Raw genomic sequence first — 57671 nt, 5'->3', positions numbered from 1 at the left:
TCAAAAAAGAAAAAATGTCTGCCGATAACGCGATTCATACCGTTATCGAAGAGCAAGCCACTGCGCTTGAATCTTTAGACGATGAATATCTCAAAGAACGTGCAACAGATATCCGTGATATCGGTACACGTTTTGTAAAAAATGCTCTGGGCATGCACATCGTATCGCTGAGCGAAATTGATCAAGAAGTTGTCCTTGTTGCCTACGATTTAACGCCTTCTGAAACTGCGCAGATTAACCTGAACTACGTTCTCGGTTTTGCATGTGATATTGGCGGCCGTACCTCTCACACTTCTATCATGGCTCGCTCTCTAGAGCTGCCAGCGATTGTCGGTACTAACGACATCACTAAGAAAGTGAAAAATGGCGACACATTGATTCTGGACGCAATGAACAACAAGATCATTGTGAATCCAACTCAAGCCCAAATTGAAGAAGCCAAAGCGGTTAAAGCGGCTTTCCTAGCGGAAAAAGAAGAGCTCGCTAAGCTGAAAGATCTTCCAGCAGAAACGCTAGACGGTCATCGCGTTGAAGTGTGTGGCAACATCGGTACCGTGAAAGACTGTGACGGTATCATCCGTAACGGTGGTGAAGGTGTCGGTCTATACCGTACTGAATTCCTGTTCATGGATCGTGATGCCCTGCCAACAGAAGAAGAACAGTACCAAGCCTACAAAGAAGTCGCGGAAGCGATGAATGGCCAAGCGGTTATCATCCGCACCATGGACATCGGCGGCGACAAAGATCTGCCGTACATGGATCTGCCAAAAGAGATGAACCCATTCTTGGGTTGGCGTGCCGTGCGTATCAGCTTAGATCGCCGTGAAATTCTACGTGACCAGCTACGCGGTATTCTGCGAGCCTCTGCACACGGCAAACTTCGCGTTATGTTCCCAATGATCATTTCAGTAGAAGAAATTCGTGAGCTGAAAAATGCGATTGAAGAGTACAAAGCTGAACTGCGCACCGAAGGTCATGCTTTCGATGAAAACATCGAAATCGGTGTGATGGTAGAAACGCCAGCTGCAGCAGCGATTGCTCATCACTTGGCAAAAGAAGTTTCTTTCTTCTCTATCGGTACCAACGATTTAACTCAGTACACGCTAGCGGTAGACCGTGGTAACGAGATGATCTCTCACCTCTACAACCCACTCTCTCCAGCGGTTCTGACCGTGATCAAGCAGGTGATTGATGCTTCTCACGCAGAAGGCAAATGGACTGGTATGTGTGGTGAATTAGCGGGTGACGAGCGTGCAACGCTACTCCTACTCGGTATGGGTCTGGATGAGTTCTCAATGAGCGGCATCTCGATTCCAAAAGTGAAGAAAGTGATCCGTAACGCCAATTATGCGGAAATCAAAGCGATGGCTGAAGAGGCGCTTGCCCTGCCAACGGCTGCAGAAATTGAAGCTTGCGTAGATAAATTCATCGCAGCGAAAGCGTAATTATCGGTTGATACCAAGGAGATAGGCGATGAAAATAGTCGTCTATCTTTAGCGATTGGTATACTATACTTCGACAGAACAAATTTAAAACGTTAGGAGCATGACACAATGGGTCTGTTTGACAAACTTAAGAAGCTAGTCTCTGACGACAGCGCTAACGCAGGTGCAATCGACATCATCGCACCTCTTTCTGGTGAAATTGTAAACATCGAAGATGTACCAGATGTGGTTTTCGCTGAGAAAATCGTTGGCGACGGTATCGCGATCAAGCCTGCTGGTAACAAAATGGTAGCTCCTGTTAACGGTACTATCGGCAAAATCTTCGAAACCAACCACGCGTTTTCTATCGAATCAGATGACGGCGTTGAGCTGTTTGTTCACTTCGGTATCGACACGGTTGAGCTGAAAGGTGAAGGCTTCAAGCGTATTGCAGAAGAAGGCCAATCAGTGAAAATCGGCGATACTATCATCGAATTCGATTTGGCACTGCTCGAAGAGAAAGCGAAATCAACTCTGACTCCTGTTGTTATCTCTAACATGGATGAAATCAAAGAGCTGAACAAACTTTCTGGTTCAGTGACCGTAGGTGAAACACCGATCCTACGCGTGACCAAGTAATCGCTTGGTTCGATTTAAAAAGTTCGATGTAAAAAACGCTGCCCAGTGCAGCGTTTTTTGTTTTTACGGCCGAGTCTTTTGACATAGCCAATAGCGCCTAACTAGCGCTCATCTCAAACAACATTCAATTCGTAAAACCAAGGGCATAACGCAGCACTTGCGTTTTCAGTGGGCCAGAACGCTCAGCCAATGCCAACGCAGCATTACGCAGAAACTTCACTGGTGTCATTGAGTTACTGAAGGTTTTGTAGAACAAGTCCATCCCTGTTTGCATCAGTAAATTATCGGGACGACGGCAGCGTTCATAGCGTTCAAAAGATGCCTGATTTAACGCCTGCTCTTGAGTTTGCGCCAGCAACACGGCCACATCTTTAAAGCCCAAATTGACGCCCTGCCCTGCTAATGGGTTTATGGTGTGTGCTGCATCCCCAATCAAAATACAGCGATTTTTCACATACTGCTGAGCATGACGGCGCGTTAATGGGAAAGCACCGTGTTGCAACACTTTAATATTCCCCAACTCGGCCGGAAAATACTGCAGAATTTCGCTACGCAATTGCTCCGGATTAAGACCGCTGAGCTTGCGAATACGCTGCGGTGTGTCATACCACACCAAAGACGCCTGATTGCCGCCCAAAGGTAAGTAGGAGCGCGGCCCTGTTGGAAAAAATTGCTGCCACGTGGTTTCTTGTTGGATCTGCTCCGTCTGCACATTAATCAACATACAGTGTTGACGATAATCCCACGCCGTTACGCCGATATGCGCCAGTTGGCGCACCTGGGAATTTGCGCCATCCGCACCGATTACCCAATCACACTCAATTTCAGCGCCCGATTGCAAGGTAACACGGCATCCCTCTGCACTCACATTCAACTGCGCCAATTGTTCGGGACACATTAAAGTCAACTGCGGATAAGCTGAAAATTGCTGCCATAGCGCTAATTGAATGACTCGGTTTTCTACCATGTAACCTAATTGTGGCAACCCGAGCGACTCACAAGAAAAACGCGTTCGACATTCTGGGTGTTCCCACGTTTCTAAGTGACGATAAGGACAAGCGCGCATATCAACAACACTTGACCAAGCACCCAGTTCTTCTAGCAGTGCTACCGAGGTTTGCGAAATCGCAGAGACACGCACATCCATAGGCTGACTGGGCTCAAAAGCGTGCGGCGCGCCAGAATCAATTACCGCAACCTTGCGTCCTTGGCGTGCAAAGCCCAGTGCAGCAGCCGCGCCCACCATACCGCCCCCCACCACGAGGATGTCAAATTTGTTGCTACTCATACCTTTTCCCACCCAGTATTTTCTCTTCACGGCATTGTACGGAGTAAGGGAAATATTGCGACATTTTTTACGTTAAAACCTTGCTCGGAATAAGGTAAAAAACCAATCACAACAAGGGTTACAAGAGAATTCCGCCAATTACTAGTCAGTCGGTTTTTAAAGCAGTACAATACGCCGCTTACCGCCGAGAGGGCGGCTAGAATGTGAGCTACAGCTCAAATGATTGAAGAACTATTGAACGAGCGAAAGTGAGATGAGTAAGAAACTGCTAATTAAAACTTGGGGCTGCCAGATGAACGAGTACGATTCATCGAAAATGGCTGACCTGCTTAATGCTGCAAACGGCTATGAGCTGACAGAAATACCCGAGGAAGCTGACGTTTTACTCCTAAACACCTGTTCGATTCGTGAAAAGGCACAGGAAAAAGTCTTCCACCAACTCGGTCGTTGGAAAACCCTGAAAGACAAGAAGCCAGGTGTCGTGATCGGTGTCGGTGGCTGTGTTGCTACTCAAGAAGGTGACTCGATTCGCGATCGTGCGCCTTATGTGGATGTCATCTTCGGCCCACAGACGCTGCATCGTCTGCCAGAAATGATTAAACAATCGCAAACCAGCGACGCGCCCGTGATGGATATCTCTTTCCCTGAGATTGAAAAATTCGACCGCCTGCCTGAGCCACGTGCGGAAGGCCCAACGGCGTTCGTTTCTATCATGGAAGGCTGCTCAAAATACTGTACTTACTGCGTAGTGCCTTACACACGCGGTGAAGAAGTCAGCCGTCCTATGGACGATGTCCTGTTCGAGATCGCTCAGCTTGCCGAGCAAGGGGTGCGTGAAGTTAACCTGCTGGGTCAAAACGTCAACGCTTACCGTGGTGCCACTCACGATGGCGGCATTTGCTCTTTCGCTGAATTACTGCGTTTGGTCGCCACCATTGACGGCATCGACCGTATCCGCTTTACCACTAGCCACCCACTCGAATTTACCGATGACATTATTGCAGTGTACGAAGACACGCCTGAGCTCGTGAGCTTCCTGCACTTGCCAGTACAAAGTGGGAGCGATCGCATTCTGACTATGATGAAGCGTCCACATACGGCGATTGAGTACAAATCCATCATCCGTAAGCTACGTAAAGCACGCCCAGATATTCAAATCAGCTCTGATTTTATCGTTGGCTTCCCTGGGGAAACCGACAAAGATTTCCAAGACACCATGAAGCTGATCCGCGATGTCGATTTCGACATGAGCTTTAGCTTTATTTTCTCACCTCGTCCAGGCACACCCGCCGCTGACTATCCTTGCGATCTGTCGGAAGAAGTGAAGAAAGAACGCCTGTACGAACTGCAGCAGCAGATCAACAGCCAAGCTATGCGTTATTCACGCCTGATGCTGGGTACTGAACAGCGTATTTTGGTTGAAGGTCCATCGAAAAAAGATCTGATGGAGCTGCGTGGCCGTACTGAAAATAACCGTGTAGTGAACTTCGAAGGCTCACCGGATCTGATCGGTCAATTTGTTGATGTGAAGATCGTTGACGTTTTCCCGAACTCACTGCGCGGTGAACTGCTGCGTACCGAACAAGAGATGAATCTGCGTATCGCGACCTCTCCCTCTGAAATGAAAGCGAAGACTCGCCGCGAGGATGAGCTTGGGGTTGCTACATTTACTCCTTAATCTCGTATACACTGTCAATAAGCGTCCGGTCAAAATCGGACGTTTATTGACATACTGAGAGGCAAATTTGAGCAATAAAATCATAACCTTAGAAATCAATTTAGAACCATCCGATAATCACCGACTCGCCAGCCTATGCGGTCCTTTTGATGACAACATCAAGCACCTTGAACGTCGCTTGGGTGTCGAAATCAACTACCGCGGCAACTTCTTCACTATCGTGGGTCAACCTCATACTGCCGCTGCTGCACTCGACATCATCAAAACACTTTACGTTGAAACGGCTCCGGTGCGTGGTCAGATTACCGATATTGAACCTGAGCAAATTCACCTTGCCATCAAAGAATCCGGCGTACTTGAACAACACAGTGAATCCAGCATTGCTCACGGCAAAGAAGTGTTTGTCAAAACCAAAAAAGGCGTGATCAAACCGCGGACACCGAATCAAGCTCAATACTTGATGAATATGGTGACCCATGACATCACCTTTGGTGTTGGCCCTGCTGGTACCGGTAAAACTTACCTTGCGGTCGCGGCCGCTGTGGACGCGCTTGAGCGCCAAGAAATTCGCCGAATTCTATTGACTCGTCCAGCGGTTGAAGCAGGCGAAAAGCTCGGTTTTCTGCCGGGTGATCTAAGCCAAAAGGTCGACCCTTATTTGCGCCCGCTTTACGATGCTCTGTTCGAAATGCTTGGCTTTGAGCGGGTAGAAAAACTGATTGAGCGCAATGTGATTGAGGTCGCTCCACTGGCGTACATGCGTGGTCGTACCTTAAACGATGCGTTTATTATTCTCGATGAAAGCCAAAACACGACCGTTGAACAGATGAAAATGTTTCTGACACGGATTGGTTTTAATTCGCGCGCCGTCATTACTGGTGACGTGACGCAAATCGACTTACCGCGCGGCGCGAAATCCGGTCTGCGCCATGCGATTGAAGTTCTCAATGAAGTCGATGAGATCAGCTTTAACTTCTTCCAAGCTGACGATGTGGTGCGCCACCCAGTGGTTGCTCGTATCGTTAACGCTTATGAAAAGTGGGAAGCGCAAGATCAAAAAGAGCGCAAAGAGTATGAGCAGCGTCGTCGTGAAGAACGTGAAAATAAATTACTCGAAATGCAGCGCGCAGAAATGACGCTGAGCCACAACAATGAGTCAAATCCCTCATGAGTATTGAACTGGATTTGCAATTGGCAGTCGAAAATGAACATGGGCTACCAAGCGAAGCGGAGTTTGCTTTGTGGCTCACTCGAACCATCACGCCGTTTCAGCCACAAGCTGAAGTGACGGTTCGCATTGTCGATGAAGCAGAAAGCCATGCGCTGAATTTGAACTACCGTGGTAAAAATAAACCGACCAATGTGCTGTCTTTTCCATTTGAAGCTCCTCCGGGGATGGAAATGGATCTGCTTGGCGACTTGGTGATTTGCCGCCAAGTCGTTGAGCGTGAAGCAATTGAGCAAAATAAGCCTTTGCAAGCACATTGGGCGCATATGGTTGTACATGGCAGCCTGCATCTGCTAGGTTATGACCACATCGAGGATGATGAAGCCGAAGAGATGGAATCTCTCGAAACCGAAATTATGCAAGAGATGGGTTTTACCGACCCATATCTGGCAGAAAAAGAGTAACCCTTATCCTTTTAGATAAGGCCTATGTGAGCTATCACACATCTGATAGCGTTAGTGAATTGAGACATAATGAACGAAGACAATTCTCAGAATTCGGAAGGTCCGAGTAGAAAGTCCTTCTTTGAACGCCTAAGTCAACTTTTTCAGGGAGAGCCGAAAGATCGCCAAGAGCTGGTCGATGTGATTCGCGACTCTGAAGTCAATGACTTGATTGACCATGACACCCGCGACATGCTCGAAGGTGTGATGGAAATCGCCGAAATGCGCGTGCGCGATATCATGATCCCACGCTCACAAATGGTCACTATCGATCGTACTCATAACCTAGATGCTTTGGTTGCCATCATGACGGATGCACAGCACTCACGTTATCCAGTGATCAGCGAAGATAAAGACCATGTGGAAGGTATTCTGCTTGCGAAGGACTTACTCAAATATCTAGGCTCTAACTGTGCCCCATTCAACATCCAAGAAGTGATCCGCCCTGCGGTCGTGGTTCCGGAAAGCAAACGGGTTGACCGTCTGCTCAAAGAGTTCCGTGAAGAACGTTACCATATGGCGATTGTGGTGGATGAGTTTGGCGGCGTATCTGGCCTAGTCACCATTGAAGATATTCTGGAAGAGATCGTCGGCGACATCGAAGATGAATTCGACGACGAAGAGCAAAAAGATATTCGCCAACTGAGCAAACACACCTTCTCGGTGAAAGCGCTCACCACAATTGAAGACTTTAACCACACTTTCGGCACCAAATTCAGTGATGAAGAAGTGGATACGGTCGGTGGTTTGGTGATGACGGCATTCGGCCACTTACCCGCGCGCGGTGAAGTCGTAGACATTGCAGGCTACAACTTCAAAGTGACAGCGGCGGATAGTCGCCGAGTGGTGGCTCTTCAAGTGACCGTTCCCGATCTGGAAGCCCTTTCGCACGTTGCGGAAGAGTAGTCCCCACTCTCTTACTAAGTAAGAGTAAAGAAAAGAGACGATGAACAGCGTATTATCTCATCGCCTAATGCGGCCGCTTGCGGCCGCTTTTGTTGGCGTCATAACTCCTCTGGCTTTTGCCCCGTATCAATTTTGGCCTTGGGCTCTACTCAGCCCATTTATCCTACTGCTTCTGCTCCACCAACAAAGCGCCAAGCGAGCGGCTTTGATTGCTTATCTCTGGGGGATTGGTCAATTTGCGGTGGGTATCAGTTGGGTACACGTCAGTATTGATACGTTTGGCGGCATGCCCAAAATTGCCAGCCTGTTTTTAATGACTCTATTGGTCGGCTATCTGGCACTTTATCCAAGCCTTTTCGGCTGGCTACTCAATCGCTTTTTTCCGAACAACTCACGCAGTAAATGGCTGTGTGCTGCCCCAGCTTTGTGGCTGATTACCGATTGGCTACGTGGTTGGGTGATGACGGGTTTTCCTTGGCTGTGGCTCGGTTATAGCCAAATTGATAGCCCTCTCGCCAACTTTGCCCCCATCGGTGGCGTAGAGCTCATCACGCTGTTATTGCTGTTTTGTGCTGGTAGCTTAGCTTATGCCGTACTTAATCGCCGTTGGCTGATGGCTTTCATCCCTCTTGTGGTTTACGCAACCGGTTATGGCCTCCAAGCCATGCAGTGGGTCACCCCACAAACTGAGCGCACAGCCTCACTGGCCTTGATTCAAGGCAATATCGAACAGGGATTGAAATGGCTGCCTAGCCAGCGCTGGCCAACCATCATGAAATACACCGATCTTACTCGCGAAAACTGGGATGCCGATGTGATCATTTGGCCAGAAGCGGCGATCCCCGCTTTTGAATATGAAATCTCCTCATTTCTGCATAATCTTGATGCTGCGGCACGTATGAACCAAAGCGCGGTGATTACTGGCATCATCAATCAAAGTGAAGATAAGCAGTACTTCAATAGCGTGCTGACCGTCGGTGATACGCCTCATGGCGAATACCGTTATGATCTGACTCAGCGCTACCATAAGTACCACTTGTTGCCTTTTGGCGAATTCGTGCCGTTTGAAGAGATCCTGCGTCCATTAGCTCCATTCTTTAATTTGCCGATGTCCTCCTTTAGCCAAGGGGCTTACGTGCAACCGAATTTGATTGCAAAGGGTTTCGCATTTGTTACCGCACTCTGCTACGAAATCATCTTCAATGAGCAAGTACGCGATAATGTGACGCCGGAAACCGACTTCCTACTGACGCTTTCGAATGATGCTTGGTTTGGTCGTTCGATAGGCCCATTGCAACACATGGAAATCGCTCGCATGCGCGCCTTAGAATTGGGCAAGCCGCTGATCCGCGCCACCAACAATGGAGTGACGGCCGTCACTGACGAGCGAGGACGCATCGTAGCTCAGTTGCCACAATTTGAAACTGGCGTGCTAAAAGCAACGGTCACCCCGACTCGCGGTAGTACACCTTACTTCCTATGGGGCACAACGCCACTCTACCTCTGGGTAGGCTTAGCGATTGGGTTCGCTTTCTGGCGCCTGCGCCGGGCTAGATAAGTAAAAGTAAAACGGGAAGTTATCTTCCCGTTTTTTATTGCAACGCTTTATCCAACTAAGGTTTCAGTGGTTGGCGGCTAAACGCTTTACCGCCACATTGCGAACAGGGTTCAATTTCCGTTGGGTGATTAAATTCGGTTTTATGACCGCACTGATCACAGATCAACACGCCCAAACCAATCATATCTCCCGCCTGATACAAGCCTTGGTGTTCTAAATCAGCAAACAGCTCGACCCATTCCACTTTGGTGCGGTCGGTAATATCCAGTAGCCCCTGCCAAATAGAATTGGTGATCATCAGATAGAATGGGCTGCTTTTGCTTTGCTCAAAACTTTGCGAGAACTCTTTAAGGTCAGCTTTTACATAAGCGGAGATCAGCGCAAGCTCATCCTTGGTCAAATCATTCGCCGCATCGACGTATTTCGCAGAGGATTCAACGATCTCATTCACGCCATCTGGGCTGTGTTTGAGTGTTTCCACTACCTCTTCCAGTAAGGCTTCATAACTTGCTTTCTGTTTTGGCATTTCTCACCTCTCTCAAGCCTGATGGCTGCCGGATTAGCTATTGTTGTAACCCCCTGCTTTCTGTATTCTATGCCGAACCGAAAGACTTCGTTCCTACTGAACTCACAAATTCCAAGATGGATGTCATCGATGCAAGAGCAATACAACCCGCAAGATATTGAACACAAAGTTCAACAGCACTGGGACAACAACAAAACCTTCGTTGTAAGTGAAGACCCAAATAAAGAAAAATTCTACTGTCTTTCCATGTTCCCTTATCCAAGTGGCCGACTGCACATGGGTCACGTGCGTAACTACACCATCGGTGATGTAGTCTCTCGTTTCCAACGTCTGCAAGGCAAAAACGTACTGCAACCTATTGGTTGGGATGCTTTTGGTCTGCCTGCTGAAAACGCAGCGGTAAAAAACAATACTGCGCCAGCACCTTGGACATACGAAAATATCGAATACATGAAAAACCAGCTCAAGCTACTGGGTTTTGGTTATGACTGGAATCGTGAATTCGCAACTTGTCGCCCTGAGTACTACCGCTGGGAACAAGAGTTTTTCACTAAGCTGTTTGCAAAAGGCTTAGTGTACAAAAAAACCTCATCAGTCAACTGGTGTCCAAACGACCAAACGGTTCTGGCTAACGAACAAGTGGAAGATGGTTGCTGCTGGCGTTGTGACACTCCGGTTGAGCAAAAAGAGATCCCACAGTGGTTTATTAAGATCACCGCCTATGCTCAAGAGCTGCTTGACGATCTGGATAACCTAGACGGTTGGCCTGAAATGGTCAAAACCATGCAGCGCAACTGGATTGGCCGCTCTGAAGGTGTGGAACTAAAATTTGCCGTTAAAGGTGAAAACACCGATCTTGAAGTGTACACCACGCGTCCAGATACTCTGATGGGGGTTACTTATGTCGGTATCGCTGCAGGCCACCCTCTAGCGACAAAAGCGGCAGCGAATAACCCAGCCCTCGCCGCCTTCATCGATGAATGTAAAAACACCAAGGTTGCAGAAGCTGAAATCGCGACCATGGAAAAGAAAGGCATGGCGACAGGCCTAACCGCGATCCATCCTCTCAACGGCCGTGAAGTACCTATCTATATCGCGAACTTCGTGTTGATGGATTACGGTACTGGTGCGGTAATGGCTGTGCCTGCACACGACCAACGTGACTTTGAATTCGCGACCAAATATGGCCTAGACATCATCCCTGTGATTAAGCCTGCCGATGGCAGTGAGCTGGATGTGTCTGAAGCGGCTTACACTGAAAAAGGTGTTCTTTTCGCTTCTGGCGAATTTGATGGTTTGGATTTCCAAGCTGCCTTTCATGCGATTGCTGCCAAATTGGAAGCAGAAGGCAAAGGTAAGAAAACCGTTAACTTCCGTCTACGTGACTGGGGCGTGTCTCGTCAACGTTACTGGGGTGCTCCAATCCCTATGGTGACCACGGAGGATGGCCAAGTACACCCAGTACCAGCAGACCAACTGCCCGTTATCCTACCAGAAGATGTGGTGATGGATGGCGTAACTAGCCCAATCAAAGCTGATAAAGAGTGGGCAAAAACCACCTTTAACGGTGAACCAGCCTTGCGTGAAACCGATACCTTCGACACCTTTATGGAGTCTTCATGGTACTACGCGCGTTACTGTTCACCACAAGCGGATGACATCTTAGATCCAGAGAAAGCCAACTACTGGCTGCCGGTTGATCAGTACATCGGTGGTATTGAACACGCGTGTATGCACCTGCTCTATTCACGCTTCTTCCACAAACTGCTGCGTGACGCGGGTTATGTGAAGAGTGATGAGCCGTTCAAAAAGCTGCTATGCCAAGGCATGGTACTGGCTGATGCCTTCTACTACACCAATGAGAAAGGTGGTAAAGAGTGGGTATCACCAACCGAAGTGAAAGTGGAACGTGATGGCAAAGGCCGTATCGTTTCTGCGGTTGATGCAAGTGGCCGCCAAGTTGAACACTCAGGCATGATTAAAATGTCTAAGTCGAAAAACAACGGTATCGACCCACAAGAAATGGTTGATAAGTACGGCGCAGACACAGTACGTCTGTTCATGATGTTTGCTTCACCAGCGGATATGACGTTGGAATGGCAAGAATCTGGTGTTGAAGGTGCGAACCGCTTCCTGCGCCGCGTATGGAAACTGGTGCGTGAGCACACTGAGCTCGGCCAAGCTCCCGCTTTAGATGCTTCAGCACTGAATGCAGACCAAAAAGCGCTGCGCCGCGATGTGCACAAAACCATCGCTAAAGTGACGGATGACGTAGCACGTCGCCAAACGTTCAACACGGCGATTGCGGCAATCATGGAGCTGATGAACAAGCTGACGAAAGCGCCGATGACCGAAGCGCAAGATCGCGCGATTCTGGATGAAGCACTCAAAGCCATCACGCTCATGCTTTACCCAATCACACCGCATATCTGTTTCGAAATGTGGGTGGCACTGGGTCAAAGCAATATCGATACGGCAAGCTGGCCGACGTACGATGAAGCCGCACTGGTCGAAGATGAAAAGCTGATCGTGCTGCAAGTCAACGGCAAACTGCGCGGTAAACTCACTGTCGCTGCCGATGCTACTCAACAACAGGTTGAAGCGCTCGGTATGCAAGATGAAAACGTACAGAAGTTCATTGATGGCCTCACCGTACGTAAAGTGATTTACGTACCGGGCAAACTGCTGAACATCGTTGCCAACTAACTCACATTTTATCGATGAGTCACTAAGCCATGAGAACACTCGCTGAACTGATGGCTTATTTTAATGTCAGTAAACAGGGTTCGCCCTGTTTACTTATCTCAGCTTATCGCACAGCAAGCTTTCGCTCTTGGTGAGCTGAGATAAGTATTTTGCCTAATAACGAGACTGAAGCATCCATGCGTAACACTCTTTTCCCTACTTTGAAATGGTCACTCTTGGTTCTGATGACAAGCTTACTCACGGCTTGTGGTTTCCACTTGCGCGGTGATTACGATATTCCCCAAGAACTCTCTCGTATGTCACTGACCAGCTATGACCAATACAGCACCTTTACTCGTATGGTGCACCGTCAGTTACGTTTGAATAAAATCGATCTGCAAGCTCCAGCAGAAGATCTACCTAATCTACATCTACTCAGTGAAAGCACCAGTGAACGCACGTTGTCACTTTACCAAAATACTCGCGCTGCAGAAAAAGAGCTTACTTTCCGTGCCTCTTATCGCGTCACTGTTCCCGAACTGGGCAGTCGTACATTCACAACTAGCGTAACACGCAGCTACTTAGATAACCCTCTAACAGCCCTAGCAAAATCCGTTGAGCGCGACATGATTGAAGATGAAATGCGCAAGCTAGCTGCCAGCCAAATTGTGCGCCAGATGGCACGTTTAAAAGCAGACTTTGCACGTAAAACGTTGGATGATGAAAGTATTGAAGGCGAAGGGATCACTGACTATCGCGTTGATACGCAAGAAGTAGCCAACCCAGTGTCAACAGAAGGCAGCAGTGAGTAGTTTCGATGCGCATTTACGCTGAAAAACTGGCTGAATCACTGCACAAAACGCTCTATCCGATTTACCTCGTATTCGGTAATGAGCCACTGCTGCTCCAAGAAGCCAAAACCGCCATCGAAAAAACGGCACAAGCGCAAGGTTTTTTGGAAAAACACCGATTTAGCGCGGATGCCGGGCTCGATTGGAACGCGGTGTATGACTGTTGCCAAGCACTGAGTCTGTTTTCATCTCGCCAACTTATCGAAATTGAGATCCCAGAATCTGGGGTCAATGCTCAAACGGCAAAGGAACTTAGCGCACTGGTAGGCCAACTTCACCAAGACATTCTCTTGCTGGTGATTGGCCCCAAACTGACTAAGGCGCAAGAGAACGCAGCTTGGTTCAAAACGCTTGCGCAGCAAGCCTGTTGGGTTAACTGCCTCACGCCAGAATTGAGCCGTTTACCTCAGTTTGTTCAGCAGCGCTGTTTTGCCCTCGGTTTAAAACCGGATGCCGAAGCGGTACAAATGTTGGCGCAGTGGCATGAAGGTAATCTCTTTGCATTAGCGCAAAGTCTCGAAAAATTAGCGTTACTCTACCCCGATGGTCTACTGACTTTAGTGCGCTTGGAAGAGTCGCTGAGCCGCCATAACCATTTCACGCCTTATCACTGGATGGATGCGCTATTAGAAGGCAAAGCCAACCGTGCTCAGCGTATTTTGCGCCAGCTCATGCTCGAAGAGAGTGAGCCAATTATTCTGATCCGCACCGCGCAAAAAGAGCTGACTCAACTGCTTAAATGGCAACAAGAGCGCCAACAGCTGGGTAATTTGGGGAGTCTTTTTGATCGCTATCGTGTCTGGCAGAATCGAAGACCACTCTACTCTGCCGCTTTACAGCGCTTATCGAGTCGCGCCCTACTTCGGTTGGTTGGAATATTAACTCAGGCTGAATTACTGGCAAAAACGCAATACGAACAGCCAGTATGGCCAATCTTGCAGCAACTAAGCCTTGAATGCTGCAATCCTCAGGCAAACCTACCTTTGCCTCACTAAAAGCGTGATATACTGCGCCCTTTTAAGCGAAAGCTGTATTTTATTGATGATTTTCAGAGGACATTCTCTTGCAAGGTGAAGCACTTAAAGACTTTCTTTTCGACAAAGCTGACGACATGAAGGCGGTCGATATCGTAACTCTAGATGTAAAAGAGAAATCCAGCGTTACTGATTACATGATTGTCTGTACTGGCACATCCAAAAGACATGTCGCCTCCATCGCTGAACACGTAGCCAATGAAGCCAAACTTTCTGGCCTGCAACCACTGGGTATGAACGGCGAAAATGAAGGTGAATGGGTCGTTCTGGATATGGGTAGCGTAATGTTGCATGTGATGCAAGAAGCGCCACGCGAACTCTATCAATTGGAAAAACTCTGGGGTTAAGTGTGAAGATTCAACTGATCGCCGTCGGTACTAAGATGCCTAAATGGGTCGAAGAAGGCTTCCAAGAGTATCGTCGTCGCTTCCCTCATGATATGCCTTTGGAATTGGTAGAAATTACCGCCGGTAAACGCGGTAAAAATGCTGATATTGCGCGTATCTTACAAAAAGAGGGCGGAGCGATGCTGGCCGCAGTGCCCAAAGGCAATCGAATCGTCACCTTAGATATTCCCGGCAAACGTTGGGATACGGAAGAGCTCGCAGTACAGTTGGAAAGCTGGAAACTGGATGGGCGTGACGTCTCGATCCTGATTGGTGGACCAGAAGGCCTTGCGCCCGCCTGTAAAGCCGCGGCAGACCAAAGTTGGTCTCTTTCTCCACTGACCTTGCCTCATCCACTAGTGCGCGTGGTGATGGCAGAAAGTTTATACCGTGCGTGGAGCATTACTACTAACCACCCTTACCACCGAGAATAGAGTGACATGTTACGCCAGCATACCCCTATCCGCGACCATCAAGCCGAAACGCATCTGTTTCGTAATCGTGCCATCGTCTCTTTTGTCGGGATCTTGATCTGCATGGGTCTGCTGGTGACCAACTTGTACAATATTCAGATCAACCAATATCAAGACTACAAAACGCGATCCAACGATAACCGCATCAAAGTCGTTCCGATTGCGCCTAACCGCGGGCTGATTTTTGACCGCAACGGTGTGCTTCTGGCGGAAAACCGTCCGGTATTCAACTTAGAAGTGATCCCAGAAAAAGTGCCAAATATGGAAGAGACCATTGCGCGCTTGCAACAACTCATTGAGATCAGCCCAGAAAAGCTTGCCGCCTTTGAAAAGGAACGCAAACAGACTCGCCGCTTTAATTCTGTACCGCTGCTGACTCAGCTTACCGACGATGAAGTGGCGAAATTTTCCGTTAATCAACATAAATTCCCCGGCGTTTCAGTCACCGCTAACCTCAAACGCTATTACCCCTATGGCGAAGTGCTGACCCACGTGATTGGTTATGTATCGCGGATTAACGATAAAGATCTCGAACGCTTGGACAAAGAAGGTAAAAAAGCCAACTACCAAGCCACCCGAGACATCGGCAAACTGGGGATTGAACGCTACTATGAAGACTTACTGCACGGTACCGCTGGTTATCAGGAAGTCGAAGTCAACAGCCGTGGCCGTGTCATTCGCACCCTTAAATACGTCCCCCCCATTCCGGGAAAAGATATCGTGCTCAATCTCGATATCGAACTTCAGCTCTATGCCTACAAGCTGCTCGAAGGTCGCCGCGGCTCGATTGTCGCTCTCGATCCTAAAGATAATGGCGTGCTCGCCATGGCATCGAGCCCAAGTTACGACCCCAATGCATTCGTGCATGGTATTTCAGGTAAAGCCTACAGCGATTTACTCAATGACAAACGTCGTCCATTAGTAAACCGCACCACGCTTGGCATTTATCCGCCGGGGTCAACCGTCAAACCGTTTATTGCGGTGTCCGCACTGCAAGATGGGATCATTACACCCAATACCACCCGTAATGATCCGGGTTACTGGCGCATTCCCAATACCGATACTCGGCCTTTCCGCGACTGGCTACGTTGGGGCCACGGCCGGGTAGACATCATTAAATCTCTCGAAGAATCGGTAGATACCTTCTTCTATCAAATCGCCTATGACATGGGCATAGATAAACTCTCCAGTTGGATGATGCGCTTTGGCTTTGGGGATCTGACGGGGATTGATATTTACGAAGAGAGTAAAGCCAATATGCCAACACGCGAGTGGAAAATGGCACGTCACAAAGTGCCTTGGTATCAAGGTGACACCATTCCGGTTGGGATTGGACAAGGCTATTGGACTGCCACACCAATGCAAATTGCCAAAGCGACATCGGTTTTAGTTAACCACGGTAAAGTGATTGCCCCGCATCTTCTGCGTGCCACCATAGATAATGGTGAACAGTTCTCAACCCAAAAAGAGACCGAGTACACCACTTACCCACCGATTGATGGCGTGCCGAAAAAGTATTGGGACATGGCTATCCATGGCATGTATCTGGTTAACCATGGCGCTAAAGGAACCGCACGTCGCGCCTTCCAGAATATGCCTTACGAAAGTGCGGGAAAATCAGGGACAGCGCAAGTATTTGGTCTAGCGGAAGGCCAAAAATATAACGCAAGTGAGTTAGCAGAGCACTTACATGACCATGCTCTGTTTACGGGCTTTGCCCCTGTCAAAGATCCCAAAGTTATCGTCACCTTCGTATTGGAAAATGGCGGCGGCGGCTCCAGTAATGGTGCGCCAGTCGTGCGACAAATTTTCGATCACGTGATTTTGGGCAAAAAAGAAGAAGAGCCAAAAGCAGAATCAAAAGAAGAGGTAATACAGCCATGAAGATGGATCCTGCAACCGGACAAAACCGGGCGCTGTTTGAGCGTTTTCATATTGACCTGCCTCTACTGCTTGGCGTTCTTGCCCTAATGGGATTTGGCTTAGTGGTGATGTACAGCGCCAGCGGTCAGAGTCTAGCGATGATGGATCGCCAAGCCATGCGCATGGCCATGGCTCTCATCATCATGGTGATTCTGGCGCAAATTCCACCGCGTACCTATGAGAGTGCTGCACCTATCCTATTTTTTTGCGGCGTCATATTGTTGGTGTGTGTACTGCTGTTTGGGGAAATATCCAAAGGCGCGCAACGTTGGCTAGATCTCGGTTTTGTCCGTTTTCAGCCTTCAGAACTGCTCAAACTCGCCGTACCTTTGATGGTGGCACGTTACATCGGCAAACACGCACTGCCTCCTTCGTTCAAAACCTTATTCGCCTCGTTGGTAATGGTGTTCGTTCCAACCATTTTAATTGCGAAACAGCCCGACCTTGGCACCTCAATTTTGATTGCAGCCTCGGGCATTTTTGTAATCTTCTTGGCGGGCATTAGCTGGAAGCTGATTACTGCAGCGGCCGTAGCCATCGGCGCTTTTGTGCCTGTGCTGTGGTTCTTCCTGATGCACGAATACCAAAAAACCCGCGTGCGTACTTTGTTCGATCCTGAATCCGACCCTCTTGGCGCTGGCTATCACATCATCCAAAGTAAAATTGCGATTGGTTCAGGTGGCTTGTCAGGAAAAGGCTGGTTACACGGCACACAATCACAACTTGAATTTCTTCCTGAACGACATACTGACTTTATCTTTGCAGTCATTGCCGAAGAATGGGGTATGATCGGCATCTTAGTCCTACTCAGCCTCTATTTATTTATTATTGGTCGTGGACTTTATCTCGCTAGCCATGCACAAACGTCCTTTGGGCGTATGATGGCTGGCAGTATCGTATTGAGCTTCTTTGTTTATGTGTTTGTGAACATAGGCATGGTGAGCGGAATTTTACCCGTGGTGGGTGTTCCACTACCACTGATTAGTTATGGTGGAACGTCGATGGTGACACTGATGGCCGGTTTCGGTATTTTGATGTCCATCCATACGCACCGCAAAGCGTTTTCGAAGACGATTTAATGAACCGAATTTATTTATACTTACTGCTCGTTTTAATCCTCGCTGGATGTAGCTCTCCTGGGGGGCGCTATGATATGTCTGACGATCAAGCACCCGATACACCACTGTCTGTCGAACATATTGAAGATGCACATCCGCAATATGAACCGTACAGCTTCGGGGGTAATAAAGATTACAATCTGCGTGGTAAGAGCTATCGCATCATTAAAAACCCTAAAGGGTTTACCGAAAGTGGCAAAGCCTCTTGGTACGGCAAAAAATTCCATGGACACCTCACCTCAAACGGTGAGATTTACGACATGTACTCGATGACGGCAGCACATAAAACGCTACCGATTCCCAGTTATGTCAAAGTGACCAATACGGACAATGGCAAATCGACCGTGGTAAGAGTCAATGACCGTGGGCCTTTCCATGATGGAAGAATCATCGACCTTAGCTATGCAGCCGCCTATAAAATTGGGGTGGTCCAAGCAGGAACCGCCAATGTGCGCATTGAAGTGATTACCGTCGATAAACCCACTAAACCGCGCCCGAAAAGTAAAAACAACGCCCTCGAATATGTGATTCAGGTGGTTTCATCACAACATATCGAACGCGTGCGAACTTTAGCGCAAAACCTCGGTCAGAACTTATCGGCACCGAGCTTCGTCGAGAGTACAAATAATACGCATCGCTTATTCCTCGGGCCATTTACTGACGATGACCTGACGCAGACTTTACTTGAACAAGTAAAATCCGCAGGCTATGACAGCGCATTTATCAAGACGATTAATAAACGTGCTAAATGACCACTCAAACCTGACCTGAGTCTATCTGGTCTGGTTTGAGACGTTATTTTTGTTAAGATTACGGACACTTAAGTAGAACTAAGCATTCACCATGAAAAAATCAATCCTCAAATCTGTGTTAGCGTCTTCTATTACGCTTTCTATCACGCTAAGCAGCACTGCTTTCGCCTCTCCTATCGTGACACCAGACGCACCACAAATTGCCGCTAAAGGCTATGTACTGATGGATTACCATTCAGGAAAAGTGTTGGCTGAAAAAGAGATGGATACCAAACTCTCTCCTGCCAGCCTAACCAAGATGATGACCAGTTACGTGATCGGTCAAGAAGTAAAGCGTGGCAACATCTCGCTAAATGACGATGTAGTGATCAGCAAAAATGCTTGGGCGAAAAACTTCCCTGATTCTTCGAAAATGTTCGTTGAAGTCGGAACCACGGTTAAGGTCAGCGATCTCAACCGCGGCATCATCATCCAATCGGGTAATGATGCGTGTGTAGCGATGGCAGAGCACGTCGCAGGAACGGAAGATGCGTTTGTTGACCTGATGAACGCTTGGGCAAGCTCACTTGGGATGAAGAATTCGCACTTCACTAACTCTCACGGTTTGGACGATCCTAATCTTTACTCTACGCCATACGATCTGGCTCTACTTGGCCAAGCTCTGATCCGTGATGTTCCTGAAGAGTACGCAATCTACTCCGAGCAAAAATTCACTTACAACGGCATCACTCAATACAACCGTAACGGTTTGCTTTGGGATAAAAGCATGAATGTGGACGGCATTAAAACCGGACATACGAGTGGTGCTGGCTATAACCTCGTGAGCTCTGCTACAGAAGGCAACATGCGCTTGGTTGCGGTGGTGATGGGTACTGACAACGAAAACGCGCGTAAAGCGGAAAGTAAGAAGCTACTGAGCTACGGTTTCCGCTTCTTTGAAACCGTGGCACCACACAAAGCGGGTGAGACTTTCGTGAATGAAACCATCTGGATGGGCGATAAAGACACGATTGCACTCGGTGTTGATAAAGATACTTACGTAACTTTGCCACGCGGACAAGCCAAAGATCTCACCGCCAGCTTTGTACTTGAAAAACAATTGAAAGCACCGCTGAAGAAAGGTGATGTCGTCGGCACACTTTACTATCAATTAGCTGGTAACGATATTGCTCAATACCCATTGCTCGCACTGGAAGATGTGCAAGAAGGCAGCCTATTTAGCCGCCTATGGGATTACTTGGTTCTGCTGTTCAAAAGCTGGTTTTAAACCGTTCAGCCAGTAAAGCCAATACTGTCTAAAGAGATTGATCTCCCCAAAAGCCGCTTCATGAGGCTTTTTTGTGAGCTTGAGATCACGCCCGAATGGCTGTAGTATTTCGTCCCGTTTTTCCAATGCTCAAACTGGAGTTTCACCATGCTGAACATCAACTCTGATGCGAAATTAAAAGATCTGCTCGAATTCCCATGCTCCTTTACCTACAAAGTGATGGGACACGCTAAGCCTGAGCTGCCAGAACGTGTGTTGGAAGTGATTCAACGTCATGCTCCTGGTGACTACAGCCCACGCGTTAAACCCAGCGCTAAGGGTAACTACCATTCGGTGTCGGTGACTATTCACGCGACCTCAATTGAACAAGTAGAGATCCTTTATAAAGAGCTCGGTGAAATCGATATTGTGCGTATGGTTCTGTAAAACCACGCTATTATTTTATTTATTCAAATATTTTTGAAAGCAGCTTAGGCTGCTTTTTCTTTATTTTTCAAAAAATTAACAAAACCACCTTATTATCAGGGTCAAAAAGTTCCCCCTGATGTGTAGTTCATTACAGGTAAGCAGTTTATAATCGAAAAACTTTATATATCTCTGGCGGATGACAATAATGGAAAACCAGCTGTTGGTGAGACGCCTTGGCAGACAGGACTACACTCCCGTTTGGCAGGCAATGCATCAATTCACTGATCAACGTGACTCCACAACGCTTGATGAAGTGTGGCTTGTCGAACACAACCCCGTGTTTACTCAAGGACAAGCCGGCAAAGCTGAGCACCTCCTCAATACTGGAGATATTCCTGTTGTACAAAGTGATCGGGGTGGGCAAGTCACCTACCACGGACCGGGGCAATTAGTCGCCTATTTTCTGATTGACCTACGCCGTAAAAAGCTCGGCGTCCGTGAATTAGTGACACACATTGAAAATTTGGTTATTCACACCTTAAAACATTATCAAATTGAGTCAGCCGCACGACCCGATGCCCCCGGAGTTTACGTACAAAATAGAAAAATCTGCTCTTTAGGTTTGCGTATCCGCAAGGGATGCTCTTTCCACGGACTCGCACTCAATATTCAGATGGATCTTGCTCCATTTTTACGTATTAACCCTTGTGGGTATGCTGGAATGGAGATGATTCAAGTGAGTGACCTGCATCCGGTCAGCATGGAACAGGTTGAAAAAGTATTAATCCAAGAACTCGTTACTCTACTGGACTACGAGCAAGTCGAATTCAGCACAGAAGCATACAATCATGAGTAAACCAATTCAGATGGAACGCGGCGTTAAATATCGTGACGCCGACAAAATGGCTTTGATTCCCATCAAGAACATGCCGACAGAGCAGAAAGAAGTTCTGCGCAAACCAGAATGGATGAAGATAAAGCTACCTGCGGATAGCCAGCGCATTCAAGACATCAAGGCCGCCATGCGTAAAAATAATCTTCACTCAGTCTGTGAAGAAGCCTCCTGCCCTAACTTGGCTGAGTGTTTTAACCATGGTACGGCGACCTTTATGATTTTAGGTGCTATCTGTACCCGTCGCTGCCCATTCTGTGATGTTGCCCATGGCCGCCCCAATGCACCAGAAGCGGAAGAGCCGAAAAAGCTCGCACAAACCATTCATGATATGAAGCTCAAGTACGTGGTAATTACTTCGGTGGACCGCGATGACTTGCGTGATGGTGGTGCACAACATTTCGCCGATTGTAACCGTGAAATTCGCGCTTTGAATCCGCACATCAAGATTGAAACCTTGGTGCCTGATTTCCGTGGTCGTATGGAAGTGGCTCTTGAGGCCTTAAAAGACAATCCGCCCGATGTGTTCAACCACAATTTGGAAACCGCGCCACGCTTGTATCGTAAAGTGCGCCCAGGCGCTAACTATAAGTGGTCGTTAGAGCTGCTGCGTCAATTTAAAGAGCAGCATCCTCATGTACCGACTAAATCCGGTTTGATGATGGGCTTGGGTGAAACTAAAGAAGAGATCGTCGAAGTATTGAAAGATCTCCGTGCTCATGGCGTCACCATGCTGACCCTTGGCCAATATCTCGCACCAAGTCGCCACCATCTGCCGGTTGAACGCTACGTGCCACCCGCAGAGTTTGATGAGCTGAAAGAGATTGCTCTAGAACTCGGCTTTACTCATGCAGCCTGTGGACCCTTTGTACGTTCCTCTTACCATGCTGACTTACAAGCCAAGGGTTTAGAAGTCAAATAAGCCTCCTCATCAAGCCTGCACCTCGCAGGCTTGATGCTTTTCACGGGGATGAGATCCTTCACCATAATCTCAACCAATTCCCTGATTTAACCTTGAATCCTACGCTTGGCTTCTATAGGCTTAGGCTAAAGTTTCGATTAATTTTCGCTCGCCCGATGGTGCTTTTGAGTGAATCCTGACCACAAGGAAATAATAATGAATCATATCGGCTTATTTGCCCTCACTGCTGCAGCGCTATTGGCTGGTTGTTCATCGAATACCCAGCAAGATAACTATCGTGAAGCCTCTTTTGAGCTGTGTAATACCGAAGTGAACATTTACTCAGTCAGCGATGATGGCCAAGTACGCATTGTGTGCGCTGATGGCGCGAAGTTTGCCCTGAAAACTGAGAAAACTCTCGATATCATGCGCGATATCAACGTGGATTATTGTGATGGGGAAGGCTTAGGTAAGTTTACCGAAAGCAACAAGTACTACATGTTCAAGTGTAAATCCGGCACCATGATCAGCGTCAGTAAGTAAATACTGACGCGATTGACCAAACAATCACCGCCACTAAAAGCGGTGGTTTAGGGATGACAAACAAAAAAGCCTGCGAACTTCGCAGGCTTTTTTATCAGGACAACCTACCCAAAGAAAGTTGCAACCATAGCGTTGCAACTTCACATGGTTGGGTTTTAGCGCTTAAGCGTAAACAGGCAGACGTTGACAAATCGCCAATACTTTTTGTTTCGTCGCTTCAATCACACCTTGATCATTGATGTTGTCTAGAACATCACACATCCAGTTGGCGAGATCTTTTGCGTCTTGCTCGGTAAAACCACGGCGAGTGATTGCAGGTGTACCAACACGGATACCTGAAGTCACAAACGGGCTGCGTGGGTCATTTGGTACCGAGTTCTTGTTAACCGTGATATTGGCAGCGCCCAGAGCGGCATCTGCTTCTTTACCTGTGATGTTTTTATCAATCAGATCAACAAGGAACAAGTGGTTTTCCGTGCTGTTAGAGACGATCTTGTAACCACGTTCTTGGAACTGAGCCACCATAGCTTTGGCGTTTTTCACCACACGCGCTTGATACTCTTTAAACTCAGGCTCCATCGCTTCTTTGAACGCCACCGCTTTAGCCGCAATCACGTGCATCAAAGGACCGCCTTGGCCGCCAGGGAATACTGCAGAGTTCAGCTTCTTGTACATCTCCTCACCGGCATTTGACAAGATCAAGCCACCGCGTGGACCTGCCAGTGTTTTATGCGTGGTGGTCGTGACAACGTGTGCAAAAGGCACTGGGCTTGGGTAAACACCCGCCGCAATCAGACCCGCAACGTGCGCCATGTCAACAAACAGGTAAGCACCCACTTTATCGGCGATTTCACGCATGCGTTTCCAATCCACGATTTGTGAGTAAGCCGAGAAGCCACCGATGATCATCTTTGGCTTATGCTCCAGTGCTAAGGCTTCCATTTCATCGTAGTTAATTTGGCCCGCTTCATCGATACCGTAAGGGATCACATTGTAGTGCTTACCCGAGAAGTTAACCGGTGAACCGTGAGTCAAATGACCACCGTGAGCAAGGCTCATACCTAGCACGGTGTCACCTGGGTTGAGCAGCGCCATGTACACAGCACTGTTCGCTTGAGATCCAGAGTGCGGCTGAACGTTCGCGTATTCACAGCCAAACAGTTGGCAAGCACGATCAATCGCTAAAGCTTCTGCTTTGTCCACGTACTCACAACCACCATAGTAACGCTTACCTGGATAACCTTCGGCGTACTTGTTGGTCAATTGAGAACCTTGTGCTTGCATTACACGCGGGCTGGTGTAGTTTTCTGAAGCAATAAGTTCAATATGTTCTTCTTGACGAAGCGTCTCTTCCTGAATGGCAGCGTATAGCTCCGGATCGTAATCAGCGATGTTCATATCACGCTTAAGCATCTGTATCTCCTGACTCAGATTGACTGAAATTGCAAAAAAACCACACAATGACTCCACGCAAACGTTTTCGTCATCACTTTATGGCGCGCATTCTACATAATTTGATCTTTATCATAAAGCCCAAATTCATGAATTTATCATGCAGTTTTTTCATAACCACTACGACAGTATTCATGCTCTAGGTATAAAACCTATCTAAACAACAAAACTGTCAATTTTTTGCTTTACACCCTGTAAAGCGGATGTGACATAGGTTTACCTCAATTTTCCATCCCTAGCTACCGAAAATATCCGCTTTTCATTAACATCCGCGCCATTCTCTCTCCTGATAACGGAATTTATGGAAAAACATTCACATAAAGAAGATTGGATCGCGATTCTGACTGGGACATTTCTTGTCGCACAGGGCGTCTATTTTCTACAAGCGGGACAACTGCTAACCGGAGGAACCACAGGATTAGCGCTGCTAATGACCCAATTTTTGCCGCTGACCTTTGGCGTGCTCTATTTTCTCTCGAATTGCCCATTTTATCTGTTGGCTTGGAAGCGCTTTGGTGCTCGTTTTGCGTTTAATAGCGCGATTTCTGGCGCTTTAGTCTCGATCTTTGCCGATCACCTGGCCATGTTGATTACTCTTGAAAAAGTGAATGTAGTTTATTGCGCGGTAGCCGGAGGGCTATTGATGGGCTTAGGGATGCTGATTTTGTTTCGTCATCGCTCAAGCCTTGGCGGCTTTAATGTGCTGTGCCTCTTTATTCAAGACAGATTTGGCATCTCAGTCGGGAAAAGCCAGATGGCGATTGACGGTTTAATCTTGCTCGCCTCGTTCTTTTTTGTTTCTCCACTGACCATAGGTTTATCGATTTTGGGGGCGTTTTTACTCAATATCGTGCTGGCAATGAATCACAAACCGAGCCGTTATCGCGTCATCTATTAGTCTGTTCTGCTAGTTATACCAAAACTACTTGGAGTTGCAGGTAGGCGGCAAGAGAGTGAATCCCCATCAGCATAGACAGACTATGTGATTGGGGTGAACGAACGTAGCCAATACCGCTGCAGCTTCAAGTAGGTATAGTAAAAAGAGAGCCTAATAAGGCTCTCTTTGCTTACGTTGCAGTAAACCCGCGAGCATAGTGTTGATCACACTCGCCAGTGTCACCCCAATGAAACTGGCTAAGATGTCTTGAATAGAAAAAGTGCGAAGTGGTGTGAAGGCTTGCATACCTTCATCAATCAAGCAGCAAATCGCCACCAACAAGCCAGTGAATACGACCAGCTTATAGCTGTGGCTCGTGGCAGAAAGCACTCGATACAGCGCCAACGTCAGCAACATGGCTAATAGGCCATGCAAATGGGTATCTCCACCCACTGCCCTTTCTAATTGGTAAATATAATCGGCATGCCAGCCGGAAGATTTCAACCAAGAAGCCAAAGCCGTTGACAAGGCTAACAAGCCAAACAACACCAAAGAAACTGGACGCTGTTGATAGATTTGACGGCCTATTTTAAGACGCTGTTGCAAATGGAAATCTCTAATTTGGGCTCACGGCGTGAGGCTAAAGTGCAAGCCAGTTTGAACTGATGCGCCGATTTTAGGTAATCCGCCAAAAGGTGTCGACTGTTTTTGCCGTCTAGTCCGCGCGCCAGATGTTCAATCACCAACCACTTTTGTTCACTATCCCACTGTTTCCAGTGTGCTAACCCCACCTGCGAGATGGCAATATTCACGGCTGGTGTATAGGGTCCATACCGGTCAGCATTGCGCATAAATTTATCGAGAGAGTCCTTGCTCGAATGAGGCTGCGTTGCATCGTGAGCAGATAACTGAGCTTCAATCTTTAACAATTCAGCCCAAGTGTCAGGCCAAGTTGGGCGCCGCTCGGCACTCTCCAGAAACGCGGTTTTAGCCGCATGCAACGCTTGCTGCGTATCTTGCTCCTGAGCAAGATACGCTTGCCACTGAAAAATCCGTCCCTGTAAGAAATAATACTGCGGATGTTCAGGGCTATACTCAATCGCACTCTGGATAGCCTTGTGCGCATCATCCACGGCCGAGAGCGTCGCCGGAGAATGATTCCAAGCTAGCAGAGCCTTCTCAGCGATAACACCATACAAGGAGGCGATCCCTTGCTGGAAGGCGAAATAGATCACCCACAACGCAGAACTCGCCACCCCGACACGCCATCCAAACTGAAAAAAAGCGTTCACTTTGCCGCGCCCGATTTCGTCTCTTCGCCATAGTAAGCTTGGTAGTGATAATAGCCGCTGTAGCGTGAAGCCTTTTTCGCATTAAGACGATTGAGTATCACACCATCAATACGACTGCCCTGCTGAGTCAATTTACCCACCACTTCCCGCACGACTGGCGTTCGAGTATGGTTGGCATCAATCACCAAAATCACAGAGTCCACGTATTGCGCCAACATAAAGCTATCGCTCACTGCGAGACAGGGTGGCGTATCAATCACAATGCGTTGATAGCGAGTACGTAAATCGGCCAACAGTTCACTAAATTTGCTTGAAGAGAGCAGCTCTAACGGGTTGGAGGCATAAACACCCGCAGTGAGAATATCAAGCCCGGATTGCTCATCATGGTAGACGCAATCTTCTAAGCTTTGCGTGCCATTGAGTAAATTGGTGACGCCCGGTTGTGAGCCAGAAATGCCAAAACGGTGCGCAATCGCCGGTTTGCGTAAATCACAGTCAATCAGCAAGGTTTTTTCCATTTGCGCCAACGACAAGGCCAAGTTCAGGCTAGATGTCGTCTTTCCCTCTCCGGGCAGACAAGATGTGAGCATCACGACATGCTGATCTTGATTGACATGCGCAAGCAAATAGCTGGTCCGTATCGTACGCACCGCTTCGGTTAGCTCACGCAGTTTCTCATCAAAATAGGCTTTCGCATCCAGTTTGCCACGCTGTTTACGCACCACAGGAACAACGCCCAATAAACTCAGTGCCAGCTGTTTCTCGACCTGTTTGATGTCGGCAAAGGTATCAGTCATCGCATCAGCGATAAACGCCACTACACAAGCAAAACCAAACGACACCACAAAGGCAAGCAATACAATCAATTTTTTATTGGGTTTACTCGGCGCTAATGGTGCACTGGCTTGGTCAGTAAAGCGAGCGATCGTGGTATTAAAATCCCCCGAAGCACTGGTCTCTTTTTGACGCGCTAAAAACAGGTCAAACAATTCACGGTTAGTTTGTACTTCGCGCTTCAGCTCAGAATACTTAGCATTTTTTACCGTCAGGGTCTGGAACTCAGATTTACGCTGATTAAATTCCGTTTGTAATGACCGCTCAGACTGTTTGGCCGCTTGCAGCTCGTTATTGATACCATTTAACAGCTGTCTCAGCTCTGCACGCAGATTTTTACGCACCGCTTCTAACTGTGCTGATGCCGATTTCAATTTCGGGTGTTTAGGGCCGTAACGCTTAGAAAACTCAGAGACTTTCCGCTCAGCATCCACTTCCGCGACTTTCAAATCACGGATGGTTGGGTGATTGGAAATTTCAGGAATCGACGACAAAGCCGTCAAGTCACTGTCATTTTTACTGTAGCTGTTCGCCACTTGATACAGGGTTTCCGCGGCCACGCGGCGATCACGCGCTTTGTTCATCTGCGAAGTCAGCTCTTCCAACTCTTGCGTTGCGAGCCCTTCAACACCTTGCACATCAACCAAGCCTTCCGCTTGCAAAAACGCTTGTAACTTAGCTTCCGATTCTCGTAATTGAGTACGCAGCTCTTCCATACGGGTATTTAGCCAAGTATTCGCCTTTAGCTCTACCTCTAACTTGGCTTCCAAATGGCTGTCCATATACACCCGCGCAATCTCATTCGCGATTTTCGCCGCCAACTTAGGATCACCTGCGGTGTAGTAGATATTCACCAACTGGGTTTTGCGGATCGGGCTAATCTCCATTCCGCGTTTGAACTTATACAAGATCAGTCGATTTTGGCGATACGCTTCCAAATCAGGATCGGCGACGCTCTCTTCCTGCTTAAACCCCTGTAAGAATGGCATCCACTCAACCAAGCGTTCTTTTAAGCTTGGAGAAGCGTCGCTCTCTGGGCTTAAGTCGAATTCTGGATCGGACGCTAAATCAAGTCGTTCAATGACTTCTTGAGCGATCGTGTCAGATTTGAGGATCTCAATTTGGGTCAGGTAATACTCCTGACTTTTGGTATCGAGCCCATACACTTCTTCAATGGATACCGCTTTCGCTTGCGTCGATTCAATCAAAATAGTCGCACGCGCTGTGTATTCTGAGCGTATTGAGAGCACGAACAGTAAGGTGATCGCCGTCACCATCACGGAGAAAAGTAAGATGCGCCACTTATAGTTAAGTAGCACATTAAAATACTGACGAATATCGATCACTTCTTCTTGAGTGAATTGTTTGCCTGTCATCTTGTGTACCGTTACACCCTAAAATTAAAAGAAGCTTTCGGCGACTGTCAGTATGTCACCGGGTTGAAGTTTACTCAGCAATGTGGCTTTGGTCGGTTTGGCTTCCGGATCGTCACTACTGGAGATAAACAGATTGGTTTTTGAGGCACGCTCCGTAAACCCACCTGCAATAGTGATCGCTTTGTTCACCGTCAAACCGGGATGATAAGGATAACTTCCAGGCTTCATTACCTGACCATTCACAAAGAAAGGACGGTATTCCAAGATCGAGACGGAGACATTAGGGTTGATCAAATAACCATCCAGCAAACCATCGTGAATCGTGGTTTTGACTTCTTCCAAGGTTTTACCTTTCAAGCGAATTCGGCCAAGGAAGGGATAATCAATGTTGCCGTTGTCACTAACCCGCGTCTCAAATGAGAGTTCGGGCTCGTCATAGACTTGAATACGGATCTGATCGCCAACACCGAGACGATAAAAATCGTCATTGGCGACAGCCAATGACGGCCATACCAATAGGCACAGCAAAAAAGAGAGTAGGTACTTCATCATGGGTTACATCACGCCCTGAACAGACAGGTAATACACATTTTGACTATAGCTTAACGAGTCGATATTGGAGTCTTTCCGCTCTCGTCCTACACCCAACTCAAAGGTCAGCCAACGGCGAAAATCATAGCTGGCACGTAAACTCGCATTCGTCGTTTCATCATCACGATTCGATGCCGTGTAGTCTTCCTCTAAACGCGTTAATGCGGCTTCAGTCGTCCATTGGGTATTCCAATTGTGTGACCAGTTGACTTGATAGGTCGCTGCGTCAATCGCGTCACCATCGCCATCAGAGTCGGTCGAACGTCGATTGGTCACCAGCTGGAGTGCTGAGTAGGTGCGAACCAGATAAGTCACATCCACATCCCATGAAAAAGAGTCAAAGTCTTTACGGCTGGCTGCATCAAAATCTTTTTGCTGGTAACCAAGCTTTGCGTTGCCTCGCAACTTCCCTGTGGCATCCCAAGAAGCACCGAGATAACCAAAGTAGTGATTATTATCTTTGCTGCTGGTTCCCGGTGCGATCAGGTCATAACGACGAGAGTTAGCAATCACTTGCGCGATAAACGAGGTGCGCGGTAATGCCTGATAATAAAAAGTGGAGTTAAAGCGCAGCTCATCCCAGTCCTGATATTGAGTAATGGTGCGGTTATTTTGGTAAGTAAAATCTTGCCAACCGATATTGGTTTCAATCCGACCAATCGCTTCTGTTGAACCAAAACCATACCCAAGATTGGCACTGTGGCTCTCATATTGGTTGTAATCAAGTCCGAGTGTTGTATCGTTCTCACCACGGCCTTCATGGGCTAAGGCTAAGTTATACTCAAACCCAATGCGGTGGCGGGAGTTCAATTCCCAATCACTGGTCAAATCAAGGTAGTGATCGGTAAAGTTATCTTGTTGAGAACTAAAATACGTTCCGTTGCGAAAACGGTATCCCAATTGGGTTTTACTGCTTTGCGGCTCGACTATAAAACCGACTCCCGATTCAATCACCGAGAAGGCCGAGCTGTCTTGCTGCTGGTTTGATTTGGCCAAGTTATCGTTATAGCCCGTCGAAAGATTAAGAAACGGCACTACCGCCATCCCAGATTCCGTCACGATAGGATTCGGCGTTGGCTTCGCAACCCCTAATGGCGCATAAGTCACAGCCAGCGTGACCAAGCTGGCTGAAAAAAGAGAAGTCAGTTTAATCGGTTCCATTTGCCTGCACTTATTTAAATCGATATTTATTCAAGAGTAGCACTCGCACTTACAACGCAAGTGCCCTGTCTTAATACGCGTTTTTTCCAACAAATCCTTTGAAAATAGTCAGGAAGACGATTTTCAGATCAAACCACAGCGACCAGCGATGGATGTAGTCCAGATCGAACTGCACTCGCTTCTCCATCTTGTCGAGCGTATCAGTTTCACCACGCCAACCATTGATCTGTGCCCATCCAGTAATGCCGGGCTTCACTTTGTGACGCAGCATGTAGCGATTCACTATGGTGCGATATTGCTCGTTGTGCGCAACGGCATGTGGCCTTGGCCCCACGATCGACATACTTCCTTGCAACACATTGAAAAACTGCGGTAATTCATCCAGCGATGTTCGACGAATGAACGCACCAAATCGTGTAACTCGTGGATCGCCTTTGGTGGCTTGCTGCACATGACTGCCATTATCCATCACTCGCATACTGCGAAATTTCCAAACTTGGATCGGCTTGCCATCTAAACCATAGCGGTTTTGTTTAAAAATGATGGGGCCAGGCGAGCTCAGCTTAACGCCAATAGCGACGGCCAATAACACTGGGCTGATCAAGAGCAAAATCAAGCTGCTCAGCACCAGATCTTCAAAGCGTTTCACCCAGTTGAGCAAACCATTAAAGGGGGTATCAAAAATGCTAAACGCGTTGACATCACCAATCGTGTACCAACGTGAGTGCAGTAAATTAAAAGTAAAAAAGTCAGGCACTATGTAGGTATTGACCGTACTGTCCGAAAACGCATCCAAAATTTGGTTGATACGGCGCTGCGCTTGCATCGGCAAAGCAATATAGACATTTTGCACCTGCCCAGTTTTCGCAAGGCTTAATGCATCATTGATATTGCCCAGCACAGGCGCCCCCTCTTTAAGGCGCTCAGGCGCACGGTCATCATAAAAACCTTGCATCACAATCCCTAGTTCAGGGTTTTTGAGCAGATTATTTGATAACTCTTGCCCTTGAGTAGTCATACCGATAATGACCGCTTTCTTGGTATGCAGACCCTTTTTGTGCATGTAGTGAATGGTCGCAAATGCCAATACACGCCAACCAATCAAGCCAATAAAAGAACCGACAAACCAAGCGCCCATCACCATGCGAGAAAACTCGATCCCCGTTTTGGAGAAGTAAGCCAATAGGGTCAAGCTAGCGATGGTCGCAGCCCAACAGAATGCCGTATGCAAAGAAAGTGAACGCAGCTTTGCTGTTCGCCAACCACTGTAAATATCTAAACTTTCTGCAATGTAGGAGTAAAAAAGCACCCCTAGCAAGGCAACCGAAATATAAGACATGGTAACAACATGCTGATTCGACTTAATCGATATATACATAATTACTAATATAAAAATGCTATCAATTAATCGGTAGAAAAATTTACCGTGATAGTTAGTAATGCGTATTCTGCTTTTTTCCTTCATCACTAGACGCTCCTAACCGATGTAAGATTTCCCGAAGAATAATTGGAATGTATTAAATTCTTTTTTAAAGACTACATCTTTATTAATAGAAATACCTGAATCAATTCTAAGACTGAATACAAATAAAAAAGCACATTGAAACAGATTGAAATAAACCTAGACACATACAGACCAACATCAACACCAACAAATAAAACACATAAAAACAAATAGTTAAACGAAACGCAACTTGAGAGAACATTTTCAATCAAGCTCAAAATAAACCAAAGTTAACACAATGATTAAACAATTAGATTACAAAAGTACAAAATCAAAAACAAAAGAACCAATCTAAATAAAAATACAACCTGTATTACTTTTTGGACTTTATTTGATTTATTTTTGAGAAAAATGAAAAACAAATTATTTAACCCGCAACATAGACCAGTCGTGATTTAAGATACCATAGAGAAATAATATGAATCGTTTATCGAAAGGAAAAACAAAACAATATGAAACCCATACCATTACCACTAGTGCTATTGATTGCATTTTTTCCTAGCATGAATGCATTCGCAGAATCTGAAATAAACACTACCGCTTCATTTGATCCAGCTCTGTGTACACAAGAGAGTCAGTTGAACAGCGCTTTAAATCAAACTACCGATCTACTGACAACGGTGGCATCACTCATGGCGACATGTCCTGATAATACCGTACAAATCGCCGCTCTTGCGAGCAACCTAAATCCGTCACTAACACGAGAAATTTATCTCGTGCTTTTTAGTGATGTTGCGGATGACCAACGAGTACAACTCGCCGTTGACGCAGTGCGCAGTATCGTTCAAGAACGACGTGCCGATGTGGTACAAGCCGCGATTGAAAGTGCTCCACAAGAGCTTGCTCAAGCGATCGTTGATGCCGTTGCCGAAGCTGGGTTGATGGACCCTACCGAGATTATCATCGCCGCCATCGCGGGAGGTGCCGACCCAGGTTCAATCACTGAACCAACCGCGGCAGGTATTGCTACGCCGCCGCCAATTGCATTGGCTCCTGGCTTAACCAATACCTTTGGTACAGGTAACGGTAATGGTGGTGGAACTGCATCACCGAACTAACCCACATCACTGACTTGATATTCCTACCATACAGCGCGGAAACACCGAATCAACGCAACCGCGAGTTATGAGCCGGCCATGAAATGGCGGAGCAAGTTGAAGGATTTCCCTCATTACCCACTTAAATCGATCAAATCTTTAAGTGGGTATACTGCTATTTTGAGCCACCGAATTTATGCTTTCGTTTCACAAAACTCTATTTTTCGCATTTTTACTGTTTGTTTTCTGGTTACCAATCCCTCTTGGCAGTAATCGTCCTTGGGCATGGTCGCTCAATGAAATTTACGTAGCCTTCTTATTATTAGGCTGTTTGTTTCTGCTCCCCGCAGCACAGTGGTGGCTAGCTATACAACGAGCGAAAGTCATTCTCATTCCAGTGACGCTTTTTACTCTATGGTCTTGGATGCAAAGTTGGCCAAGTTTGGGGCTATCATCCGATCAAGCTTTGGTGTTTATCTCTGCCGTTAAATCCTTACATTACCTACAAATCTGCTTGGTTGCCGCGCTATTGGTCGATACCCCTCATAAGCTCAAAATGCTGGCGACCACTATGATCGCAAGTGGTATCTGTCAGGCCTTCTATGCTGGCGTAATCCTGCTGCTCGAATTGCAAACCTCACCGTTTTTTTCCTTACCGTTAAACCAACGAGCCTCGGGAAGTTTTGTCTATCATAACCATTTAGCCAATTTTCTAATGCTCAATCTTTGTCTTGGTTTTGGTTTGTTGATTGCTGAGCTCAATCACCAAACAACACAAGGTTGGAGAAACACCCTAAAAAAATTATTGGCGATACTCCTCTCTGACAAAGCATTTATCCGTCTGGGCTTGGTCATTATGGTGATCGCTCTGGTACTCACCCGCTCAAGAATGGGCAATATCGCCTTTTTTGTCGCACTCAGTATCGGAAGCTTGCTCATCCTTCTCTTCTATAAAACGAAGCCGAAAAGCCTCTATCTGTTGATCGTGAGCTTATTTATTGTGGATGCTTTGGTTGTCAGTAACTGGTTTGGCTTAGATAAGGTTCGCCAACGTTTAGCTGAAACCAGTTTGCAAAATGAATCGCGGGATGATGTGGTTCGTGATGCCTTAAACGCCATTCAAGAACGTCCCCTTACTGGTTTTGGCAATGGCACGTTTTACTCCACGTTTCCCTCTTACAATCAAGGCGAAGTGGCGCTTTTTTATGACCATGCACACAACGATTATGTGCAGTTCACCTTGGAGTCAGGCCTGATTGCCACCAGCGTATTTGGCATCATGGTTTTGTTTTGTGCATGGCGGGCTTTGTCAGCCTTTCGCAATCGAACCAATAAAACTATGCGTGGTATTGGCCTTGGCAGTTTAATGGCGATCATCGGGATGCTGTTACACATGGGTGTGGATTTTCCACTGCAAGCCCCAGCCACGGCGCTCTACTTTCTATTTTGTCTATTAATCGCCAATTGGAGCATGACGCTTCCTACCCCGAAATACCGCTCATCCAGAACCTGATTGCTCTTCATCTCCTGCATGTTCACTGCGAAAGTGATGACTTACATAGTAGAAACAATAACTTACGTTCAAAGCGGAGTTTAGGGATGACAAACAATCACCACCGCTAAAAGCGGTGGTTTAGGAATGACAATAAAAAAATACCCCGATGCATCGGGGTATTTTTATTCGCAGTTCAGTAAAGCGATGAGTCGTTAGTAGACAAACTGGAAGCCTTCAACTAACCAACCGCCGGTCCATACATTAATCTGCTTGATACGTTTACCTTGCGGCACAGTGTATGTTTCCACTTTCTTATTGCTCGCATAGTGGGTTGAGCCCAATAACACGCTAGAGCCATCCTTCATCGTGAATTTAATCGCCACGATGTGGTAACCACCCCAGTTATAAAGGCCAGAGGTGACCTCCACTGATTGCAATTGATCAAGTGCAATCGGAGCTCTTAATACACCACCGTTAGTGCCTTGCACCGGCCCGCCGACTAAGTTGTTGGCGGTAGTACCAATGGCATCGATCGCAAAACCTGAACGCAGATACATCTGGTTATCCGCCGTCACGACACGTTGCGATTGTTGAGTATTTGAGTAACCGAAAATTGGAGACTCACCACCCACTGCAGCGCGTAATGTGCTTGAACGGTAGGTATTATGGCTCAACCAACTTGGCTCAACAAAAGTCGGCAAAGTACCATCTTGATTGATGTTGGTGAGATGGAAAGCATGCTGGTTCCAAATACGAGTCGCATTCTTCCAAGTTTTCGCACTGTCCGCTGATTGGTAAACATAAACCCCGTGGTTAATCGAATATTGGCGATCGAAATCGTTCGCTGCAACGATCAACTCAGCGTTGTTATCACCTTCCAGATCGACCACGATAGGGTATTCCCAAAGTGTTGCCGTGGAGTGCGCTAGCGACGCACGTTCTTTGCCCGTTTTGCCATCTAATACACGCACGCGTGCATGATCTTGCACGAGCACTTCATCGATACCATCGTTATCAAAGTCATACGCAGAGACACCAATTTTACCGCTGCCAGTGTCGTCATTCGCTACAGACCAAACACGCTCGCCTTTGCTGTTATACATATCGACAGCGGCATAGCCTGCGTAAACAATCCCTTTTACATCCAGATCATTGGTACCATTTTGCGTAGCTAACTCAAACTGAACACCGTCCAACAACCAACCCGCGGTCCAAGCTTTGATGCCTTTAATGCGGCTACCTGCTGGCACAGTAAAGCGCTCGGTCTGCTTGGAGTAAGCATAGTTTTTAGAGCCCATAGAAATCACGCTACCATTGCTCATTCTAAAATCGAGCGCTAATAGATGATAACCACCCCAATAGTATTTACCCCAAGTCAGGTCAATCGCCTTAATATCTTTGACGTTAACCGCGGCATTAAGGTTGCCTCCCGTACCACCGACTAACGTCGAAGCAGAAGCACCAATCGCATCAATCGCAAATCCTGAACGAACCGAGATCTTGCCATCGACGGCCAAAGCAATCGAAGCAGGATTGTTATTAGGCTGATAACCATAGACTTTTGAGAACTCACTCGTTTCAACGGCTTGAGCTTTACCTAAAAAGTTAGATACCGCCTGCACACCACCACCTGGGTTTGCTGTGTTGTTGATTTCCCATTTAATGGTGCCATCGTGTTCTAGCACAGCAAAACGTGCGTTATCACCTGTCGCAAAAGTGGCAGGTACAGAGGCCACAATCTCAGGCTCAGCGTCATTATCTAGATTAACTAGCGAAGAGAACCAAACCGCATCGTTCGCTTGATACTGCCAATTGATCGCACCGTTATTTTGAAACAGAGTACCACCCGAAAAGACTTCTTGTTGCTGATCGCCATCGACATCAACGTTGATCGAGGACGGCGCCCAAGGATGATTAAAGACCAATCCGGTGTGGTAGTTATACACACCATCTGCAGCCAGAATTTCTACACTGCCATCGTGGTCTAAATCTGCCAACGTGATATCACCGACAATACGCCAGCCATTTTCTGTCGTTGGGATCTGTTTTTTAATGTTGCCTTGGTTATCCAAAATCGTGATGAATTGATCGCGATTGTTGGTTGTCACAATCTCAACGATTCCGTCACCGTCCAGATCGCCTACCGCTGGCGAATAACGCGCATCCGCGATCACACCACCATTCGCATAGCTCCACAGCTCAGAACCATCCACGCCACTTAAAGCACGCACTAAGCCGCCATTGGCGTATTTGTTTCCTTCAAACGTCACTACGATCAAATCTGCGACATCTTTTTCATCAATCTTGCCATCACCATTGTCATCGTTCAGTTGCGCGACAATAGGCGTTACCATCACTTGGTTAGAGTTAGGTTGGAAAGCGCTGCCTTGCCAAGACCACTTAAGTTTCATATTGAGTGCCGAGCTGTCACCGTCATAAGGGACAACGCGCATTGAGCGTGGCTTTGAGAAATCAAGCGTTTCGCCATTGTAGGCTTTGACTGCACGCATTTGCTCGTTCTGGGTGTTACCACCAAACACCGCAAGACGATTGTATGAAAGGTTATCCCAATCACTCAGCATGACCCCCAAACCTAGAGGTGCTTCAACATCAACCTCATGGCCATAAATGTACGCTGGTAGCGAGTAACCAGAGCGTTCACCCTCTTTTAAACAGAAACGTTCACCCGTTTGGCGACTCACAATACAAGCCTCAGGATAATTTTCAGAAGCCAGTACTCGCATTGAACGTGGTTTAGAAAAATCTAAATAAGCACCGTTGTAGGCTTTAACATTCTTAAGATCTTCGTTACCAGTATAACGATCGAACACCGCCAAACGGTTATAAGACAGGTTATCCCAATCACTTAGCATGACAGAAACACCACTCGGAGCCTGAACATCTACCGGATGAGCATAAATCCAGCTAGGGAGGGAGTAGCCCGAGCGCTCTCCCACTTTTAAACAATATTTTTCGCCATTCAGGCGGCTGATAATACACCCTTCGGCTTCATTCGTTGTGGCTTGAACCATGGTACTACTCAACGACAAAAGACCGACAGCAAGTGCAATATACTGAGATGTCATTTGTAAGACTCCCTTTACCTTGTGTTAATTTTATTCAAAGCCAGAAGCGATATGCATCTGATTAATTTGTTGTAATTATGATTTTGAAACCTAGGAACTGGTATCACGGATTGCCAATAACAACCTGACGGAATTATCAATACCTGAAAGCGCCATTTCAACACAGAACGCCTATTTTTACGCCTCACTAATGAGACATCTCAAAGTTGAGAAATAAATCGACTACAATGAATCTCTTTCTCTTTTTCAAGAAGCATTTTCTAGGTGCTGTTATACTTAAATCAATTCGATAAAGAGGGTGGCATCTTGCGTTACATATTTATTTCACTTGTTCTGTTTAGCCCAGCTATTTTTTCAGAGGTTAATTCTCACAATGTCATAGAATATGGCGCCATCGCGAATGATGGAGAGGATGATTCGAACGCATTTCAACATGCACTCAATCAATTAAACAATGGTGATACCTTAATTATCCCTACAGGGGAATACCAAATTTGCAAAACGCTTTATTTAAAAGAAAAGAATAACATTGAAATTATTGGTTCTATAAACAGTAAATTAAAGAAATGTCGTTCTTTTAATGGTGAATACTTACTCCATATCACCTACACACAAAATCTCAAGATACAAGGCCTCAGTTTTGAAGGACTGAATAATGGTGACCTCAAACCTTTGTGGGGGGAGCAAGGTGTCTACCTTGGCAGCACTAAAGGTACCTTAGTGGTTCAAAATCAATTCGCTCGCTTTGGTGACGCCGCATTGCGCATGACGACGGCAAGTCAGGACCACTCGATACCACCAGGCTCTATGGCAATAAAAGTGAGTCATAATCACTTCGAAGACTGCGCTCAAGTCACTACAACACAAGCGACAGCAGGAACAGAAATGCCAGGCACACAGGATATTATTATTGATAACAATCAATTTAATGCTTGTAAGTTAAAATTGTCTGCACGCGCTGATACTAGGGGAGCTAAGGTTATTAATAATCAATTTGAAAATATTAATGGCACTTCAAATGAAGTCAGTTATTATTCTGACGTTTATTACTCAGGAAACACATTTTCAAATATCAATGGGTTCGCTATCAACATTTACCCAAACTCTAGAACGGAACAAAATGTTCAGTGGGGAAACATCTCCATTATAGGTAACACTTTTGATGCCATCCAACAAGGTATACGTTTGCAAAGCTTTAGCATCAATGACCCAAACAACCAATCCATCAAAAACATTCAAATTAGTGATAACACATTTGAAAATATTTACTTTGGAAATGAAATTGAAAGTCAATATAAAGCCATTATTAGAACCAATAGCCAAGATAATCTCATTTCTTTCGAACATGTCAATATAACTGGTAATCAATATCAATTAACGCCTTATAGTAAATTCATTTCTATTGATCATAAAAGCAAGTTCATCAATATTAAAAACAATGACAGAATTTATAGTGACCATTATTATATACAGCACTTTATTAAAGATTGATATATAGCTAATGACTTGGATTGATATATAGCTAATGACTTGGATTGATAGGTAGAGAGACAGTGAGTGAATGGAAGAAGAATAGATCATCGGTATAATTAATGAGGAAAGCGGTAAACTCCCCCCCTAAAATGCCTCATCACATCATGCACTAGTTTTAAATAAGAAAATAAAAACCGCCATGGGCGGTTTTTATACATACGACTAAGTGACTAGGTAAATTTATTTTTTTACCACTGTCATTGACTGTTCCACTCTCTTACCCGAAACTGTATCTACAATTTGAGTGTTAATAATGTACTCTCCAGCCGGATAACTTTTATCGAAGTTAAATCCACGAATTTTAGAGTAGGTATCTCCACTTTCTATAGTCCATTTCTCTCTTGCATGAACAGGAATAATCAATCCATTAGGACCAATTGCATTCATCCAAAACTCTACTTTAGCTGCAGATTCACGACCATTTTTCAGTGCGATAGAGAACGGGATATAGCCTGACGTTTCAACACTTGAGATATCGAATTGATTCTGAATATCTATAGTTAGACGATCAAGCTCAGGTAATTCATGAGGATTAACACCTTTCACAAAAGTCTTATCAGTTTTGAATATTTCTCCATTTTCGGCAACGACTTGTAGTGAAACAGTATATTGGCCATCCGCCATATATTGTGGAATCCAAAACCCTCGTGTCACATTCAATTTACGACCAGTACTTAAATCAGCATTGTATTCTAAAGCAGTGTCTACACCAACAACAGCTTTTGCAGGGAAATACAATCCTTGTGGACCTTTCACTGAAAGCCAGTATTTAAACTTCATACTTTCACAGCTTTCATTAACAATATAGAAATCGCTAGAAATATATCCACCAATACTAGCCAACTGATTCTGACTTAAAGTAATGTCTGATTCAATCAGTGGTTTAGTTTCACAATTAACTTCTGCAAAAGAAGCCGCAGAGAATAATAAAGCAAAACATGAAGCCAGATAAGTACGACGAATGTTCATAGTTTTTCCCTTCCTTTTAGAACAGTGATGATGATATTGATACAAGAGTTTTCAATGAAAGAAGAGTAATTGATAAAAAAGCGAAATACATCCCCCACTTTATAGAGGATTGTGCACTTATCGAAAACAAGACAAAAATACAATATCAAATATAATAACTGACATAAAATTCAACCCACTCTTACAAATAAACTAAAGTTTAAGCAACTACCTAGAAATAGTTAACTTTTCACGCAATAAAAGAAAAAGATATTTAGTATTAGTCTTTAGATAACGCTTCCACATTCTTCCGGGTTCTTGTAACACACGATATAGCCATTCCAATCCGGCTTTTTGCATCCATAAGGGAGCCCGAGAAACATGACCGGCGACAACATCAAATGTCCCGCCAACCCCCATCACAAATAACACCCCTAACTGCTCTTGCCAGCGGTTGATAAAGTTCTCTTTTTTCGGGGATGTGATCGCCACAAACAGAAGTTTTGCACCTGACTGACGAATTTTTTCAACTATCGCTTGCTCATCATCCCAAAAATAACCGTGGTGATAACCAGCGATCACTAATTGTGGGTGTTTTGCCTGCATCACGGCTGCCGTTTTTTCAACAATCTCCGGCTTTGCACCGAGGTAGAATACGGGCATTTGTTCTTGTGCGGCCATTGCATTGAGCTCAAGAAATAAGTCAACGCCCGCCACTCGTTCGGGAACCTGGTGACCTAAAAAGCGTGCGCCCCAAACCACCCCCATACCATCGATATTGATAATGTCACACTCGGTCACGGACTGAGCCAATTCCGGATCCTTACGCATATTGACCAACTTAGCGACATTGACCACCACGTGCTGGGTAAACTCTTGGCGCAAAATGCGATCGCGGATCAGCGCAACCGTTTCACTCATCGAAGCCACATCCATCGGGCTACCCAGAAAATTAATGCGTTTCAATCGGTTATTCCTCATTGGTAATTCTTAAATAAAAACGAAATGAAAAGTACATCCACGCCTGTGTCCAGCGCGCGTAGTGAATTCGGTTAACCCAACGTTTGTTACGTTGATAGACAAACTGCTCCCGCTCAGGCATATATAACGTTTGAATAGCACGCTGAATGACTCGTTTAACCAAAACAACATCACTCTCCTCACCACCAACACTGAGCAAGGTAATAATGGCCTGTGATACTGAGTGTGGATCCAGTGGATAAGGATTGTTGTGGTAATACTTCGCCGTTCCATCGGCTTCAAATAGATGCTGCTTGTAAAAATGAAAACCGCGTGCAATCGCCTCATCAAATTCGTTTGTCGTTAAAGTCGTTCGTATAAGGTGTAGCGCTTCTAAGTTGTAGCCCGTATGAAATCCGTCAATAAATCCATGATGATGACGAGTGCCATAGGCCCAACTGCCATCGGCAGCTTGAGCTTGAGCACTGTTACGCGCAATGCGTAATGCCAACTCGGTGTAATCAGGGCGAGACGTTTCGCGGCCAACCACCGCCAACCAAGCAGCCGCCCACAAACTGGCGTTGTGTACAAATGCCGTTTCCCCGGGGATATACGCAAAAAACTCCCCGCTCTCATTTTGAGTCAATAAATGGCCAGCAATAAAATCACCACTGCGCAGCGCCAAGTCGACCCAGTCAGCTCGCCCCGTCAGTTGCCCCAATTGGTGTAAGGCACGACTGACATAGACTGTCGTGATCACATTCGGCTTCCCCTTAGGAACAAAGAATGCACGCGCTTTCCAATCAAAATGATATCCCCAACAGGCACCATGCCAGATTTGCTCATCACAACGCTGAGTCACTAGCCACTGCGCCAGTTGCTCCGCTTCTGTGAGCAAAGCGGGATCTTTTGTCACTTGATACTCTTCGATTAATCCGAGAATAAACAGAGCCACGCCTTTAGGGTTTCGCGCTTTGGGCACACCTAGCCATGGGCGAAGATTCATCGGTGAACGTTTGAACAACTGGATCCACGCTAAACCAAAAGTCGAATCTTTGCTTATCGGTAAGCGCTTGAACCAGCTTGAATTGAGCCCATCAAAAGGATCGTATCCTGCGAATTGTTCTGTACGAGCTTTATTCAATAAACATTGGCTAATGTCAGCTACAGTCGTTGATTTCATGATTTTAAAAGCTCATCGTAAAGTGTTTGTAGACGCGGGATCACCGCTTGCAAAGAGAAGTTTTCAGCAAACTTTTGCTTCGCCGCGGTCGCAATACGTTGATTTTCGGCACGCTGTTCGATCAGATCTCCGAGTGCTTGCGCTAAAGCAACCACATCACCAGCCTTAATTAAACGGCCTTGCTCACCATCACTGATCGCATCAGGGATTCCGCCCGCTCGACTTGCGACGACGGGAATCCCTGCCGACATAGCTTCTATAACGCCCATAGGAAAGCCTTCGTTATAACTGGGTAAGCAGTAAATATCAGTTTGGGTCAATAATTTGAGCTTAGCTTCGCCAGCTATCCAGCCTAAACAGTGAACGGACCCGTTCAAGCCAAGCTGCTCAGCCATCGCTTGATAGGTTTCAATCTCACCATCGCCAGCAAGATACAGCTGTGCTTCTGGGCAGCGCTGCTTAACTAACTTAAAGGCTTGAATCAAATCACCGACTCCTTTGCGCGTCCCCAAACGACCAAGGAAGGCAATACGGCCAGGTTGAGCAAGGTGGCGATCTAAAGCCAAACTGGGTACGGCGTTATACAGAACAGAAACGCCTTGTGTTCTACCTATGACCTCTTGTAGCCATGCGAGCCATTGAGTTGAAAGAACCAGCACATGATCCGCCAAAGCAAAAGTGTGTCGAATATGCCTTTGCTGAACCATATTGCACTCATCTCGATAGAAATCACGAAACTCGGCGCCATGTAAGTGCAGAATAACCTTTCCTTTCAAAAATTTAACCAGACGCACAATCACAGACTTACGTCGATAGCTTCCCCTTGATGACATGTGAATATGCACTATGCCGACTCGGTAACGCATAAAGCAGTACAACAATTGGCAGAGTGCCAGCATATAGCGCAATGTCATTCGCCATTTCTGCCCGTGGTCCAAACTTGAGTGTGAGGCAATCAACTTAATGTGGTTTTCTTCTAGAAAACCACAATCCGCGTAGGTTGAGACCACTGTTGCCACACCACCTTGTCCTTTCAGATCTGTGGCGATCATTAGATTAATGTTTTTTCTCACTGTACATCCTTGATGGTACAAATCGCTTGGCGAATCTTACCGTTTGCAGTGCGCTCAAGTGCTGACACTATGTCTATCGTGACATTGAGCGAGCTTCCTAAGCGAGCTTGAGTATTGCTGATTAACTGTTTTTGCTGCTCTTGATTAAATTGCTCAGCATCAGCCACCACTTTCACCACAATCTGCCCTCGCTCACTCTGCACAAATTGGCATGCCATAATCCCAGCGATACCTTTGGGTATATGGTTAAGAATATGCACCTTTTGACCGTCTTCACCGACGAGATAATCACCAATCCTTCCCTCAATACGCTCAATCACAGGAAAGACTCGACCACAAGGACAAGCCTCGTTTTCAGATAAATGCACATGATCACCGGTCTTATAGCGGATCAAAGGGAAATACTGATTATTAAAGTTAGTGCCGACCAACTCGTAACGCCCGTCGCCTGCGGCTAACAATTCCACATGCGAATAGTCGGAGAGCAAATGGTAGCGACCATGCTCACACTGCCCTATCGCAGCCACTCGCTCAAATAGGCCATACCAGTCAAAAACTTTGCAGCCAAAGCGTGTCTCAATCACCTGTCTATCTTCTGCTGACAACGATTCTGATGAAGTGATAATGGATTTAAGCTTCGCCGGATAATAACTTTGGTTAGCTTCTAGATAGCGGGCTAACGTAGCAATCGAAGAAGGGTATGCCTGAATCACTTCAACCCCAAAATCGACCATGGCTTGCAGGTAACTCGACATCGTTTGTGATGTCAGATGGAAAGATGAAAGCACTATCATCTGCTCAAACCAAGAGTAGCGCCAGAATGGTCCTTGCTTTTGGCTTAATGGCACCACCATATCGCCACGGATCCACGCTCGTTTATCCCCTTTACGATATCCAGCCCAAGCCAACTGTCTTTCGACAAAGGCTTGCTCACGAATAACCGAATGCCTATCTTGCAAAATAGTCAGAGGCGTACCCGTTGTGCCACTGGTCGCCCCTTTCACCACCACTGATGGTTTATTTTGTGAGATAAACTGTTTGTGCTCACGGCGTAATACGGATTTATCGAGATAAGGGAAAGCCTCAAGCTCAAGATTAGGCAGCTCTAAATCCTGATAAAACGGCACATGGTTACGAGCATTCGCCAAGGTTTTTTGTAGCTGCTTGTGTTGATAATCAGCTAAATGAGTACGTGAAAACTCGTTAGCTTGGATCTCTTGCAACACCGCGCGCATCTCACCATTTTCTCTGACCATTTTGCGTGACAGCGCCCGCACAGAAAGCATGACATTTTGCAGCCAGATTGGTGCTTTAACATAAAGTGAACTGGTAAACATCTATTTAAGCGCCTCCATGAAGCTAAATTTTATTTTTTGTCTCCATACTGGATTGCTAAATGTTTCTGAAACTTTTTCATAAGCATTTTCGCCAAGAGTTTGGGCGAGAGAATTATTTGTAAGAACATCAACTATTGTCTCTGCATATGATTCAGTATCTCCTAAAGGAATAAGTAAACCATCCACACCATTATCAATAATTTCATTTGCTGACACAGATGAAAATGACAAAGTAGGAAGCATATAGTTCATGGACTCAAGGAGTGACACACCAAAAGGTTCAGCTAGAGAAGTAAGCATACTTAAATCAGCGGCAGCCAAGTATTCAGATACATTATTGACATGACCTGGCATGAGTATCTCTTCTTGTAAATTTAATCGTTCCACTTCAGATAAATAAAACTCAAATAAATCACCTACACCAAGAAATACGTATTTTATTTTTAGATCAGATCTACATTTTATTTTACTTATAATATTCAGTGCCAAATCGTGCCTTTTCATATCACGAAATGCAGCAACCATAACTACGATTTTTTCGAAACCACCAGATAAAATATCTTCTCTTAATTTAGCCGCATCTTGTTTTTCCTCTAGAATTTTATTTCTATCTTTAACGTCGATAGAATTATAGACAACCCAAGTTGATTTGCTTTGAGGCAGCTCACTTGCAACAAAATTCGATATTGTCAAGAATCTATCAACAAATAGCTGATAGAATATCTTTCTAATCCGTGGGTATTTTAAAGCCGGGGGATATCCATGTTCATGGTAGATAACTTTGACCCCTAATATTTTTGACAATATAGGAATAAGATAACGCTCATACCCAAATTGAACATAGACATATTCAACTTGGTGTTTCTTAATAATATTCTTTAGCAAAAGATAGAATTTATGAACATTCCATTTAGAGCAACTATAATAATACAGCTCCGCTTTATCATTATTTATTTTATCAATAAATAATGGTCTACGAAGGCTAAAACGACTACCTTCATGCTTAAATTTATTAGATGGTGACTCAATTGAAGGTACGAACCAGATTACATTACATTCGTCACTTAACTCATTAGCCAGATCTATTGTATATTTTTCAATAGGTGACCATGTATCACACACAAATCCAGGAACGAATAAGACATTTTTCATTTTTCATACCTATAAATCTGATAATTTGCAGATAGAACTAACATTAAAAAAAGTATTGCAGGCGTCTTTACACTTAGTGAGTTGTTAGTCACGCTGGCTAAAATAAACACTCCAATCATGACCATCAATGGCATTCTAGATTGAGTTAAGTGCATAAGGATGGCTAACAAACAATAAATCAATAATAAAGAAAGTGGTAAGCCAAACTTTAAAATCCAATCTATAAAGAAATTTTCGACGACCAATACACCAGATATATAGAAAATGTTATCTAAAAACTGTCGGGAAGCCCCAAAAAACCATTCACTCATAGAGAGAGAATCTAATAATATAAAAACATCAAACCTAGCCTGCGCGCTATTATCAACATAGAGTTTACTAAGTATACGCTCCGATATACCCGTATACATAACAATATACACAACTAATATTATGCAAATGAAAACCACTAGCTGAGTAGTAGCAAGCCTAATTTTTGTAGTTCTTACACCAACTGTTAAAAATTGATATAACGCAGGTAGAGAGACTACAAATAAACCTATCATAAATGCCCCCATTGAGCCTCTCCCCCCAAAACAAAAAAGAGCCAGAAGAGCGGTAGACACATATATTATCGGTGGAATTCTTGTTTTATCACTAAGAATATAGGCTAAAGTTGCTGTAATAAGTGCATTATTTAGAGGATGAGCCATAAATGCAGTGGATCTAAAAAATGAAAAACTTGAAAACTCTACTGGTATAATGCTTTTAGAAAGAACAAATTCAGAAATAGCCAATAATGAGTTTATAAAAATAAGATAAGCCATAATTCTCATAAGACTTTCTTTATAAGACTCATCCAAGCTAATAACCAAAGATATTAGAATCAAAGGGGTAAATATAGTGTCAATCATATATGCCATACCAGATGTGCCAAATCTGTATAGCCCGTAGCACATAACAATAATAGTTGCCCCCATGGCCGACAGCCAGTATTTCTTTATATAACCAAGTTTATAAAGAAAACCACTCACACCAAACTTGGAGAGATTGTTTATAAATACAACTATAAGAATATAAGAGTAAACATGGATCTTAAATAAAACAAACCCTCCTTCAGAAACATATTTAATACCAATAGATTCTAATAGATAGGCTCCGAAGAAGTAAGCAAGATATAAGACTAGGCATAACCATAAATAGACTGTTTTCTCCTTCATCTCATCACCATTATTCTTGTAAGGAAATCTTTTATTTTTAAAGCATTTAGGATGAACATTGATATACTATAAACTAAAAATCCAAGACAAACCGAAATAATAATATCTATCCATGGCTCTAAATTCTGGAAAAATGCTTCTTTTAACAATAATGCCACTAACATTAGCCCACATGAGAGCATAACTTTAGCTATATTCAATCCAAATCTATAACGATAGCCAAAGTATAGTGCGATAAACATAGCTAAAATTAGTCCTACAGTATTTGAAATAAGTATTATCCAAGCAGCCCCGTAAACTCCTAATGTTCGTAGAGTAAGGCTCAATAAAGTGATATTCACTAGTATTGATACGAAAGCTACAAACGGGAAGTACTTTGTTTTATTTAAAAACTGTAGACCATGATCTATATAATGCATTTTTAAATTTAAAACATATACTGAAACAGCTAAAATCCAAAATAGCTCTACACCTTGATTCAGATACTCTTGTGATAAAAAAACCTTAATAAGAGGTTCTGCTATGAAACAAATTCCAAGAAGTGATGGTAAAGTTATTGCCACAAGAACATCTAAGTAGTGTTGGTGCTTATTTATTAATTCACTTTTATTATTCGTACTTTTTGTCAACTCTGGATATAGCGGAACTGATATAACCATAAAAACCAAACTAATTATACCCATTAAAGTATTTGAGAAAGCAGAGTATATACCAGTCTCTTCAAGACCAATAAACTTACCAATAAATAGCCTATCCAACCTTGAACCAATCGCAATAATGCCACCAGAAATCATAATTGGTAAACCATAAGAGATGATTACCTTAAAGGTTTTTATTTCAAAATTGGTTTTTAATTCATTTTTCAAGAAGAACAAGGCAAATAAATTAGATAATGCTAGTGAAAATATAGCAGAAGTAATACTCGGCCATATGTAAAGAATCAAAAAAGAGCAAACAATAGATGATATAGAATTAACTAGGACTCCTTTCCTGTATTTATCGATATCTTCATTCAACCGACATAATTCAACTCTATACATGTATGCTACTTTCATCAAAAGCAATAATGATGATGAGCATAAAATATTTACTGTAAATATTTCATAAACGTACAATGCAATAAAAATAGTAATCAATGCAGGAATCGCGAGCAGTAAAGTCATAACAGAAGTAGTTGAGACTAGATTCGCTTTCTCTGTTATATCAGAAGCAGGGTAATATCTTAGTAATGTAATAATTAGCCATTGCGATGATATTGCTCTTACACCTTCAATAAAAACCATAATTATGGCCAAGATTCCATAATCCTCTATAGAGAGAAAATGAGTCTGCACTGCAATCAAAGCAAATAGACAAAGCGACGAGAAAACTTGCACCGGAGCATATTTGAATAGACTCGATATCATACTACTACCTTTGAGTACATTGTTTCATATTGTTTAATCACATCAGAAACGGAGAAGTTATCTTCTACATATTTAACAATTTCATATGAACTACTACAGTTATTACTTAAGAATAAATTCACTAATTCATCATTATTTTCTATATCTTCAAAGAAGTGCACACCAAGCAATTTAAATTCAGAGTACCTCTCTTTAAAAATACCGACTCTAGTAGTAATCAATGGTAATTTAGCGGCCAGCATTTCCATTGGTGCCAAACCAAAAGTTTCCTCTTCAGAGCAAAAAATTCCAAAATTAGAACTTTTATAAACTCCAATGATCTCAGCACTGTTCATTGCACCAAGAAATCTAACTCTGTTTGATAACCCTAACATTTCAACTTGTTTAACAAGCTCGCTATAGTATTCAATATCAGAGACTGGCCCGATAACACTTAATTGGGAATCTATGCCACTGCTATTCAATAATGCAACAACATCTATAGCCTTATCAATTCTCTTTCTCTTTGTTATTAAAGCACATGTTACTAGTTTTAATTTCTTGTTATTTTTTATATTTCTAGAACAATAGAAGTAATCACTTGATATTGGATTTTCAATCAATAAAATAGGTTTATTTGTATCTCGAACAAGACTATCCTTTAGGATATTACCAACACAAGTATATTCATCTATATATATATTAGAAAGCCAAGGAACGATCCTAACATGAAATAAATCATTCATTTTTGAAACCGACTTTCTACCAATTCCTTTATAAGAGTGTAATGTCGCTATCCTTCTTAATTTATTATTAACACCAATAAGCCAAGAATTAATATGAGAATGTACAATATCTGGATTGAATAGTTTCACTTGCTCTAGAACTCGTAAGTTTGTCGAAATAATACCTGGCAATCGAATTATTCTTTTTTCATTTGATGGACAACGTATTACCTGTACATTTTCTGATAGATTGATCACTTCTCCCGTATACTTAACCTGACAAAATGGATCGAAAGCTAAAACTCGATAAAAATAGTTACCAGAACTCTTAGCTAACTCGCGAACTAACATCTGGCATACTGAATCCACACCACCTGCATTTTTCTCTCCCCAGTTAAGGGTTGAAATGGGCATGATCAGTAATACTTTTTTCATCAGTTCTCTTCCATCTTCTTCTATGAACTAAATATTTAACTCAGACCGCTTTGTTCAAGTGATCTGAGTCCTGTCGACATTGGTATCTATTTTTGGGGCTTAACGTGAACTCATGCCACCACTCCGCGAGTATCAATCACCACTTTCTTAGCAAACTCGGTTTTATCCGCCGCTTTAAATTCTTTGTGATCGACCAGCACGACAACGATATTGGCGAGCTCAAGCGCGCGCTCTAGAGAAACCAACTCGATACATTGCTTCGCAAGTTTGCTAGGTAGTTCAGTAATATTTGGTTCAACCGCCAACAACTGACCCACTTTGCTTTCAGCCAGATGTTTAGTGATATCCAAGGCTGGACTTTCACGCAGATCATCAATATCCGCTTTAAACGCTAAGCCTAGGCAAGCAATGATTGGCTTTTTGAATTGGTCAGCCGCTTGTTTAACTTGATCCACAACCCAATGAGGTTTGCCATCATTGACTTCACGTGCAGTACGGATCAATTGCGCTTCATCTGGACAGCTATTAACGATAAACCACGGATCAACCGCAATACAGTGGCCACCGACACCAGGGCCTGGGTTAAGAATGCTCACACGAGGATGGCGGTTGGCTAAGCGGATCAATTCCCATACATTGATTTTCAATTTGTCGCACACCAAAGAGAGTTCATTGGCAAAGGCAATGTTGACATCACGGAATGAGTTTTCGGTTAATTTAGCCATTTCCGCCGTACGCGCATTGGTGACAATGCACTCACCTTTTACAAAGGTTTTGTACAGGGCAACAGCCTTTTCGCTACAAGCCTTACTCACGCCACCAATCACGCGGTCATTACTCACAAGCTCTTGTAGGACATAACCCGGCAACACACGCTCTGGGCAGTACGCAATCTTCACATCCGCAGCGATGCCTTTTTGCTGAGGAAATGTCAGATCTGGACGCGCTTCTGCAAGCCATTGCGCCAATTTTTCGGTTGTGCCTACTGGGGAAGTACTCTCTAGAACCACCAAGTTCCCTTTAGCTAGAACGGGAGCGATAGTTTTTGCCGCCGCTTCAATGTAGCTAAGATCCGGTTCGTGGTTATCCCCTTTAAAAGGTGTAGGAACAGCCACCAAAAACGCATCGGCAGGCTCAGCTGTTAATGTCGCTTTGAGTTTCCCGGTCATGACAGCACTGCGTACCACGATATCAAGATCCGGCTCCACAATGTGAATTTCGCCTTTGTTGATGGTATCCACTGCATGGGCGTTGACATCAACACCGACCACATCTAAACCACGAGAGGCCAAAACGGCTGCTGTTGGCAGACCAATATAACCTAGGCCAATCACTGAAACTTTATTAAACATCTGTCATCCCCTGATGAGTCTATTTCGCTAAAATGTCCGCAATACGTTGACAAGCTTTACCATCCCCATAAGGATTGTGTGCCTGACTCATGGCTTGATAAGCCTGTGGGTCAGTCAGTAGTAAGCTTAACGCATCACAAATTTGTTGTTGGTTGGTACCGACTAATTTCACCGTGCCCGCAGCCACCGCTTCAGGACGCTCAGTCGTTTCACGCATCACCAGAACTGGCTTACCCAGCGAGGGCGCCTCTTCTTGAATACCGCCAGAGTCAGTCAAAATAATGTGTGCGCGATCCATCAAGTAAACGAAAGGCAAATACTGCTGCGGTTCAATCAAGACAATATTGCTGACACCTTTTAGGAGCTTATTGACCGGTTCACGCACATTCGGATTGAGATGCACAGGATACAAAATTTGGCATTCGGGATGCTGCTCTGCGGTAGTGATCAGCGCTTGGCAAATACGCTCAAAGCCACCACCAAAACTTTCACGGCGGTGTCCTGTTACCAAGATCAGCTTTTTGCTCGCATCAAGCATTGGAAACTGACTCTCTAAAGTGGCTTGTAGATCCATATCGGTATGGATCTTTTCACGCACAGCCAACAACGCATCAATCACCGTATTGCCAGTGACGAAAATATTCTCTGCGTTGTAGTTTTCTTGCAGCAGATTGGCACGCGAAGTTTCAGTGGGTGCAAAGTGGTACTGCGTGAGTGCAGCCGTGAGTTTGCGGTTACCTTCTTCAGGCCAAGGGGAATAGATATTGCCCGTTCTCAGACCCGCTTCAACATGCCCTACCGGAATTTGTTGATAATACGCGGCTAAAGAGGCTGCAAAAGTAGTAGCGGTATCACCATGCACTAAAACCACATCTGGCTGTTCACTACTCAACACTTGCTGCATACCGAGCAAGATTTTGCTGGTCACGCCATTGAGTGTTTGCCCTGGCTCCATGATGTTGAGATCAAAATCAGGCGTAATCGAAAACAGCTCTAATACCTGATCTAACATCTCACGGTGTTGGCCCGTTACACATACCTTGGCGACAAAACGATTGTCTTCACAGAGTTGCTGCACCAAAGGTGCCATTTTGATTGCCTCTGGGCGCGTACCAAATACGATGAGAACTTTTTTCACTTCCCCACATCCTCTTTAAAAAAGAAATTTCACAAAATTCAAGCAATAAAATCCCACTGCTCCTTAAATAAGGAACATATACATAAGCGAACACTGAATTATTTCGTGTTGTTGTATTTAATCTCAACGAGAGAGATTACCAATGTATGTCAGCTTATTATTTAAATTCTTTCGTTATTAATAATCGTATTTACTTGAAACCTTATGGTTTTCCTCAAGGCAAAAAAGAACATACAAAAAGCTTAACTTCTCTGTAAACTTTCGTTGTACTCATTACTTAACCCCTGCTCTTGCCAAGAATCAACCAAAGCCACCGCTCCAGATTCAATCAACAAAGCTGTACGTTGAAAAAATTCACTATTGCGCCGATAGGGATCGGGTACTTCTTTTTCTTTTCGATTCGCCTTGCTAAGAAAAAGAGCCAGCTTGTTTTTATGCTCTGCAGGACAGATATCGAGCAAATCAGCAAGATTGGTCCTATCCATAGCATAGATAAAATCATGCTCGATAAAGTCTTGTTGAGTCACTTGCTGGACTGGGTTGACCATAGGGTGATACCCATAATCCTGTAACGCTTGTAACGCTTTATCATCAGGCATTGTTTTTCCTGTCTTTAGCGTGCCAGCACTACGTACTTGGATATTCAACCGTTTCTGCCGGATCTTATCGCGTAAAATAATCTCTGCCATTGGTGAACGACACAAATTACCTGCACACACGACTAATACTGATAAACCTTTAACCTTCATACACCAACTACGCACATGATTTAATATTGTTAAAGCAATACGCAACCTACCTACTATCAGAGTATCCTAAGCTTACCAATAATGTCTGTCTCATAATTGAGCTGGATATTAATTAGAACTAAAGCAGTAAAACGAAAGTAGTTTTATTTATTGTATTAGTATTAAAAGCCATCGGTTTGAATCAATAATACGACAGGGCATATTTACTAATAAATGAAGGTTGACATCTTCGTTAAATGCCCAAAAGACTTAAAGTTGCAGCTAGGTGGTCATCGAGTGCATAAGCATCAACGTAAATAACACGGCTGCATCAATAGGATAAGGATAGGAAAAAATGGATGGATATTGCTAATACAACAATATCCATCCATTGCAGCAGATATAAATCTTCCCACTACACAAAGCGATGGGAGAACCAAATCTAGTGTTGAGCGCGGCCTTTCACATCTTGTTGCAGCTCATGGTTGAGCTCTGCTTCAACATGACCGGGGGCTTGGGTTGAACCAGAAATCAAGCGATACATGGCAGGAATCACCAACAAGGTCACTAAGGTTGCAAACCCCATCCCAAAGAAAATCACCGTACCGACCGCAATTCGGCTCTCATAGCCTGCACCTGTTGAGACGATCAAAGGAATAGAGCCAGCCAGTGTCGTAAAAGCCGTCATCAGGATTGGACGCAAACGGCGCGCCGATGCATCAATGATCGCCTTTTCAAATTCAACACCGCGATCACGCAGTTGGTTAGCAAATTCGACAATCAAAATGCCATTTTTGGTGACCATACCAATCAGCATGATCATGCCAATCTGGCTGTAAATGTTCATCCCTTGTCCCATTACAAACAGCCCAAGGAAACCGCCAAACACCCCCATAGGTACCGTCAGCATTACCACCAGCGGGTTGATAAAGCTTTCAAACTGAGCAGCCAGCACCAAATAGGCAACCAGCAGCGCCAGTGCAAACACAATGGCCACGCTTGATTGGTTCTCTTTGAAATCTTTCGACTCACCCGAGTAGCTAACGGAGATATCATTTGGCAGTATTTCTTGCGCTTTTTGGTCAAGAAAATCGAGCGCTTGCCCTAACGTGTACCCAGCCTCTAGGTTTGCGGTAATGGTGATGGATTTCTGTTTATTGTAGTGCGCCAAACGAATCGCTGACGCCACTTCATCAATACGCGTCACCGTATCCAGTGTCACCAGTTCACCGGTTGCGGTTCGCATATAGATTTGGCTTAAATCCGCCGCATTGTTGAAGCTGTTTTCATCCCCGCGCAGATACACATCATACTCTTCACCACGCTCAACGAAGGTCGTCACTTTTTTGCCACCCAGCATCACCTCTAACGTATCGGAGATCGATTTTACGCTTATCCCTAATTCCGCCGCGCGCTGCTTATCAATCGTCACCACCAACTCTGGCGTTTTTTCTGAGTAATCGATATCAGCCCCCGTCATAAACGGTGACTTCTCCGCTTCCTCTTCTAACTTCTCAGCCCACGTTTTGAGCTCGCTATAATCCGAGCCACCAAGCACAAACTGTACAGGCTCATTAGAGCCCCCACGAAAACCGGGCATGAATGGGAATACTCGCACATCAGGAATCCCCGCTAAGGCTTTACGTACTTGGCTTAATGCTTCCTGAGCAGTAACGGTGCGATCATTCCAATCCTCAAGGATCATGATCACGAAACCGGTTTGGTCACCTGCGTTACCACCAAAAGCAGGTGATTGAATACTAAACGATTTCAAAAAGCCTTGACCCAATAAGGGCATCAACCGCTGCTCAACCAAATCCATATTAGCCGCCATGCGGTTATAACTGGTGGCATCAGCACCACGCACAAAAGAGAAAATCACACCGCGATCTTCGGAAGGGGTTAGCTGAGCTGGCACCAGCTGCATCAAACCATAACTACCACCAATACAAGCCGCAATCACAACCGGCGCCGCCCAACGCCAACGAATGGCTCGGCTTACCACTTGGCGATAGCCCGATTCCAGTCGTGCGAACAGCCTATCAATCAACTGATTAAAACGTCCCGGTTTTACATTGGCTTTTAAAAGCTTACTACCAAGCACTGGCGTCAGCGTTAACGCGATCAGAGAAGAGAAAATCACGGCCATCGCCAGTAGTACGGAGAATTCAGTGAACAGGAGTCCAACCATCCCGTCCATAAACGAGATCGGCAGAAACACCATCACCAGTACCAAAGTCGTGGCTATCACGGCAAAGCCAACTTCTCGTGTACCTTTGTAGGCGGCTAAAAGAGGTTTTTCGCCCCGTTCAATGTGGTGAAAAATATTTTCAACGACCACGATGGCATCATCGACCACCAGACCAATCGATAAGATCAGCGCCATTAAGGTGATGAGGTTAATAGAAAATCCGAAGTAGTACGCAGCCATAAAGGCCGAGATCAGCGAAACCGGAACCGTTACCGCAGGAATTAAGGTGGCTCGCAACTGGCCGATAAAAATGTACAACACCAAAATCACTAAGCCACCCGTGATAAAGAGTGTGCTATACACCTCGCTTATTGAGCGCTCAATAAACACCGTTGAGTCATAGTCAATGGCTAAACGGGTACCCTTGGGTAAAAACTGCTGAACCTTATCCACTTCTTCATGCACGCGCTTCGCCACTTCCAGCGGGTTCGCGTCGGATTGCGGCACAATCCCCATGCTCACGTTGACGATGCCATCACTTTTAAAGGTCGAGTTTTCGTTTTCCGCCCCAATAAACACATCCGCAACATCTTTGAGGTAGATGGGAGTACCATCACTGGCACGTTTCACCACCAGATACTCAAAATCTTCAGCAGATTGATAACCGCGCGCGGTACGCACCGACATCACGGTCGAATCGTTGCGAACCTGCCCCCCGGGACTTTCGAGGTTCTCTTTGTTGAGTGCATCGGAAATATCGCTGGTCGCAACGCCGCGCCCCGCCATCAGTTCTGGCTTGATGCGTACATACATCACTTTATAGAGGCCGCCAGAGACATCCACCGAACTCACACCGGAGATCAAGCTAAACCGATCGAGCAACACCCGCTCGATGTAATCGGTCAACTGAGTGCGATCCATTTCTGAGGAACTGAGATTGATATAGACCGACGCCTGACCAGAGCCATTATTCTTGAACACCTGCGGATCGTCCGCTTCTTCAGGCAGTGAACGCTGCGCCCGAGCTACCGCATCACGAATGTCACTCACACCGGTATTGAGATCATAACCAAGCTCGAAAGTCACCGTGATACGAGACATACCGTTGCGGCTAACTGAGGTAATCTCATCAATCCCACTGATGCCCGCTAATTGATCCTCCAGCACGCTGGTGATCTGACTTTCAATGATGGTGGCCGAAGCGCCTTGATAACGGGTGGAAACCGATACCACAGGGCTTTCAATATCCGGCATTTCACGTACTGCGAGTTTAGTGAAAGAGACCACACCAAACACGCACAGCAACATACTCAGTACTAACGCTGCGACAGGGCGCTTTACCGATACATCTGACAACCACATTATTTGTCATCCTTCTTCAGCGGACGCCCTTCTACGGTGACTTCGCTAACACGCGCGTTGTCACGCATATTGACTATACCTTGAACGACAATTTTCTCACCAATCTGTAAGCCTTTCTCAATCACGACCTGATTTTCAACCCGAGCGCCCAGACTCACTTCACGTCGTTTGGATACATTGTCTTCACCAATCACGTAAACAAAACGTTTGGTGCCGGAATACTCAAGAGCCTGCACTGGAATAATAGGTGCACTAATAGCGGGGAAATGGATGCGTGCCGACATCAACATGCCCGGCTTGAGGCGCTGATCTGGATTGGGGAAATGCACGCGCACTCGTAAATTTAAGGTTTCTTGATTGATACGCGAATCCACAGCCACCACCGAACCTTCAAACTGCACGTTTGGCCACGCTTCGCTACTGCCTTGCACCTTCATGCCCTTACTTAACTGTGGCAGATAACGTTCTGGAATTTGCAGATCGAGCTGCATCAAGGAAAGATTATCCAGCGTCAGTAATTCAGAGCCCGCACTCACCCACTTACCGCGGCTAAAATCGATAAACCCAACCGTGCCATCAAAAGGAGCAGTAATGTGTAAATCGGCCAAATTGGCCTGAGCGGCATTCAATCTCGCTTGACCAATCTCCACGCGGGCGCGCTGTGCATCAATTTCCGTGGGCGTAATCGCATTACGTTTTAGCAAGCGCTCGTATTCCGTCAGTTTACGCTGCTCATCTTGTAAATAAGCTTTCGCTTCCACCAAGGCCGCTTGAGCTTTGTCATCATCTAATTTGATCAGAATCTGATCTTTTTTGACTTGCTGATTGGCTTGCACCGCAATCATGTTCACTTTACCCGCCACTTCGGCGGCAATATCGACCGATTGCTCGGCTTTAAGCTTACCCACAACAGAAAGAGATTGAGAAATTTGCTGGGATTGAACCGACTCTGTCACAACAGAAATCGTGGGCGGCTGGTTTGGCTCTTTGGCCGATAGCACAGCGCTGTTCATTAGCAGGGTCAGTAAGGTCAATGAAAGTACAGTGTTTTTGTTCATGATTTGGCTTAGTGTCTAAAAAATCCGTTTATATTGTAGCGAGTTATACGCAACTGAAACGTCAAGGAACGTAAAGATTGCCAGTAAAAGTGTAAGGTTCGCTGTGACTTAAGCAGCTAAAATGGTCAATTATTTGCGTCTTTGCCCAAAAAGCCATCATTCGATTCAATTTGCTAAAAAAACAGTTTACAGAGAGAGCGAGTTTGATAAGATGCGCTCCGCACTTGAGCGATGTGTTGGGAAAACATCACTTAAGCTTTTCAGAAAATGAAAAGAAAACACCC

48 protein-coding genes (1 of these 48 running past the window's edge) are annotated in these 57671 nt (G+C 45.3%); 24 read left to right on the top strand and 24 right to left on the bottom strand.

Features of this window, described 5'->3' with window-relative positions; translation table 11 throughout:
• Both ptsI and crr read left to right on the top strand, forming a co-directional pair.
• Positions 1-1445, top strand: the 3' portion of a protein-coding gene (ptsI, locus tag GOU96_RS02005) for a phosphoenolpyruvate-protein phosphotransferase PtsI (RefSeq protein WP_000623159.1). It extends 277 nt beyond the left edge of the window; 1445 of the gene's 1722 nt are visible here — the last part of the coding sequence; its start codon lies off the left edge, out of view; its stop codon occupies positions 1443-1445.
• A gap of 108 nt (positions 1446-1553) precedes the next feature.
• Positions 1554-2063, top strand: coding sequence for a PTS glucose transporter subunit IIA (gene crr, locus GOU96_RS02000; protein WP_000522238.1), 510 nt, complete (start codon positions 1554-1556; stop codon positions 2061-2063).
• Between the two features lie 124 nt (positions 2064-2187).
• Here crr and GOU96_RS01995 read toward each other — a convergent pair whose 3' ends face one another.
• Positions 2188-3351 (bottom strand): 2-octaprenyl-3-methyl-6-methoxy-1,4-benzoquinol hydroxylase, encoded by a 1164-nt coding sequence (locus GOU96_RS01995; RefSeq protein ID WP_175230641.1) that lies wholly within the window; start codon positions 3349-3351, stop codon positions 2188-2190.
• A 253-nt stretch (positions 3352-3604) separates the two neighbouring features.
• Here GOU96_RS01995 and miaB point away from each other — a divergent pair, with 253 nt between their 5' ends.
• From miaB to lnt, 5 genes are all read left to right on the top strand, one after another.
• Positions 3605-5029: a tRNA (N6-isopentenyl adenosine(37)-C2)-methylthiotransferase MiaB gene (gene miaB / locus GOU96_RS01990; RefSeq protein ID WP_000038553.1), complete on the top strand. Its 1425-nt coding sequence runs from the start codon at positions 3605-3607 to the stop codon at positions 5027-5029.
• A gap of 67 nt (positions 5030-5096) precedes the next feature.
• Positions 5097-6200, top strand: a complete 1104-nt coding sequence (locus tag GOU96_RS01985) for a PhoH family protein (protein ID WP_000066204.1) — start codon at positions 5097-5099, stop codon at positions 6198-6200.
• Positions 6197-6661: an rRNA maturation RNase YbeY gene (gene ybeY, locus GOU96_RS01980; RefSeq protein WP_142737321.1), complete on the top strand. Its 465-nt coding sequence runs from the start codon at positions 6197-6199 to the stop codon at positions 6659-6661. The genes GOU96_RS01985 and ybeY overlap by 4 nt, the downstream gene beginning before the upstream one ends.
• Positions 6662-6730: 69 nt before the next feature.
• Complete coding sequence (corC, locus tag GOU96_RS01975) at positions 6731-7606, top strand: CNNM family magnesium/cobalt transport protein CorC (RefSeq protein ID WP_001001301.1); 876 nt, start codon at positions 6731-6733, stop codon at positions 7604-7606.
• A 40-nt stretch (positions 7607-7646) separates the two neighbouring features.
• A complete protein-coding gene (lnt, locus tag GOU96_RS01970; RefSeq protein WP_267780988.1) occupies positions 7647-9164 on the top strand; it encodes an apolipoprotein N-acyltransferase in 1518 nt (505 codons plus the stop codon).
• A 55-nt stretch (positions 9165-9219) separates the two neighbouring features.
• On the opposite strand, the gene GOU96_RS01965 is transcribed toward lnt, so the two are convergent.
• Positions 9220-9690 (bottom strand): zinc ribbon-containing protein, encoded by a 471-nt coding sequence (locus GOU96_RS01965; protein ID WP_001125919.1) that lies wholly within the window; start codon positions 9688-9690, stop codon positions 9220-9222.
• A 129-nt stretch (positions 9691-9819) separates the two neighbouring features.
• Between GOU96_RS01965 and leuS the strand changes: the two genes are divergently transcribed.
• The 13 genes from leuS (at position 9820) to GOU96_RS01900 (ending at position 22923) form a co-directional block, all read left to right on the top strand.
• The gene (gene leuS / locus GOU96_RS01960) at positions 9820-12396 is read left to right on the top strand and encodes a leucine--tRNA ligase (protein ID WP_042988518.1); all 2577 of its coding nucleotides are present in this window, start codon (positions 9820-9822) and stop codon (positions 12394-12396) included.
• A 176-nt stretch (positions 12397-12572) separates the two neighbouring features.
• Positions 12573-13187, top strand: a complete 615-nt coding sequence (gene lptE / locus GOU96_RS01955; RefSeq protein ID WP_001246446.1) for an LPS assembly lipoprotein LptE — start codon at positions 12573-12575, stop codon at positions 13185-13187.
• A 5-nt stretch (positions 13188-13192) separates the two neighbouring features.
• Positions 13193-14221: a DNA polymerase III subunit delta gene (holA, locus tag GOU96_RS01950; protein WP_001223842.1), complete on the top strand. Its 1029-nt coding sequence runs from the start codon at positions 13193-13195 to the stop codon at positions 14219-14221.
• A gap of 68 nt (positions 14222-14289) precedes the next feature.
• Positions 14290-14607 (top strand): ribosome silencing factor, encoded by a 318-nt coding sequence (gene rsfS / locus GOU96_RS01945; protein ID WP_001161137.1) that lies wholly within the window; start codon positions 14290-14292, stop codon positions 14605-14607.
• A gap of 2 nt (positions 14608-14609) precedes the next feature.
• The gene (rlmH, locus tag GOU96_RS01940; protein WP_267780992.1) at positions 14610-15080 is read left to right on the top strand and encodes a 23S rRNA (pseudouridine(1915)-N(3))-methyltransferase RlmH; all 471 of its coding nucleotides are present in this window, start codon (positions 14610-14612) and stop codon (positions 15078-15080) included.
• Positions 15081-15086: 6 nt separating this feature from the next.
• Positions 15087-17003: a penicillin-binding protein 2 gene (mrdA, locus tag GOU96_RS01935; RefSeq protein WP_000945987.1), complete on the top strand. Its 1917-nt coding sequence runs from the start codon at positions 15087-15089 to the stop codon at positions 17001-17003.
• On the top strand, positions 17000-18121 hold the full coding sequence (gene mrdB / locus GOU96_RS01930) for a peptidoglycan glycosyltransferase MrdB (RefSeq protein ID WP_000781440.1): 1122 nt from the start codon (positions 17000-17002) through the stop codon (positions 18119-18121). Before mrdA ends, mrdB begins: the two co-directional genes overlap by 4 nt.
• The gene (gene rlpA, locus GOU96_RS01925) at positions 18121-18912 is read left to right on the top strand and encodes a septal ring lytic transglycosylase RlpA (RefSeq protein ID WP_001080121.1); all 792 of its coding nucleotides are present in this window, start codon (positions 18121-18123) and stop codon (positions 18910-18912) included. The genes mrdB and rlpA overlap by 1 nt, the downstream gene beginning before the upstream one ends.
• Positions 18913-19003: 91 nt before the next feature.
• The gene (locus tag GOU96_RS01920; RefSeq protein WP_000748292.1) at positions 19004-20179 is read left to right on the top strand and encodes a serine hydrolase; all 1176 of its coding nucleotides are present in this window, start codon (positions 19004-19006) and stop codon (positions 20177-20179) included.
• Positions 20180-20326: 147 nt separating this feature from the next.
• Positions 20327-20605 (top strand): DUF493 family protein YbeD, encoded by a 279-nt coding sequence (gene ybeD, locus GOU96_RS01915; RefSeq protein ID WP_000932180.1) that lies wholly within the window; start codon positions 20327-20329, stop codon positions 20603-20605.
• A gap of 187 nt (positions 20606-20792) precedes the next feature.
• Positions 20793-21443, top strand: a complete 651-nt coding sequence (lipB, locus tag GOU96_RS01910) for a lipoyl(octanoyl) transferase LipB (RefSeq protein WP_057554223.1) — start codon at positions 20793-20795, stop codon at positions 21441-21443.
• Entirely contained in the window at positions 21436-22401 is a 966-nt protein-coding gene (gene lipA, locus GOU96_RS01905) for a lipoyl synthase (protein ID WP_000042590.1), read from the top strand. The genes lipB and lipA overlap by 8 nt, the downstream gene beginning before the upstream one ends.
• Positions 22402-22596: 195 nt before the next feature.
• Positions 22597-22923 (top strand): hypothetical protein, encoded by a 327-nt coding sequence (locus GOU96_RS01900; protein WP_001015526.1) that lies wholly within the window; start codon positions 22597-22599, stop codon positions 22921-22923.
• A gap of 162 nt (positions 22924-23085) precedes the next feature.
• Here the strand turns inward: GOU96_RS01900 and glyA are convergent, their stop codons facing one another.
• Entirely contained in the window at positions 23086-24336 is a 1251-nt protein-coding gene (glyA, locus tag GOU96_RS01895) for a serine hydroxymethyltransferase (protein WP_000919132.1), read from the bottom strand.
• 340 nt (positions 24337-24676) lie between these two features.
• On the opposite strand from glyA, the gene GOU96_RS01890 reads away from it, so the two are divergent.
• Positions 24677-25273 carry a YitT family protein gene (locus GOU96_RS01890; protein ID WP_000410937.1) on the top strand — a complete coding sequence of 199 codons (597 nt, stop codon included), beginning with the start codon at positions 24677-24679 and terminating at the stop codon, positions 25271-25273.
• Between the two features lie 150 nt (positions 25274-25423).
• Here GOU96_RS01890 and vpsQ read toward each other — a convergent pair whose 3' ends face one another.
• The 6 genes from vpsQ to vpsL form a co-directional block, all read right to left on the bottom strand.
• Positions 25424-25858, bottom strand: coding sequence for an exopolysaccharide biosynthesis protein VpsQ (vpsQ, locus tag GOU96_RS01885; RefSeq protein WP_001187438.1), 435 nt, complete (start codon positions 25856-25858; stop codon positions 25424-25426).
• Complete coding sequence (gene vpsP / locus GOU96_RS01880) at positions 25837-26508, bottom strand: exopolysaccharide biosynthesis protein VpsP (RefSeq protein ID WP_258501657.1); 672 nt, start codon at positions 26506-26508, stop codon at positions 25837-25839. Before vpsP ends, vpsQ begins: the two co-directional genes overlap by 22 nt.
• A 32-nt stretch (positions 26509-26540) precedes the next feature.
• Positions 26541-28754, bottom strand: coding sequence for an exopolysaccharide regulatory tyrosine autokinase VpsO (gene vpsO, locus GOU96_RS01875; RefSeq protein WP_174499634.1), 2214 nt, complete (start codon positions 28752-28754; stop codon positions 26541-26543).
• 24 nt (positions 28755-28778) lie between these two features.
• Complete coding sequence (gene vpsN / locus GOU96_RS01870) at positions 28779-29306, bottom strand: exopolysaccharide export protein VpsN (RefSeq protein ID WP_000978825.1); 528 nt, start codon at positions 29304-29306, stop codon at positions 28779-28781.
• Positions 29307-29309: 3 nt separating this feature from the next.
• Entirely contained in the window at positions 29310-30506 is a 1197-nt protein-coding gene (vpsM, locus tag GOU96_RS01865) for an exopolysaccharide biosynthesis beta-barrel protein VpsM (protein WP_000433343.1), read from the bottom strand.
• 70 nt (positions 30507-30576) lie between these two features.
• On the bottom strand, positions 30577-31974 hold the full coding sequence (gene vpsL / locus GOU96_RS01860) for an exopolysaccharide biosynthesis glycosyltransferase VpsL (RefSeq protein ID WP_080371370.1): 1398 nt from the start codon (positions 31972-31974) through the stop codon (positions 30577-30579).
• 488 nt (positions 31975-32462) lie between these two features.
• On the opposite strand from vpsL, the gene GOU96_RS01855 reads away from it, so the two are divergent.
• Both GOU96_RS01855 and GOU96_RS01850 read left to right on the top strand, forming a co-directional pair.
• Positions 32463-33068: a hypothetical protein gene (locus GOU96_RS01855; protein ID WP_258501658.1), complete on the top strand. Its 606-nt coding sequence runs from the start codon at positions 32463-32465 to the stop codon at positions 33066-33068.
• Positions 33069-33243: 175 nt separating this feature from the next.
• Positions 33244-34560 (top strand): O-antigen ligase family protein, encoded by a 1317-nt coding sequence (locus GOU96_RS01850; protein WP_042988512.1) that lies wholly within the window; start codon positions 33244-33246, stop codon positions 34558-34560.
• 194 nt (positions 34561-34754) lie between these two features.
• Here GOU96_RS01850 and GOU96_RS01845 read toward each other — a convergent pair whose 3' ends face one another.
• Positions 34755-37628 (bottom strand): beta-prism lectin domain-containing protein, encoded by a 2874-nt coding sequence (locus GOU96_RS01845; protein WP_174499636.1) that lies wholly within the window; start codon positions 37626-37628, stop codon positions 34755-34757.
• A gap of 264 nt (positions 37629-37892) precedes the next feature.
• Here GOU96_RS01845 and GOU96_RS01840 point away from each other — a divergent pair, with 264 nt between their 5' ends.
• Positions 37893-39119: a glycosyl hydrolase family 28-related protein gene (locus tag GOU96_RS01840; RefSeq protein WP_113629011.1), complete on the top strand. Its 1227-nt coding sequence runs from the start codon at positions 37893-37895 to the stop codon at positions 39117-39119.
• A gap of 222 nt (positions 39120-39341) precedes the next feature.
• Here the strand turns inward: GOU96_RS01840 and GOU96_RS01835 are convergent, their stop codons facing one another.
• From GOU96_RS01835 to vexG, 14 genes are all read right to left on the bottom strand, one after another.
• A complete protein-coding gene (locus tag GOU96_RS01835; protein ID WP_042988509.1) occupies positions 39342-40130 on the bottom strand; it encodes an RbmA family biofilm matrix protein in 789 nt (262 codons plus the stop codon).
• Positions 40131-40337: 207 nt separating this feature from the next.
• Positions 40338-41090, bottom strand: coding sequence for an exopolysaccharide biosynthesis glycosyltransferase VpsK (vpsK, locus tag GOU96_RS01830; RefSeq protein ID WP_042988508.1), 753 nt, complete (start codon positions 41088-41090; stop codon positions 40338-40340).
• A complete protein-coding gene (vpsj, locus tag GOU96_RS01825; RefSeq protein WP_113629012.1) occupies positions 41080-42252 on the bottom strand; it encodes an exopolysaccharide biosynthesis protein VpsJ in 1173 nt (390 codons plus the stop codon). Before vpsj ends, vpsK begins: the two co-directional genes overlap by 11 nt.
• Positions 42249-43325 (bottom strand): exopolysaccharide biosynthesis glycosyltransferase VpsI, encoded by a 1077-nt coding sequence (vpsI, locus tag GOU96_RS01820; protein ID WP_258501667.1) that lies wholly within the window; start codon positions 43323-43325, stop codon positions 42249-42251. Before vpsI ends, vpsj begins: the two co-directional genes overlap by 4 nt.
• Entirely contained in the window at positions 43322-44662 is a 1341-nt protein-coding gene (gene vpsH / locus GOU96_RS01815; RefSeq protein ID WP_258501668.1) for an exopolysaccharide biosynthesis protein VpsH, read from the bottom strand. Before vpsH ends, vpsI begins: the two co-directional genes overlap by 4 nt.
• Positions 44663-45814: a glycosyltransferase family 4 protein gene (locus tag GOU96_RS01810; protein ID WP_174499640.1), complete on the bottom strand. Its 1152-nt coding sequence runs from the start codon at positions 45812-45814 to the stop codon at positions 44663-44665.
• The gene (locus GOU96_RS01805; protein ID WP_267781009.1) at positions 45811-47013 is read right to left on the bottom strand and encodes a VpsF family polysaccharide biosynthesis protein; all 1203 of its coding nucleotides are present in this window, start codon (positions 47011-47013) and stop codon (positions 45811-45813) included. Before GOU96_RS01805 ends, GOU96_RS01810 begins: the two co-directional genes overlap by 4 nt.
• Positions 47010-48419 carry an oligosaccharide flippase family protein gene (locus tag GOU96_RS01800; RefSeq protein ID WP_267781011.1) on the bottom strand — a complete coding sequence of 470 codons (1410 nt, stop codon included), beginning with the start codon at positions 48417-48419 and terminating at the stop codon, positions 47010-47012. Before GOU96_RS01800 ends, GOU96_RS01805 begins: the two co-directional genes overlap by 4 nt.
• The gene (locus GOU96_RS01795) at positions 48416-49558 is read right to left on the bottom strand and encodes a VpsD family glycosyltransferase (protein WP_267781013.1); all 1143 of its coding nucleotides are present in this window, start codon (positions 49556-49558) and stop codon (positions 48416-48418) included. The genes GOU96_RS01800 and GOU96_RS01795 overlap by 4 nt, the downstream gene beginning before the upstream one ends.
• Before the next feature lie 110 nt (positions 49559-49668).
• Positions 49669-50910 carry a UDP-N-acetyl-D-mannosamine dehydrogenase VpsB gene (gene vpsB / locus GOU96_RS01790; RefSeq protein WP_267781015.1) on the bottom strand — a complete coding sequence of 414 codons (1242 nt, stop codon included), beginning with the start codon at positions 50908-50910 and terminating at the stop codon, positions 49669-49671.
• A 19-nt stretch (positions 50911-50929) separates the two neighbouring features.
• Positions 50930-52048 (bottom strand): UDP-N-acetylglucosamine 2-epimerase (non-hydrolyzing) VpsA, encoded by a 1119-nt coding sequence (gene vpsA, locus GOU96_RS01785; protein ID WP_033932366.1) that lies wholly within the window; start codon positions 52046-52048, stop codon positions 50930-50932.
• 242 nt (positions 52049-52290) lie between these two features.
• Positions 52291-52797 (bottom strand): exopolysaccharide regulatory protein-tyrosine phosphatase VpsU, encoded by a 507-nt coding sequence (gene vpsU, locus GOU96_RS01780; RefSeq protein WP_032473315.1) that lies wholly within the window; start codon positions 52795-52797, stop codon positions 52291-52293.
• 421 nt (positions 52798-53218) lie between these two features.
• Positions 53219-56329 (bottom strand): vibriobactin export RND transporter permease subunit VexH, encoded by a 3111-nt coding sequence (gene vexH / locus GOU96_RS01775; protein WP_000266712.1) that lies wholly within the window; start codon positions 56327-56329, stop codon positions 53219-53221.
• Positions 56329-57387 (bottom strand): vibriobactin export RND transporter periplasmic adaptor subunit VexG, encoded by a 1059-nt coding sequence (gene vexG / locus GOU96_RS01770; RefSeq protein WP_267781018.1) that lies wholly within the window; start codon positions 57385-57387, stop codon positions 56329-56331. Before vexG ends, vexH begins: the two co-directional genes overlap by 1 nt.
• Between the last annotated feature and the right edge of the window lie 284 nt (positions 57388-57671).

The sequence above is a fragment of the Vibrio sp. R-1 genome, from assembly GCF_035615595.1.
GTDB classification, from domain to species: Bacteria; Pseudomonadota; Gammaproteobacteria; order Enterobacterales; family Vibrionaceae; genus Vibrio; species Vibrio cholerae.
This window is presented reverse-complemented; position numbering and strand designations above follow the sequence as displayed.

What these genes read in the sequence shown, in the direction of transcription:
- crr (WP_000522238.1), top strand. Translation starts at nt 1,554, where the DNA reads ATGGGTCTGTTTGACAAACTTAAGAAGCTAGTCTCTGACGACAGCGCT.
- GOU96_RS01995 (WP_175230641.1), bottom strand. Translation starts at nt 3,351, where the DNA reads ATGAGTAGCAACAAATTTGACATCCTCGTGGTGGGGGGCGGTATGGTG.
- miaB (WP_000038553.1), top strand. Translation starts at nt 3,605, where the DNA reads ATGAGTAAGAAACTGCTAATTAAAACTTGGGGCTGCCAGATGAACGAG.
- ybeY (WP_142737321.1), top strand. Translation starts at nt 6,197, where the DNA reads ATGAGTATTGAACTGGATTTGCAATTGGCAGTCGAAAATGAACATGGG.
- corC (WP_001001301.1), top strand. Translation starts at nt 6,731, where the DNA reads ATGAACGAAGACAATTCTCAGAATTCGGAAGGTCCGAGTAGAAAGTCC.
- lnt (WP_267780988.1), top strand. Translation starts at nt 7,647, where the DNA reads ATGAACAGCGTATTATCTCATCGCCTAATGCGGCCGCTTGCGGCCGCT.
- GOU96_RS01965 (WP_001125919.1), bottom strand. Translation starts at nt 9,690, where the DNA reads ATGCCAAAACAGAAAGCAAGTTATGAAGCCTTACTGGAAGAGGTAGTG.
- leuS (WP_042988518.1), top strand. Translation starts at nt 9,820, where the DNA reads ATGCAAGAGCAATACAACCCGCAAGATATTGAACACAAAGTTCAACAG.
- lptE (WP_001246446.1), top strand. Translation starts at nt 12,573, where the DNA reads ATGCGTAACACTCTTTTCCCTACTTTGAAATGGTCACTCTTGGTTCTG.
- holA (WP_001223842.1), top strand. Translation starts at nt 13,193, where the DNA reads ATGCGCATTTACGCTGAAAAACTGGCTGAATCACTGCACAAAACGCTC.
- mrdA (WP_000945987.1), top strand. Translation starts at nt 15,087, where the DNA reads ATGTTACGCCAGCATACCCCTATCCGCGACCATCAAGCCGAAACGCAT.
- mrdB (WP_000781440.1), top strand. Translation starts at nt 17,000, where the DNA reads ATGAAGATGGATCCTGCAACCGGACAAAACCGGGCGCTGTTTGAGCGT.
- rlpA (WP_001080121.1), top strand. Translation starts at nt 18,121, where the DNA reads ATGAACCGAATTTATTTATACTTACTGCTCGTTTTAATCCTCGCTGGA.
- GOU96_RS01920 (WP_000748292.1), top strand. Translation starts at nt 19,004, where the DNA reads ATGAAAAAATCAATCCTCAAATCTGTGTTAGCGTCTTCTATTACGCTT.
- ybeD (WP_000932180.1), top strand. Translation starts at nt 20,327, where the DNA reads ATGCTGAACATCAACTCTGATGCGAAATTAAAAGATCTGCTCGAATTC.
- lipB (WP_057554223.1), top strand. Translation starts at nt 20,793, where the DNA reads ATGGAAAACCAGCTGTTGGTGAGACGCCTTGGCAGACAGGACTACACT.
- lipA (WP_000042590.1), top strand. Translation starts at nt 21,436, where the DNA reads ATGAGTAAACCAATTCAGATGGAACGCGGCGTTAAATATCGTGACGCC.
- GOU96_RS01900 (WP_001015526.1), top strand. Translation starts at nt 22,597, where the DNA reads ATGAATCATATCGGCTTATTTGCCCTCACTGCTGCAGCGCTATTGGCT.
- glyA (WP_000919132.1), bottom strand. Translation starts at nt 24,336, where the DNA reads ATGCTTAAGCGTGATATGAACATCGCTGATTACGATCCGGAGCTATAC.
- GOU96_RS01890 (WP_000410937.1), top strand. Translation starts at nt 24,677, where the DNA reads ATGGAAAAACATTCACATAAAGAAGATTGGATCGCGATTCTGACTGGG.
- vpsO (WP_174499634.1), bottom strand. Translation starts at nt 28,754, where the DNA reads ATGACAGGCAAACAATTCACTCAAGAAGAAGTGATCGATATTCGTCAG.
- vpsN (WP_000978825.1), bottom strand. Translation starts at nt 29,306, where the DNA reads ATGATGAAGTACCTACTCTCTTTTTTGCTGTGCCTATTGGTATGGCCG.
- vpsM (WP_000433343.1), bottom strand. Translation starts at nt 30,506, where the DNA reads ATGGAACCGATTAAACTGACTTCTCTTTTTTCAGCCAGCTTGGTCACG.
- GOU96_RS01855 (WP_258501658.1), top strand. Translation starts at nt 32,463, where the DNA reads ATGAAACCCATACCATTACCACTAGTGCTATTGATTGCATTTTTTCCT.
- GOU96_RS01850 (WP_042988512.1), top strand. Translation starts at nt 33,244, where the DNA reads ATGCTTTCGTTTCACAAAACTCTATTTTTCGCATTTTTACTGTTTGTT.
- GOU96_RS01845 (WP_174499636.1), bottom strand. Translation starts at nt 37,628, where the DNA reads ATGACATCTCAGTATATTGCACTTGCTGTCGGTCTTTTGTCGTTGAGT.
- GOU96_RS01835 (WP_042988509.1), bottom strand. Translation starts at nt 40,130, where the DNA reads ATGAACATTCGTCGTACTTATCTGGCTTCATGTTTTGCTTTATTATTC.
- vpsK (WP_042988508.1), bottom strand. Translation starts at nt 41,090, where the DNA reads ATGAGGAATAACCGATTGAAACGCATTAATTTTCTGGGTAGCCCGATG.
- vpsj (WP_113629012.1), bottom strand. Translation starts at nt 42,252, where the DNA reads ATGAAATCAACGACTGTAGCTGACATTAGCCAATGTTTATTGAATAAA.
- vpsH (WP_258501668.1), bottom strand. Translation starts at nt 44,662, where the DNA reads ATGTTTACCAGTTCACTTTATGTTAAAGCACCAATCTGGCTGCAAAAT.
- GOU96_RS01810 (WP_174499640.1), bottom strand. Translation starts at nt 45,814, where the DNA reads ATGAAAAATGTCTTATTCGTTCCTGGATTTGTGTGTGATACATGGTCA.
- GOU96_RS01805 (WP_267781009.1), bottom strand. Translation starts at nt 47,013, where the DNA reads ATGAAGGAGAAAACAGTCTATTTATGGTTATGCCTAGTCTTATATCTT.
- GOU96_RS01800 (WP_267781011.1), bottom strand. Translation starts at nt 48,419, where the DNA reads ATGATATCGAGTCTATTCAAATATGCTCCGGTGCAAGTTTTCTCGTCG.
- GOU96_RS01795 (WP_267781013.1), bottom strand. Translation starts at nt 49,558, where the DNA reads ATGAAAAAAGTATTACTGATCATGCCCATTTCAACCCTTAACTGGGGA.
- vpsB (WP_267781015.1), bottom strand. Translation starts at nt 50,910, where the DNA reads ATGTTTAATAAAGTTTCAGTGATTGGCCTAGGTTATATTGGTCTGCCA.
- vpsU (WP_032473315.1), bottom strand. Translation starts at nt 52,797, where the DNA reads ATGAAGGTTAAAGGTTTATCAGTATTAGTCGTGTGTGCAGGTAATTTG.
- vexH (WP_000266712.1), bottom strand. Translation starts at nt 56,329, where the DNA reads ATGTGGTTGTCAGATGTATCGGTAAAGCGCCCTGTCGCAGCGTTAGTA.
- vexG (WP_267781018.1), bottom strand. Translation starts at nt 57,387, where the DNA reads ATGAACAAAAACACTGTACTTTCATTGACCTTACTGACCCTGCTAATG.